Source organism: Pseudomonas sp. GW823-FHT02F05 (assembly GCF_058797315.1).
Map to the genome: position 1 here is coordinate 97318 of NZ_JBXAJM010000012.1, position 56020 is coordinate 153337.

General features: G+C 61.5%; 55 protein-coding genes. 27 read left to right on the forward strand and 28 right to left on the reverse strand.

The window, feature by feature from the left end:
* A partial coding sequence (locus AC1RAC_RS15815; RefSeq protein WP_492616764.1) for a hypothetical protein occupies nt 1-132 on the forward strand: 132 nt, incomplete at its 5' end.
* A gap of 239 nt (nt 133-371) precedes the next feature.
* Here AC1RAC_RS15815 and AC1RAC_RS15820 read toward each other — a convergent pair.
* On the reverse strand, nt 372-1118 hold the full coding sequence (locus tag AC1RAC_RS15820; protein ID WP_440842148.1) for an NRDE family protein: 747 nt from the start codon (nt 1116-1118) through the stop codon (nt 372-374).
* Nucleotides 1119-1334: 216 nt separating this feature from the next.
* Here AC1RAC_RS15820 and lgt point away from each other — a divergent pair, with 216 nt between their 5' ends.
* Nucleotides 1335-2147 (forward strand): prolipoprotein diacylglyceryl transferase, encoded by an 813-nt coding sequence (gene lgt / locus AC1RAC_RS15825; RefSeq protein WP_003195189.1) that lies wholly within the window; start codon nt 1335-1337, stop codon nt 2145-2147.
* A 51-nt stretch (nt 2148-2198) separates the two neighbouring features.
* A complete protein-coding gene (locus AC1RAC_RS15830; RefSeq protein WP_014720362.1) occupies nt 2199-3032 on the forward strand; it encodes a thymidylate synthase in 834 nt (277 codons plus the stop codon).
* Nucleotides 3033-3162: 130 nt separating this feature from the next.
* Here AC1RAC_RS15830 and cadR read toward each other — a convergent pair whose 3' ends face one another.
* Nucleotides 3163-3603, reverse strand: a complete 441-nt coding sequence (gene cadR, locus AC1RAC_RS15835; protein ID WP_003195185.1) for a Cd(II)/Pb(II)-responsive transcriptional regulator — start codon at nt 3601-3603, stop codon at nt 3163-3165.
* 49 nt (nt 3604-3652) lie between these two features.
* Nucleotides 3653-3856, reverse strand: coding sequence for a hypothetical protein (locus AC1RAC_RS15840; RefSeq protein ID WP_463388630.1), 204 nt, complete (start codon nt 3854-3856; stop codon nt 3653-3655).
* Between AC1RAC_RS15840 and AC1RAC_RS15845 the strand changes: the two genes are divergently transcribed.
* From AC1RAC_RS15845 to AC1RAC_RS15870, 6 genes are all read left to right on the forward strand, one after another.
* Complete coding sequence (locus AC1RAC_RS15845) at nt 3839-6019, forward strand: heavy metal translocating P-type ATPase (protein ID WP_492616755.1); 2181 nt, start codon at nt 3839-3841, stop codon at nt 6017-6019. The genes AC1RAC_RS15840 and AC1RAC_RS15845 overlap by 18 nt on opposite strands.
* 16 nt (nt 6020-6035) lie before the next feature.
* A complete protein-coding gene (locus AC1RAC_RS15850; RefSeq protein WP_057976439.1) occupies nt 6036-6899 on the forward strand; it encodes a LysR family transcriptional regulator in 864 nt (287 codons plus the stop codon).
* Nucleotides 6900-7111: 212 nt separating this feature from the next.
* On the forward strand, nt 7112-8176 hold the full coding sequence (locus tag AC1RAC_RS15855; RefSeq protein WP_054898684.1) for a putative 2-aminoethylphosphonate ABC transporter ATP-binding protein: 1065 nt from the start codon (nt 7112-7114) through the stop codon (nt 8174-8176).
* A 1-nt stretch (nt 8177) separates the two neighbouring features.
* Nucleotides 8178-9890, forward strand: a complete 1713-nt coding sequence (locus AC1RAC_RS15860) for a putative 2-aminoethylphosphonate ABC transporter permease subunit (protein WP_492616756.1) — start codon at nt 8178-8180, stop codon at nt 9888-9890.
* 23 nt (nt 9891-9913) lie between these two features.
* Nucleotides 9914-10927, forward strand: a complete 1014-nt coding sequence (locus tag AC1RAC_RS15865; RefSeq protein WP_014720358.1) for a putative 2-aminoethylphosphonate ABC transporter substrate-binding protein — start codon at nt 9914-9916, stop codon at nt 10925-10927.
* Between the two features lie 123 nt (nt 10928-11050).
* Nucleotides 11051-12178 carry a TIGR03364 family FAD-dependent oxidoreductase gene (locus tag AC1RAC_RS15870; RefSeq protein WP_060763939.1) on the forward strand — a complete coding sequence of 376 codons (1128 nt, stop codon included), beginning with the start codon at nt 11051-11053 and terminating at the stop codon, nt 12176-12178.
* A gap of 29 nt (nt 12179-12207) precedes the next feature.
* Here the strand turns inward: AC1RAC_RS15870 and AC1RAC_RS15875 are convergent, their stop codons facing one another.
* Both AC1RAC_RS15875 and AC1RAC_RS15880 read right to left on the reverse strand, forming a co-directional pair.
* Nucleotides 12208-13575: a DUF3482 domain-containing protein gene (locus AC1RAC_RS15875; RefSeq protein WP_054898687.1), complete on the reverse strand. Its 1368-nt coding sequence runs from the start codon at nt 13573-13575 to the stop codon at nt 12208-12210.
* Nucleotides 13568-14947 carry a DUF2868 domain-containing protein gene (locus AC1RAC_RS15880; RefSeq protein WP_200649212.1) on the reverse strand — a complete coding sequence of 460 codons (1380 nt, stop codon included), beginning with the start codon at nt 14945-14947 and terminating at the stop codon, nt 13568-13570. Before AC1RAC_RS15880 ends, AC1RAC_RS15875 begins: the two co-directional genes overlap by 8 nt.
* Nucleotides 14948-15016: 69 nt before the next feature.
* On the opposite strand from AC1RAC_RS15880, the gene AC1RAC_RS15885 reads away from it, so the two are divergent.
* Nucleotides 15017-15529, forward strand: a complete 513-nt coding sequence (locus AC1RAC_RS15885) for a dihydrofolate reductase (RefSeq protein WP_054898689.1) — start codon at nt 15017-15019, stop codon at nt 15527-15529.
* A gap of 112 nt (nt 15530-15641) precedes the next feature.
* On the opposite strand, the gene AC1RAC_RS15890 is transcribed toward AC1RAC_RS15885, so the two are convergent.
* The gene (locus AC1RAC_RS15890; protein ID WP_054917031.1) at nt 15642-17033 is read right to left on the reverse strand and encodes an L-cystine transporter; all 1392 of its coding nucleotides are present in this window, start codon (nt 17031-17033) and stop codon (nt 15642-15644) included.
* 242 nt (nt 17034-17275) lie between these two features.
* On the opposite strand from AC1RAC_RS15890, the gene AC1RAC_RS15895 reads away from it, so the two are divergent.
* The 4 genes from AC1RAC_RS15895 to AC1RAC_RS15910 all read left to right on the forward strand — a co-directional run bounded on the left by AC1RAC_RS15895 (nt 17276) and on the right by AC1RAC_RS15910 (nt 22581).
* Nucleotides 17276-18337, forward strand: coding sequence for an HAD family hydrolase (locus AC1RAC_RS15895; RefSeq protein WP_089041486.1), 1062 nt, complete (start codon nt 17276-17278; stop codon nt 18335-18337).
* 195 nt (nt 18338-18532) lie between these two features.
* Entirely contained in the window at nt 18533-19066 is a 534-nt protein-coding gene (locus tag AC1RAC_RS15900; RefSeq protein ID WP_034128963.1) for an RNA polymerase sigma factor, read from the forward strand.
* A complete protein-coding gene (locus tag AC1RAC_RS15905; protein ID WP_089041485.1) occupies nt 19063-20010 on the forward strand; it encodes a FecR family protein in 948 nt (315 codons plus the stop codon). The genes AC1RAC_RS15900 and AC1RAC_RS15905 overlap by 4 nt, the downstream gene beginning before the upstream one ends.
* A 129-nt stretch (nt 20011-20139) precedes the next feature.
* Nucleotides 20140-22581: a TonB-dependent siderophore receptor gene (locus AC1RAC_RS15910; protein WP_200583591.1), complete on the forward strand. Its 2442-nt coding sequence runs from the start codon at nt 20140-20142 to the stop codon at nt 22579-22581.
* Between the two features lie 186 nt (nt 22582-22767).
* Here AC1RAC_RS15910 and ilvD read toward each other — a convergent pair whose 3' ends face one another.
* The 3 genes from ilvD to AC1RAC_RS15925 form a co-directional block, all read right to left on the reverse strand.
* The gene (gene ilvD, locus AC1RAC_RS15915; protein WP_492616757.1) at nt 22768-24609 is read right to left on the reverse strand and encodes a dihydroxy-acid dehydratase; all 1842 of its coding nucleotides are present in this window, start codon (nt 24607-24609) and stop codon (nt 22768-22770) included.
* 229 nt (nt 24610-24838) lie between these two features.
* On the reverse strand, nt 24839-26029 hold the full coding sequence (locus AC1RAC_RS15920; RefSeq protein WP_054917024.1) for an MFS transporter: 1191 nt from the start codon (nt 26027-26029) through the stop codon (nt 24839-24841).
* A 125-nt stretch (nt 26030-26154) separates the two neighbouring features.
* Entirely contained in the window at nt 26155-27351 is a 1197-nt protein-coding gene (locus AC1RAC_RS15925) for a class I SAM-dependent rRNA methyltransferase (protein ID WP_005792302.1), read from the reverse strand.
* A 277-nt stretch (nt 27352-27628) separates the two neighbouring features.
* Here AC1RAC_RS15925 and AC1RAC_RS15930 point away from each other — a divergent pair, with 277 nt between their 5' ends.
* Nucleotides 27629-28441 (forward strand): HDOD domain-containing protein, encoded by an 813-nt coding sequence (locus AC1RAC_RS15930; RefSeq protein ID WP_197900348.1) that lies wholly within the window; start codon nt 27629-27631, stop codon nt 28439-28441.
* Nucleotides 28442-28462: 21 nt separating this feature from the next.
* Nucleotides 28463-29275 carry a bifunctional DNA-formamidopyrimidine glycosylase/DNA-(apurinic or apyrimidinic site) lyase gene (gene mutM, locus AC1RAC_RS15935; RefSeq protein WP_003195148.1) on the forward strand — a complete coding sequence of 271 codons (813 nt, stop codon included), beginning with the start codon at nt 28463-28465 and terminating at the stop codon, nt 29273-29275.
* Between the two features lie 123 nt (nt 29276-29398).
* On the opposite strand, the gene AC1RAC_RS15940 is transcribed toward mutM, so the two are convergent.
* The 5 genes from AC1RAC_RS15940 to AC1RAC_RS15960 all read right to left on the reverse strand — a co-directional run bounded on the left by AC1RAC_RS15940 (nt 29399) and on the right by AC1RAC_RS15960 (nt 34047).
* Nucleotides 29399-29650 (reverse strand): YfhL family 4Fe-4S dicluster ferredoxin, encoded by a 252-nt coding sequence (locus AC1RAC_RS15940; RefSeq protein WP_003195146.1) that lies wholly within the window; start codon nt 29648-29650, stop codon nt 29399-29401.
* Between the two features lie 162 nt (nt 29651-29812).
* Complete coding sequence (coaD, locus tag AC1RAC_RS15945; RefSeq protein ID WP_003195136.1) at nt 29813-30292, reverse strand: pantetheine-phosphate adenylyltransferase; 480 nt, start codon at nt 30290-30292, stop codon at nt 29813-29815.
* A gap of 103 nt (nt 30293-30395) precedes the next feature.
* Nucleotides 30396-31991: a GMC family oxidoreductase gene (locus tag AC1RAC_RS15950; RefSeq protein ID WP_492616758.1), complete on the reverse strand. Its 1596-nt coding sequence runs from the start codon at nt 31989-31991 to the stop codon at nt 30396-30398.
* A 53-nt stretch (nt 31992-32044) separates the two neighbouring features.
* Nucleotides 32045-32590, reverse strand: coding sequence for a hypothetical protein (locus AC1RAC_RS15955; protein ID WP_020301931.1), 546 nt, complete (start codon nt 32588-32590; stop codon nt 32045-32047).
* A gap of 29 nt (nt 32591-32619) precedes the next feature.
* Entirely contained in the window at nt 32620-34047 is a 1428-nt protein-coding gene (locus AC1RAC_RS15960; RefSeq protein ID WP_057976456.1) for a coniferyl aldehyde dehydrogenase, read from the reverse strand.
* A gap of 145 nt (nt 34048-34192) precedes the next feature.
* Here AC1RAC_RS15960 and AC1RAC_RS15965 point away from each other — a divergent pair, with 145 nt between their 5' ends.
* Nucleotides 34193-34864 carry a TetR/AcrR family transcriptional regulator gene (locus AC1RAC_RS15965; RefSeq protein WP_005792294.1) on the forward strand — a complete coding sequence of 224 codons (672 nt, stop codon included), beginning with the start codon at nt 34193-34195 and terminating at the stop codon, nt 34862-34864.
* 33 nt (nt 34865-34897) lie between these two features.
* Nucleotides 34898-35752: a sulfurtransferase gene (locus tag AC1RAC_RS15970; RefSeq protein WP_492616759.1), complete on the forward strand. Its 855-nt coding sequence runs from the start codon at nt 34898-34900 to the stop codon at nt 35750-35752.
* Nucleotides 35753-35868: 116 nt separating this feature from the next.
* Here the strand turns inward: AC1RAC_RS15970 and AC1RAC_RS15975 are convergent, their stop codons facing one another.
* From AC1RAC_RS15975 to AC1RAC_RS15990, 4 genes are all read right to left on the reverse strand, one after another.
* Complete coding sequence (locus tag AC1RAC_RS15975) at nt 35869-36867, reverse strand: hydrolase (RefSeq protein WP_259038944.1); 999 nt, start codon at nt 36865-36867, stop codon at nt 35869-35871.
* Between the two features lie 160 nt (nt 36868-37027).
* Entirely contained in the window at nt 37028-37645 is a 618-nt protein-coding gene (rsmD, locus tag AC1RAC_RS15980) for a 16S rRNA (guanine(966)-N(2))-methyltransferase RsmD (protein WP_034128953.1), read from the reverse strand.
* Complete coding sequence (locus AC1RAC_RS15985; RefSeq protein WP_034128952.1) at nt 37645-39135, reverse strand: M16 family metallopeptidase; 1491 nt, start codon at nt 39133-39135, stop codon at nt 37645-37647. Before AC1RAC_RS15985 ends, rsmD begins: the two co-directional genes overlap by 1 nt.
* Nucleotides 39128-40483, reverse strand: a complete 1356-nt coding sequence (locus tag AC1RAC_RS15990; protein ID WP_003195117.1) for a M16 family metallopeptidase — start codon at nt 40481-40483, stop codon at nt 39128-39130. The genes AC1RAC_RS15985 and AC1RAC_RS15990 overlap by 8 nt, the downstream gene beginning before the upstream one ends.
* A gap of 232 nt (nt 40484-40715) precedes the next feature.
* On the opposite strand from AC1RAC_RS15990, the gene ftsY reads away from it, so the two are divergent.
* From ftsY to rpoH, 4 genes are all read left to right on the forward strand, one after another.
* Nucleotides 40716-42116 (forward strand): signal recognition particle-docking protein FtsY, encoded by a 1401-nt coding sequence (ftsY, locus tag AC1RAC_RS15995; RefSeq protein ID WP_054897585.1) that lies wholly within the window; start codon nt 40716-40718, stop codon nt 42114-42116.
* Nucleotides 42113-42784 (forward strand): cell division ATP-binding protein FtsE, encoded by a 672-nt coding sequence (gene ftsE, locus AC1RAC_RS16000; RefSeq protein WP_003195112.1) that lies wholly within the window; start codon nt 42113-42115, stop codon nt 42782-42784. Before ftsY ends, ftsE begins: the two co-directional genes overlap by 4 nt.
* Nucleotides 42781-43803, forward strand: coding sequence for a permease-like cell division protein FtsX (ftsX, locus tag AC1RAC_RS16005; RefSeq protein WP_054897584.1), 1023 nt, complete (start codon nt 42781-42783; stop codon nt 43801-43803). Before ftsE ends, ftsX begins: the two co-directional genes overlap by 4 nt.
* Nucleotides 43804-43933: 130 nt before the next feature.
* Nucleotides 43934-44788, forward strand: a complete 855-nt coding sequence (rpoH, locus tag AC1RAC_RS16010; RefSeq protein ID WP_003176698.1) for an RNA polymerase sigma factor RpoH — start codon at nt 43934-43936, stop codon at nt 44786-44788.
* A gap of 188 nt (nt 44789-44976) precedes the next feature.
* Here the strand turns inward: rpoH and mtgA are convergent, their stop codons facing one another.
* Entirely contained in the window at nt 44977-45699 is a 723-nt protein-coding gene (gene mtgA / locus AC1RAC_RS16015) for a monofunctional biosynthetic peptidoglycan transglycosylase (RefSeq protein ID WP_089041477.1), read from the reverse strand.
* A gap of 74 nt (nt 45700-45773) precedes the next feature.
* Between mtgA and AC1RAC_RS16020 the strand changes: the two genes are divergently transcribed.
* The 4 genes from AC1RAC_RS16020 to trmB all read left to right on the forward strand — a co-directional run bounded on the left by AC1RAC_RS16020 (nt 45774) and on the right by trmB (nt 48012).
* Nucleotides 45774-46148, forward strand: a complete 375-nt coding sequence (locus tag AC1RAC_RS16020) for a DUF423 domain-containing protein (RefSeq protein ID WP_014720336.1) — start codon at nt 45774-45776, stop codon at nt 46146-46148.
* Nucleotides 46149-46227: 79 nt separating this feature from the next.
* A complete protein-coding gene (gene thiS, locus AC1RAC_RS16025) occupies nt 46228-46428 on the forward strand; it encodes a sulfur carrier protein ThiS (RefSeq protein ID WP_020301926.1) in 201 nt (66 codons plus the stop codon).
* Between the two features lie 54 nt (nt 46429-46482).
* Nucleotides 46483-47277: a thiazole synthase gene (locus AC1RAC_RS16030; protein WP_054897581.1), complete on the forward strand. Its 795-nt coding sequence runs from the start codon at nt 46483-46485 to the stop codon at nt 47275-47277.
* A 9-nt stretch (nt 47278-47286) separates the two neighbouring features.
* Entirely contained in the window at nt 47287-48012 is a 726-nt protein-coding gene (trmB, locus tag AC1RAC_RS16035) for a tRNA (guanosine(46)-N7)-methyltransferase TrmB (protein ID WP_003195101.1), read from the forward strand.
* 138 nt (nt 48013-48150) lie between these two features.
* On the opposite strand, the gene AC1RAC_RS16040 is transcribed toward trmB, so the two are convergent.
* The 9 genes from AC1RAC_RS16040 to AC1RAC_RS16080 form a co-directional block, all read right to left on the reverse strand.
* Nucleotides 48151-48474: a DUF3392 domain-containing protein gene (locus AC1RAC_RS16040; RefSeq protein WP_003195099.1), complete on the reverse strand. Its 324-nt coding sequence runs from the start codon at nt 48472-48474 to the stop codon at nt 48151-48153.
* Between the two features lie 19 nt (nt 48475-48493).
* Entirely contained in the window at nt 48494-49696 is a 1203-nt protein-coding gene (gene hemW / locus AC1RAC_RS16045; protein ID WP_089041476.1) for a radical SAM family heme chaperone HemW, read from the reverse strand.
* A complete protein-coding gene (gene rdgB, locus AC1RAC_RS16050; RefSeq protein WP_057976466.1) occupies nt 49693-50289 on the reverse strand; it encodes an RdgB/HAM1 family non-canonical purine NTP pyrophosphatase in 597 nt (198 codons plus the stop codon). Before rdgB ends, hemW begins: the two co-directional genes overlap by 4 nt.
* Nucleotides 50286-50720, reverse strand: coding sequence for a DUF4426 domain-containing protein (locus AC1RAC_RS16055; RefSeq protein WP_054916920.1), 435 nt, complete (start codon nt 50718-50720; stop codon nt 50286-50288). The genes rdgB and AC1RAC_RS16055 overlap by 4 nt, the downstream gene beginning before the upstream one ends.
* A 21-nt stretch (nt 50721-50741) precedes the next feature.
* Entirely contained in the window at nt 50742-51362 is a 621-nt protein-coding gene (metW, locus tag AC1RAC_RS16060; protein WP_003195091.1) for a methionine biosynthesis protein MetW, read from the reverse strand.
* The gene (metX, locus tag AC1RAC_RS16065) at nt 51359-52510 is read right to left on the reverse strand and encodes a homoserine O-succinyltransferase MetX (protein ID WP_089041475.1); all 1152 of its coding nucleotides are present in this window, start codon (nt 52508-52510) and stop codon (nt 51359-51361) included. Before metX ends, metW begins: the two co-directional genes overlap by 4 nt.
* A 216-nt stretch (nt 52511-52726) precedes the next feature.
* Nucleotides 52727-53314: a YggT family protein gene (locus AC1RAC_RS16070; protein ID WP_003195087.1), complete on the reverse strand. Its 588-nt coding sequence runs from the start codon at nt 53312-53314 to the stop codon at nt 52727-52729.
* A gap of 25 nt (nt 53315-53339) precedes the next feature.
* Nucleotides 53340-54158 (reverse strand): pyrroline-5-carboxylate reductase, encoded by an 819-nt coding sequence (gene proC / locus AC1RAC_RS16075; protein WP_054916918.1) that lies wholly within the window; start codon nt 54156-54158, stop codon nt 53340-53342.
* Nucleotides 54159-54192: 34 nt separating this feature from the next.
* A complete protein-coding gene (locus AC1RAC_RS16080; RefSeq protein WP_054897577.1) occupies nt 54193-54879 on the reverse strand; it encodes a YggS family pyridoxal phosphate-dependent enzyme in 687 nt (228 codons plus the stop codon).
* A 57-nt stretch (nt 54880-54936) separates the two neighbouring features.
* Between AC1RAC_RS16080 and AC1RAC_RS16085 the strand changes: the two genes are divergently transcribed.
* Nucleotides 54937-55971, forward strand: coding sequence for a type IV pilus twitching motility protein PilT (locus AC1RAC_RS16085; protein ID WP_054897576.1), 1035 nt, complete (start codon nt 54937-54939; stop codon nt 55969-55971).
* Nucleotides 55972-56020 lie beyond the last annotated feature (49 nt).

The following is a 56020-nucleotide window of genomic DNA, read 5'->3' on the forward strand; positions in this document are numbered from 1 at the left end:
AGGGCCAAGGATTTGCTCGCCGAGTTGATGACCATCGACAACCCGCAAGTTATCCACAGCTCGCTGCAATTGGCGCTGAAAAACCTGGGGTTGACCCGGATGATCAACCCGGCCTCGGCCAAAACCCTGTAGGAGCGAGCTTCTAGCAGATCGTTCCCGCGCTCTGCGTGGGAATGCAGCCCTGGACGCTCCGCGTCGGCTTTTAGAGCGTGACGCAGAGCGTCACAAGAGGCGTTCCCACGCAGAGCGTGGGAACGATCAAAGTGAAGTGGATGCTGCGTCAGGTGGAATTGAGCAGGGCCAAGGATTTGCTCGCCGAGTTGATGACCATCGACAACCCGCAAGTTATCCACAGCTCGCTGCAATTGGCGCTAAAACATCAGGTCCACCTCACCCAGCCGCCCCCCGTGCGGGCCAAAGCTGCGCTCCAGCATCCGCCGCGTCCCATTGGCATTCACGATCAGCGCCGTGCTCGCCCGTGTCCCATAACTGGGGCTGGCGATAAACACGCTCGACAGCAGGCTTTCGGTCGCCAGGCCTACGCCGGTGTCCGGCAACTCAGCAAACGGGGCAGTCTGCGGGTCGCTGAGAATTCCCAGCAGTGCCTCAGGCTCGGGGTTTTCCAGCACGGCGCTGAACGCTGCTTTGGCCTTCACCAGCTTCGGCCATGGCGTATCCAGCCCGGCATTGGATAACCCGTACACCCCAGCCTTCAACCGCGTAGCCTCGGTGTCATTGGCGTTGTAGTGCCACAGCTCATCCCGCGTGCCCACCAGCAGGTTGAACCCGGCATATTCAATCGAGCGGCCATTTACATCGGCCAAATAATCGTCGATCGGCAGCGAACCGCTGAGAAACCGCGCAACCAGTTCGCCGCGAGACTTGCGTGCCGGTGGCTGGTGCGGGTCGCGGATGTTGGTCAAGGCGGCAAAGCGCCCATCCGCGTTCATCCCCAGCCAGGTGCCCCCGGCCTCCTGATCGCGACCGGCATAGACCTGGGGCGCATCCGCCCACTGGGCCAGCGGCAGGCTGGGGCGGGCGTAGAACTCATCGCGGTTGGCCGCAACGATCAGCGGTTGGGCATGGCCCGGTCGCCAGGCGAAAACAATCAGGCACATCGGGTGACCCCTTTTGTGTTTTTGCCACTCTACCCACAGACGCGCCGGTGTTCCATCGTCTCGAAGTTGGGCCGCGCACCTCTGATCCGTTAACATGCCGGGCTGTTTGGTGTGTATGTGAACTTCTTAATTTGATCTCGCAGCTGTAACGCAGGCTTAATCGCACATCGGCATGGTCCGGTGCGTCATGACTAAATGTTTTAACGAGGAGTCGCAATGCTGCCTTACCCGCAGATCGACCCGGTGGCCCTGGCCATCGGTCCGCTGAAAATCCATTGGTACGGGTTGATGTACCTGATCGGCATCGGCGGTGCCTGGCTGCTGGCTTCCCGGCGCCTGAACCGTTTCGACCCGACCTGGACCAAGGAGAAGCTCTCCGACATGGTGTTCTGGATGTCGATGGGCGTGATCGTCGGCGGGCGCCTGGGGTATGTGCTGTTCTACGACCTGTCTGCGTATCTCGCCAACCCGACCCTGATCTTCGAAGTGTGGAAGGGCGGCATGGCGTTCCACGGCGGGTTTATCGGCGTGATGATCGCCGCCTGGTGGTTTGGTCGGCGCAATGGCAAGTCGTTCTTCCAACTGATGGACTTCGTCGCACCCTTCGTGCCGATCGGCCTGGGCGCCGGGCGCATTGGTAACTTTATCAACGCCGAGTTGTGGGGCAAGCCGACCGACGTACCGTGGGCGATGGTGTTCCCGCCGTTCAGCGACCCGGCGCAATTGCCGCGCCACCCGTCGCAGCTTTACCAGTTCGCGTTGGAAGGTGTGGCGCTGTTCCTTATTCTCTATATCTTCTCGCGCAAGCCACGCCCAACCATGGCCGTGTCGGGCATGTTCGCGCTGTTCTACGGGATTTTCCGCTTTATCGTCGAATTCGTACGGGTACCGGATGCGCAGTTGGGCTACCTGGCATGGGGCTGGCTGACCATGGGTCAGGTGCTTAGCCTGCCGATGATCCTGGCGGGCCTGGGCATGCTGTGGTGGGCGTACAATCGCCCGCAGCCGCTGAAGAACGCCGCGCTTTAAATTCGAATGCCAAGACCAGGAGGTCTTGGCTTCAACGATACGGGTAAAAACATGAAGCAATATCTCGAACTGCTGCAGGACGTCGTGACCAATGGCCTGACCAAGGGCGACCGCACGGGCACCGGCACCAAGGCTGTGTTTGCGCGTCAGTATCGGCATAACCTGGCCGACGGCTTCCCGCTGCTGACCACCAAGAAGCTGCACTTCAAAAGCATCGCCAACGAACTGATCTGGATGTTGAGCGGCAACACCAACATCAAGTGGCTCAACGAAAATGGCGTGAAGATTTGGGATGAGTGGGCCACCGAAGACGGCGACCTGGGCCCGGTCTACGGCGAGCAGTGGACTGCCTGGCCGACCAAGGACGGCGGCACGATCAACCAGATCGACTACATGGTGCACACGCTCAAGACCAACCCCAACAGCCGTCGCATCCTGTTCCACGGCTGGAACGTTGAATACCTGCCGGACGAAACCCAGAGCCCGCAGGAAAACGCGCGTAATGGCAAGCAAGCCTTGCCGCCGTGCCATTTGCTTTACCAGGCGTTCGTGCATGACGGCCATCTGTCGATGCAGCTGTATATCCGCAGCTCCGACGTGTTCCTGGGCCTGCCGTACAACACTGCCGCGCTGGCGTTGCTGACCCACATGCTGGCCCAGCAGTGCGACCTGATCCCCCACGAGATCATCGTCACCACGGGCGACACCCACGCCTACAGCAACCACATGGAGCAGATCCAGACCCAGTTGGCGCGTACGCCGAAAAAACTGCCGGAACTGGTGATCAAGCGTAAGCCTGCGTCGATCTACGACTATAAGTTCGAAGACTTCGAAATCGTGGGCTACGACGCCGACCCAAGCATCAAGGCCGACGTGGCGATCTAAAGCCCTATTCGGTGAAAAACTGTGGGAGCTGGCTTGCCTGCGATAGCGCAGTGTCAGGCGACATTAATGTCGCTGGTCCACCGCCATCGCAGGCAAGCCAGCTCCCACATGGGTTTGGTGTTCACCTGAGTTAATGGCCGTGGCTTCTGCCCACATGCGAAGGCTCGGCCTCGCTGGCCGCAATCCCTCCGCTGACTTCCAACTGCTGCAAGATCCCGCACTGGTTGCCACCGCCGCAACGTTGGCGCAGGTCCAGCAGTTGTTCCTGCAAGGCCAACAATCCGTCGATCCGCGCTTTCACATGATGGATATGCTCGTCGATCAACGCATTCACGCTTTCGCACTGGTCCTGAGGGCTGTCGCGTAGCCCCAACAGGCTGCGGATTTCTTCGAGGGTCATGTCCAGGCTGCGGCAGTTGCGGATAAAGGTCAGTCGCTCGGTATGCGCCTGGGTGTATACGCGGTAGTTGCCGTCGGTGCGTGCCGGGGGCGGCAGCAGGTTTTCCTTCTCGTAATAACGGATGGTTTCCACCGGGCAATCGGTGAGTTTGGCCAGTTCGCCGATCTTCATCGCAGCAATCTCCAAATGGGTGCTTGACCCTATAGTGGCTACAGGGTCTTTACTTGGCAACAGGCACCTTTACGGACGCGACCTGATGAGCCACTCCATTCATACCCCGCACAAGCACGATCACAAGCATGATCACGATCACGATCACGATCACGATCACGATCACGATCACGATCACGCTCATGACCACGGCCATGATCACAAACATGACCATGGGCCCGCCAAACTCACGCCTGTGGATAACCACGGCCATTCCGGCTCCTGCTGCTCCGGCGCTGCCGGGCCTGCCATCGTGACCCTGAGTGAGGCGCCCACCGCCGGCTCGCGCCTGAGCACCTTCCGCATCGAAGCCATGGACTGCCCTACCGAGCAGACTCTGATCCAGAACAAGCTGGGCAAGCTCGCTGGCGTGCAGCAACTGGAATTCAACCTGATCAACCGCATCCTCGGCGTCACCCATGACCTGCCGAACACCGCGCCGATCATTGAGGCAATCAAGTCCATCGGCATGCAGGCCGACCCTATCGAAGAAGGCAGCCCCGCTGCCGCGCCGCCCGCCAAGAAACATTGGTGGCCGCTGGCGGTGTCGGGCGTGGGTGCCCTGGGGGCCGAGGTGTTGCACTTCACTGGTGTGGCGCCCACCTGGGTAATCGCGCTGGTGGCGTTGGTGTCGATTCTCAGCGGTGGCCTTACCACCTACAAGAAGGGCTGGATTGCCCTGAAGAACTTCAACCTCAATATCAATGCCTTGATGAGCATCGCGGTGACGGGCGCGATCCTGATTGGCCAGTGGCCCGAAGCGGCGATGGTGATGTTCCTGTTCACCGTGGCCGAGTTGATTGAGGCCAAGTCCCTGGACCGTGCGCGCAACGCCATCAGCGGCCTGATGCAGATGACTCCGGAACAGGCCACGGTGCGCCAGGCCGATGGTTCCTGGCTGGAACAAGAGGTCAAGAGCATTGATCTTGGCGCGATTGTCCGAGTAAAACCCGGCGAGCGCATCGGGCTCGACGGGGAAGTCACGGCCGGCCAGTCCACCATCGACCAGGCACCGATCACCGGGGAAAGCCTGCCGATAGAAAAAACCGTGGGCGATAAAGTGTTTGCCGGCACCATCAACCAGGCCGGCGCCCTGGAGTACAAGGTCACCGCCGCGGCCAACAACTCCACGCTGGCGCGGATCATTCACGCCGTGGAGCAGGCTCAAGGGGCACGGGCGCCAACCCAGCGCTTTGTTGACAGTTTCTCCAAGGTCTACACCCCGGCTGTCTTCCTGTTTGCCCTCGGTGTGGCGGTGATTCCGCCGCTGTTCATGGCGGGCGTGTGGTTTGACTGGATCTACCGCGCCCTCGTGCTGCTGGTGGTGGCCTGCCCTTGTGCCTTGGTGATCTCCACCCCGGTGACCATTGTCAGCGGCCTGGCGGCAGCGGCGCGCAAAGGCATCCTGATCAAGGGCGGCGTGTACCTGGAGGGCGGCTACAAGCTCGACTACCTGGCCCTCGACAAGACCGGCACCATCACCCACGGCAAACCGGTGCAAACCGACTACCTGCCGCTGTTCCCGAACATCGAAGACAGCGCGCCGGCCCTGGCGGCCAGCTTGGCATCGCGCTCCGATCACCCGGTGTCCCTGGCGATTGCCAACGCAGCTGTGGATAAAAACCTGTCGACTCACGCTGTGGATAACTTCGAAGCCCTGGCCGGGCGCGGTGTGCGGGGTGATATCAACGGCCAGACCTATCACCTGGGTAACCACCGCCTGGTGGAAGACCTCGGTCTGTGTTCCGAGGCCTTGGAAGAGAAACTCTTTGCTTTGGAAAAACAAGGCAAGTCCGTGGTGTTGCTGTTGGACAAGTCTGGCCCGCTGGCGCTGTTTGCCGTGGCCGACACGGTCAAGGAGAGCAGCCGCGAAGCCATTCAGCAGTTGCACGACCTGGGCATCAAGACTCTGATGCTCACTGGCGACAACACCCACACTGCCAAGGCCATTGCGGCCCAGGTGGGTATCGACCAGGCCCAGGGCGACCTGTTGCCCACCGACAAGCTGCAAGCCATCGAAACCCTCTACGGCCAGGGCCATCGGGTGGGCATGGTCGGTGACGGTATCAACGACGCCCCGGCCCTGGCTCGTGCCGAGATCGGCTTTGCCATGGCCGCAGCGGGCACCGATACCGCTATCGAGACCGCCGACGTGGCGCTGATGGACGATGATTTGCGCAAGATTCCGGCTTTCATTCGGTTGTCGCGGCAAACGTCGAGTATCCTCAAGCAGAACATCGCCCTGGCGCTGGTGATCAAGGCGATCTTCCTGGCCGTCACGTTCATGGGCATGGCGACCATGTGGATGGCGGTCTTCGCCGACATGGGCGTGAGCCTGCTGGTGGTGTTCAATGGCCTGCGCCTGGTGCGCAAATAGCGGATGAGAGGGTGGTGTGCTGAGTGCTGAGTTAAAGGCGTTTTTCATGGTCGCCCGTCTGGGCAGCATTACCCAGGCGGCGAAGAAACTCGGCTTGAGCCAGCCCACGGTGACCACCCAGATTCGCAACCTGGAAAGCCACTACGGCGTCGAGTTGTTCTACCGTGGCGGCCGCCGCCTCACCGTCAGCGACGAAGGCGCGCGGCTATTGCCGATGGTCAAGGCGCTGTTGCAGCAGGAAGCGGATATCGAGTTTTTCCTGCGCAACAACGGCCAGGTCCAGGGTGCGCTGAGAATTGCCGCAACGGCGCCGTATTACATCCTCGATCTGGTCAAAGCCTTTCGCGAGCGCCTGCCCCAGGTGGACGTGTCGGTGGAAATCGGCAACTCCCAGCAGGTGCTTGAGGCGCTGGACGATTACCGCGTCGATGTCGCGGCCTCATCGCAATTGCTGGAAGACGCCCGGCTGATCCGCCGCGTGCTGGGCACGGACCCGCTAGTGCTGGCGGTGCACCGCAATCACCCGTTGGCCAAGCTCGATCACGTACCGTTGAGCGCGCTTATCGGGCACACCTTGCTGATGCGTGAAGCGGGCTCCACCACCCGCAGGCTGACGGAAGAGATGTTGAAGAGCGCGGGCGTGGGATATGGGCCGTTGTTGGAGATTGGCAGCCGTGAGTCGATTCGCGAAGCGGTGCTGCGCAATATCGGCATCAGCATCATCGCCCGCCAGGAAGTGCCCCATGACCCGCAGTTGCGCGTGCTGACCATCGAGAATGCGCCGCAGATTCCGGAGTATCTGTATTGCCTCAAGGAGCGCAAAGGTGCGCGCCTGCCGGCGGCGTTCCTTGGCCTGGCCCAGGAAATGTCACCCCTCTGATCGTTCCCACGCTCCGCGTGGGAACGCCGCCCAGGACGCTCCGCGTCCGTGACGCGGAGCGTCACTAGAGACATTCCCACGCATAGCGTGGGAACGATCATGAGTCCTACACAAATCCACCAATACCACTATCACCTCTTTTTGCCTTTCTGCCACACCCGCTACGCATTGCCCTCCTAGCATGGCCTTCATCCGTTCGATGAGGTGCCACCATGCACACAGCCCTGACCCAACCCGGCGCACCGATGAAAGTGCGCGCAATCCAGAAACGCTTTGGCGCCTTCACCGCGCTGGACAACGTCTCCCTGGACGTCGCCGCCGGCGAGCTGGTGTGCCTGCTGGGCCCTTCCGGCTGCGGCAAGACCACACTGCTGCGCTGCATTGCCGGCCTGGAGCGCCAGGACAGCGGTGAGCTTTACCTGGGCGAGCGGGACGTGTCCCTGCTGCCACCCCAGGCGCGGGACTACGGCATCCTGTTCCAGTCCTATGCGTTGTTTCCCAACCTCAGCGTTGAAGCGAACATCGGCTACGGCCTCACCGGCAGCGGCCGCGATGAAGTGCGCAAGCGGGTCGCGCAGATGCTTGAGCTGGTGGGCCTGGTGGGCAGCGAAAAGAAGTACCCCGGCCAACTCTCCGGCGGCCAGCAACAGCGCGTCGCCCTGGCCCGCGCACTGGCGCCGGCGCCGTCGTTATTGCTGTTGGATGAGCCGATGTCGGCCCTCGATGCCCGGGTGCGCGAGCACCTGTGCACCGAGCTGCGTCAACTGCAGCGGCGCTTGGGTATCACCACCTTGATGGTGACCCACAACCAGGACGAAGCCATGTTGATGGCCGACCGTATCGCCGTGATGAACAACGGCAAGGTCGAGCAGTACGCCACGCCCCAGGAAATCTACGACCGCCCGGCCACGCCGTTCGTGGCGGAGTTTGTCGGCCAGGGCAACTGGTTGCCGTTCAGCCGTAACAGCGCCAGCCATGCCCAGGTGGGTGGGTTGAACATGCGCCTGGCTGAGGACGCGGGTGTCGCCCAGTCCGGCCGCTTGTTCTGCCGCCCGGAAGCCATTTGCGTCAACCCGCTGGTGCATGAAGAAAACCTTTTCCCGGCCAAGGTTCGCGAGATCACCTTTCTCGGTAACCGCTGCCGCATGAGCTTTGAGCTGGAACAATTGCCGGGCCATGCGTTGCTGGCTGAACTGGCGCCGGAAGCGATGCCGCGCCTGGGCGCCCAGGACATCTGGGTGGCGTTGCCGCCGCGCAGCCTGCAGGTGTTTGCCTGAGATGGGGGCTGTGATGACATTGCCGGTCCTGCGTCAGGTATCACGCGCCGAGTGGGGCGACCGCCTCTTCGTGGTCGGCGGCAAGTGGCTCTGGCTGGGCCTGTTAGTGGTGGCGGTGCTGTTGCCGCTGTTGGCGATCTTCTGGCGCGGCTTCAGCAGCGAAGCCGGGCAGGGCGGTGGCTTGGTAGCCGCTCGCGAACTGCTGGGCAGCGCCAACTTCCACTGGTTGCTGGGCAATAGCCTGAAAGTTTCCCTCAGCGTCGCGGCCATCGTCGTACCGCTGGCCTACTTGTTTGCCTATGCCCTGCAACGCACGCTGATCCCCGGCAAGTCCATCTGGCGTGGCCTGTCATTGCTGCCATTGATGGCGCCGTCGATGCTGCCGGGCATTGCCCTGGTTTATCTGTTCGGCAACCAGGGCCTGCTGCGCGGTTTGTTCTCGGAGAATATCTACGGTTTCTGGGGCATTGTGCTCGGTGAGGTGATTTACACCTTTCCCCATGCCTTGATGATCTTGCTCTCGGCGTTGTCCCTGGCGGATGCGCGTTTGTTCGACGCCGCTTCGAGCATGGGCGCCAGCCCGGCACGGGCGTTTCGCAGCATTACCTGGCCGGCCACGCGCCAAGCGGTGTTCGCCGCTTTCTGCCTGGTGTTCACCCTGACCATCACCGACTTCGGAGTACCGGTGGTGGTGGGCGGCGATTATCAGGTGCTGGCGCTGGAAGCCTACAAGGCGGTGGTGGGCCAGCAACAGTTCGGTCGCGGCGCGTTGATCGGCATGGTGTTGCTGCTGCCGGCGCTGTTCAGCTTTGGCGTGGATGCGTGGTTGCGCCGTCGGCATGGCGACGCGATGAGCGGCCGCGCCCAGGTGTTCCAGCCAGCGCCATCGCGGCTGCGCGACGGGTGCTACCTGGCCGTCGTGCTGCTGATTTGCGCGGCGTTGCTGCTGGTGTTCGGCATGGCGGTGTACTCCTCGCTGGTGAAATTCTGGCCGTACAACCTGTCGCTGTCGCTCAACCACTACCAATTCGAAGACACCGCCGGCGGCGGCTGGCTGGCCTATCGCAACAGCCTGACCATGGCGCTGTGCACGGCGTTGATCGGCAGCGTGCTGATTTTCACCGGCGCCTATCTGATGGAAAAAACCAAGGGCCAGAAAAACCTCAACCTGGCGCTGCGCATGCTCAGCTTCGTGCCGATGGCCGTGCCGGGCCTGGTCCTGGGGTTGGGCTACGTGTTTTTCTTCAACCTCAACGGCAACCCGCTGCATGTGTTGTACGGCAGCATGGCGTTGCTGGTGGTGTGCACCATTGCGCACTACCTGACCACCGCGCAGATGACTGCGACCACCGCCTTGCGCCAGTTGGACGCCGAGTTCGAAGCTGCCGCGTTGTCCCTCAAGGCACCGTTGTACCGCCATTATCTGCGCGTCACGGTGCCGATCTGTCTGCCGGCGCTGCTGGACATTCTGCGCTACCTGTTTGTCTCGGCGATGACCACCGTCTCCGCCGCGATCTTCCTCTACAGCCCCGACACCATCCTCGCCGCGGTCGCGGTGCTGAACATGGACGACGCCGGCAATGTGGGCGGCGCGGCGGCCATGTCGACCCTGATCCTGTTCACCTCGGCCAGCGTCTCGCTGCTGCTGGCGTGGGCTTCACGTGGCGCGCTGCGCCGCTCCCAAGCCTGGCGCCTGCGCGCACCTGGCCGATAAAACATCCCTGAAGGAGGTGCTCCATGTTCAAGCCCCTGGCGCTGGTCGCTGCAGTCCTCACGGCATTCAGCCTGAATGCTTTGGCCAAGACCGAATTGACGGTGTACACGGCCCTTGAAGCCGAACAATTGAAGACCTACAAAAAAGCCTTCGAACAGGCCAACCCCGACGTCGAGATCAAGTGGGTGCGCGACTCCACCGGCATCATCACCGCCAAACTGCTGGCCGAGAAAGACCGCCCCCAGGCTGACGTGGTGTGGGGCCTGGCCGCCTCCAGCCTGGCGATCCTCGATCAGCAAGGCATGCTCGACAACTACGCGCCCAAGGACTTGGACAAGATCGGTAAAAACTACCGCGACGCCGCCAACCCTCCGGCCTGGGTGGGCATGGACGTGTGGGCCGCCACCCTCTGCTTCAACACCGTCGAAGCCGAGAAGCAGGGCCTCACCAAACCGGTGAGCTGGCAGGACCTGACCAAGCCCGAATACAAGGGCAAGATCGTGATGCCTAACCCGGCGTCTTCAGGCACCGGCTTCCTGGATGTCAGCGCCTGGCTCCAGACCTTCGGCGAGAAGCAAGGCTGGCTGTACATGGACGACCTGCACCGGAACATCGGCCAGTACGTTCACTCCGGCTCCAAGCCGTGCAAGCTGGCGGCGTCCGGTGAGTTCCCGATAGGCATTTCCTTCGAATACCCGGCGGTTCAGCTCAAACGCCAGGGCGCGCCGCTGGAGATCATCCTGCCCAAAGAGGGCCTGGGCTGGGAGATCGAAGCCACCGCTGTGATCAAGGGCACTGCCCATGCCGACGCGGCGAAAAAACTCGCCGACTTCTCTGCCAGCACCGCGGCGATGGACCTGTACAAGGAAAATTTCGCCGTGCTCGCGCAACCGGGTATCGCCAAGCCGCAGACCGAATTGCCGGCGGACTATGAGCAACGGTTGATCAAGAACGACTTTATCTGGGCTTCCAAGAACCGTGACAGCATCTTGGCCGAATGGCGTAAGCGTTATGACGGCAAGTCGGAAAAACAGTAACCGATCGTTCCCACGCTCCGCGTGGTAACGCCGCTCTGGACGCTCCGCGTCCGCTTTTAAAGGTCGTGACGCGGAGCGTCACCGGATGAATTCCCACGCGGAGCGCGGGAACCAGAGGACAGTATGAGTAGTGATCTGTTAGTCGTCGGCGCCGGCATCCTCGGTCTCTCCCACGCCTATGCCGCCGCCAGGCGCGGCCTCAAGGTCAAGGTGTTCGAGCGCAGCGCCATGCCATTGGGCGCCTCAGTGCGCAACTTCGGCCAGGCACTGGTCACCGGTCAACCACCAGGGCCAATGCTCGACCTGGCGCGGGAAAGCCGCGAAATCTGGGGCCAGTGGGCGCAAGCGGCGGGCCTGGCGCTCAAGCGCAATGGCTCCTACCTGTTCGCCCGCACCGAAGCCGAAGAGCATCTGCTCGAAGCCTTCTGCGCCGGGCGCGCGCGGGAGCACGGCTACAACGTCCAGCTGCTGCAAGGCGCTGCAATGAACGACCTGTACGCCGGCCAGTTCCGCCATCACCGCGCCGCCCTGCATGGCAAGGATGACCAGCAGTTGTACTCCCGCGAGGCGATCCCGGCGCTGATCCATTACCTGAGCCAGCACTTGAACGTGGAGTTTCACTTCTCCACGCTGGTACGTGACGTAGAGCCGGGCCAGCTGCACAGCACGGCCGGCAGCTTTCGCGGTGAGCAGATCGTTGTCTGTTCAGGCCACGACTATCAGACCCTGCTGGCCGAATCCATCGCCCCGCTCAACCCGCACACCTGCCGCCTGCAAATGCTGCGTGCGCGGCCGGTGCTTAATCTGAACCTGCAACACGCCCTGCTCACCGGCTTGAGTTGCGTGCATTACGGCGCTTTCGCCGACCTGCCGGAAGCCGCTGTGGTCCAGGCGCAGATCCTGCGCGAAACGCCGCATCTGCAGGAGCACGGCATTCACCTGCTGATCAGCCCCACGCCCCATGGCGAACTGATCATCGGCGACTCCCACCATTACGACAGCGACCCGTCGCCCTTCAATGCCGAGCAGATCGATGACTGGATGATCGAGCTGGCGCAGCAGACCCTGGGGTGCAACATCCAGGTGGTCGAGCGCTGGCAAGGCGTCTACGGCGCTCGCGGCCCCGGGCCGTTTTCGTTTGTGCAGGCGGCACCTGGCGTCAGCGCTGCCTTGATGCACACCGGCGTAGGGATGAGCGTGGGGCCGGCCATGGCCGAGCGCAATATCCGCAGGTTATGGGGAGAAGCGTGATGAACCCGGAACAGGCAGGCATTGGCGGTTCAGGTCTGGTCCAGGCGTTGGGCCAGGGCTTCAACCTGCTCCTGGCGCTCGGCCTGGCTTAGTTTCGCGTGAGGGTTGAGGGATGACCATTGCGGATAGGCGCGGGCTTTGTTCAAGGCGTCGGGCAGTTTGCCCTCGCGCCAGGTTTTGTCCTGGGGCGTATCGACCTTGATGCTGTGCATTGCCGCATGGCCGCGCAGGTTCAGGGCCTTGAGCAACTGGCGCTGGCGCAGGGCTAGCAGGCGCAGCACGCTGTCGTCGACGGTCAGCTCGCGCTGGCCCTTGATCTTGCCGAGCAGGCGACTGCCGTAGCTGCGTGCGGTTTGCAGGGCGCCACCGGCGATAGCGCCTGCCAGGGCCGCGGCGCCAAGGGTCAGGCCGCCGACCAGTAGATCCACGCCAGCACCGGCAGCGGCTCCGGCAGCTATCCCGCCGCCGACCCGCACGCCAAGTTGCTTGAGGGTTTCGGGGTTGAACAAGTCATCGCCCCAGCGACCGTCGAGCAGCGGCAGGTCGCTGGCCGCCGCGTCCTGTGGGCGAAAGCCGAACAGTTTGAGCAGGGCTTCAACGCACTTTTGTTCGCGTTGGCGCACGGCCTTGCGTAAGTCGCTGACGGCTTGGGGCTCATTCTCGGTTGTCACACTGCGACGGCAGGCCGCGCAGTCGATCAACAGTTCGGCGATCAAGCGGGCGGCGCTTTGCTGGCGAGCCTGGCGCTGGGCTTCTTGATCGAGGATCAGGCGTTCCAACTGCGGCCGTGAGTTTTCCAGCAGCAGGGCCAGGCTTTCATACAGCCGGCGTTCGCCGTCTTCGGGCGGTGCCACGCTGTCGAAACGCACCAGCGCATGCAGGCCGAGGCGGGCCAGGGCTTCGCGCCAGTCCGGTTCGCGGTGGTCGCTGCTGCTGACAAAGTTGAGCACCGGCAACAACGGCTTGCCGCAACTGGCCAGCACTTGCAGTTCGTCGCGGTACTTGGCCAGCACCGGCTCGCGAGCGTCGATCACGTACAGGCCGGCATCGGAGGCCAGCAACTGGCGCAGCACCTTGGCTTCCTGTTCGAAACGCTGGCGCGCCTCGCTGCCTTCCAGGAAACGCGTCAGCCGCGCAGGGCCATCCAGGCGTTCGCCGGGGCGGTCGAGGCGTTCCAGGTAATCGAGCAGGGCGATGGCGTCTTCCAGGCCGGGAGTGTCGTACAGCTCCAGCAAAGCTTCGCCATCTACCGATAGGCGTGCACCTTCCACGTGCCGCGTGGTGCTGGGGCGATGGGACACTTCGCCAAAGCCGACATCGCGGGTGAGGGTGCGCAACAATGAGGTTTTGCCCACGTTGGTATGGCCGACCACGGCGAGTTTCAGCGGTTTAGTCATGACCTGTCTCCAGCCAAGTGAGCGGCGCGCAATCGGCAAACGACACTTCAAGCTGTTGCAACGCGGCATGCCAGTCGCCCAGGCGCTCGGCGTCCAGCGCCTGGCCCGGTGGTGCCTGCAGCAGCCATACGCGAGTGTCGGTGGCGCTGCGTGCCAGCTCGGCGATCAGTGCCAGGCTGCCACGGTCGGGCGAGCGGCGCGGGTCACAGGCGATGGCCAGGCGCGCGGGTGGGAAACGGCTGAGTTGCTCCAGCAGTTTGTTGCGTGATTCGCGGCTGTCGAGGATGCCGGCGTTCTTGACGTTGGCAGGCAGTTTGGGGGGCCAAGGGTGTTGGTCGTCGAGTTCGATGGCGACCAGCAAGGCGCCATCACTCTCCAGCTCACTTGCGCCGCCGCTGATCGAGTGCAGGTGATCGGGCGCCACATCGTTGACCCCCAGGCGCTCGCTGCTGGGCATCAGGCGTTCGCGCAGTTGGGCGTAGCCGGGCAGGTTGAGGTCCAGGTGCAACGCTGCGCGCCCGCGTTTCCATCGCCACAGGCACAGCAAGGCAAGGATCAACCGCGGCAGCAGACCGTAGACCAGCAACACGCCCACCAGCCAGGCCGCCCAGGCCTGGCGGGCGCTTTCGATATTCAGCGCGGAGTCGCCGCTGGCGCGGATCATCTCCACGGTGGGCACATTGAAACCGAGCAGAGCCGGGAGTGTGCCGAGGGCCTGGGTCACGGCGACAAAGGTATCGGCGCCGAGAATGGTGGTTTCCCACACAAACCCATAGCGGCGGGTGGCGAGCAGAGTCAGTAGGATCACCAGGGCGCTGAGCAAGGCCAGCAACCACAAGCTGTTGACCAGCACACCCACCGCCCAGCGATTGAGTTTTTGCCGTTGCAGCAACAGCAACAACGCCGGGGCCAGTTGCGCGGCCTTGGCGTCACGGGCCAGTTTCTCGCTGAGCCACAACCACAGCCGGCCAAGGCTGGCGCTGTGTTCGCCGGCAAACAACAGGCCCAGGGCCCAACTGATCAGCAAGATCAGGTTCAGGCCGAGCAGGCTGCCCAAGGCCCAGAACACATTCACCGGGGCCAGGCCATTACCCAGCGCGGCGAACGCCAAACCGGCGCCGCTGATGACGGCGACCGCCGCCAGTAACAACAGCGCCAGGCGTGCGCCTTGCAGCCAGCGGCTGAGCGCGGCGGCCAAACCATCGCGCTCGGCCAGGTGCAGCGCACGCTGCTGGATGCGCGTGGCCAGGTCGCCCCCGGCGGTGCGGGCCAAGCGGTTGGCTTCCAGGTCTTCCAGGGGGCCGGCGTGTTCTTCGCGCAGGCGCACGGTTTCTGTCAGCCAAAGTCTGTGCAGCGGGTTCAGTGCAGTCACGCGCCGTCCTGTCGTGTTGATGAGGTTGGAGCATAACCGCTGGCTCGCCGCTCTGGTATTCTCGTCGCCATGAAAAAAACTCTCCCTTTAAGCCTGATCGCAGCCCTCGGTGAAAACCGTGTGATCGGCGTCGACAACAGCATGCCCTGGCATTTGCCGGGGGATTTCAAATATTTCAAAGCCACCACCCTTGGCAAGCCGATCATCATGGGGCGCAAGACCTGGGACTCCCTGGGCCGACCGCTGCCGGGGCGCTTGAACCTGGTGGTCAGCCGTCAGACCGATCTTGTGCTGGAAGGTGCGGAAGTTTTTCCTTCACTGGGTGCAGCGGTCGAGCGCGCTGAGGAATGGGCCAAGGCGCAAGGCGTGGACGAGCTGATGCTGATTGGCGGCGCGCAGTTGTATGCGCAGGGGCTGGAACAGGCCGATCGCTTGTACCTGACCCGCGTGGCGCTGAGCCCGGGAGGGGATGCGTGGTTTCCGCAGTTTGATGGGAACCAGTGGAAGCTGGTGTCGAATGTCGAAAATCCGGCTGAAGGTGATAAGCCGGCCTACAACTTCGAGGTGTGGGAGCGCAACTAGTGTAGGAGCGAGCTTGCTCGCGAAGATCGTCAACGATGACGCGTGCATTCTGAATGAACGCGGCGCCCTCAGGTTCTTCGCGAGCAAGCTCGCTCCTACAGGTTATAAGCCTTTATGCCTGCGCCAGTTCGGCATGCTCATCGGCATCCAGCAACGCTTTATCCGTCTGCCCCATGATCTGGCTGGTAATCGCCCCCGCCGTCATCGAACCATTGACGTTCAACGCCGTACGGCCCATGTCGATCAGCGGCTCCACGGAAATCAACAGCGCCACCAGTGACACCGGCAAGCCCATGGCCGGCAGCACGATCAGCGCGGCAAAGGTCGCACCGCCGCCCACGCCGGCAACGCCCGCCGAACTCAAGGTCACTATCGCCACCAGGGTCGCGATCCACAGCGGGTCCAACGGGTTGATGCCCACAGTCGGCGCGACCATCACCGCCAACATCGCAGGGTAAAGACCGGCACAACCGTTCTGGCCGATGGTCGCGCCAAACGAGGCGGCGAAGCCGGCGATGGATTGCGGGATGCCCAGGCGACGGGTCTGCGCTTCAATGCTCAGCGGGATGCTTGCAGCGCTGGAGCGGCTGGTGAAGGCGAAAGTCAGCACCGGCCACACCTTGCGGAAGAAGCGCAGCGGGTTGATCCCGGCCAAGGACAGCAGCAGGCCGTGCACCACGAACATCAGGCCCAGGGCCAGGTACGACACCACCACGAAACTGCCCAGCTTGATGATGTCTTGCAGGTTGGAACCGGCGACCACTTTGGTCATCAGCGCCAGCACACCGTAGGGGGTCAGCTTCATCACCAGGCGCACCAGGCGCATCACCCAGGCTTGCAGGGTGTCGATGGCGTTAAGGACTTTCTGGCCTTTTTCCACGTCGTCCTTGAGCAGTTGCAGCGCGGCAACCCCAAGGAACGCGGCGAAAATCACCACGCTGATGATCGACGTCGGCTTGGCCCGGGCCAGGTCGGCGAACGGGTTGGCCGGTACGAACGACAGCAGCAACTGCGGGATATTCAGGTCGGCAACCTTGCCCGCGTAATCACTCTGGATCACTTGCAGGCGCGCCATTTCCTGGGTGCCGGCCACCAGGCCTTCGGCAGTGAGGCCGAACAGGTTGGTCAGGCCGATGCCGATCAGGGCCGCGATGGCCGTGGTGAACAGCAGCGTGCCGATGGTCAGGAAGCTGATCTTGCCCAGGGACGAGGCGTTGTGCAGGCGTGCCACGGCACTGAGGATCGAGGCGAATACCAGCGGGATCACGATCATTTGCAGCAGCTGCACATAGCCGTTGCCGACCAGGTCAAACCAGCCGATCGAAGCTTTGAGCACCGGGTTGCCGTCGCCGTAGATCGTATGCAACGCCGCACCGAACAGCACGCCAAGCACCAGGGCGAACAGCACCTTCTTGGCGAGGCTCCAGTTTGTACGGCGGGTTTGTGCCAGGCCCAGCAACAGGGCCACGAACACCAATAAATTGAGAATCAGGGGCAGATTCATTGAAGCTCCGTTGAGAAGGCAGCCAATCGCGTGAGCCTGCGATTGCGAACCGGGAAGCCTAACAGCTTGAAATATATTGATTTAATACCAATATGGAATGGCGACTGTCGTTTTTGGAATAAGCGTTTGACGCTCAGGCGTATGGCCTTGGCGCAATCGCGACGTCAGCGGTCGCGCTCGGGCGATAACTGTCATACGGATTTGTTAGCGTCGATGTCTTTCACTTGAGGGAGACAACGCCTATGAAGCTCGCGCCGAAACTACTGTTATCCGCCGCCTTTTGCCTCGGGCTCGCCAGCCAGGCGTTTGCCTCCACCGAGTTGAAGCACTGGCCGGCACCTGCCGCCAAACAACTCAACGAAATGATCGCCGCCAACGCCAACAAGGGTAACTACGCGGTGTTCGATATGGACAACACCAGTTACCGCTACGACCTTGAAGAGTCCTTGCTGCCGTTCATGGAAAACAAGGGCCTGATCACCCGCGAAACCATGGACCCTTCGCTCAAGCTTATCCCCTTCAAAGACACCGCCGACCATAAGGAAAGTCTGTTCAGCTACTACTATCGCCTGTGCGAAGTCGACGACATGGTCTGCTACCCCTGGGTTGCGCAGATTTTTTCCGGCTTCACCCTCAAGGAACTCAAAGTGCAGGTCGACGAGCTTATGGCCTCCGGCAAGCCCGTGCCGGTCAGCTATTTCGAAGGCGACGTGGTGAAAAAATCCGAGGTACAGCCGCCAAAAGTCTTCACCGGCCAGGCCGAGCTGTACAACAAACTGATGGAAAACGGCATCGAGGTCTATGTGATGACCGCCGCGTCCGAGGAGCTGGTGCGCATGGTCGCGGCTGATCCGAAGTACGGCTACAACGTCAAACCCGAGAACGTTATCGGCGTGACCACGATGCTTAAGGACCGCAAGACCGGCGAGCTGACCACCGCACGCAAACAGATCACTGCCGGCAAGTATGACGAGAATAGCAACCTCGGCCTGGAACTGACCCCCTACCTGTGGACCCCGGCGACCTGGATGGCCGGCAAGCACGCGGCGATCCTCACCTACATCGACGAATGGAAAAAACCAGTGATTGTCGGCGGTGACACACCGACCAGCGACGGCTACATGCTGTTCCACGATGTGGACGTGGCCAAGGGCGGCGTCCACCTGTGGATCAACCGCAAAGACAAGTACATGACCCAGCTCAACGGCATGATCGCCAAGCACGCGGCGGCGCAAGCCAAGGAAGGGCTGCCGGTGACGGCGGACAAGAACTGGGTGATCGTCAAGCCGGAAGAGATCCAGTAAGACCGAGTCACCTGCATCGCAGACAAGCCAGCTTCCACCGTCGACCGCATTCTCATGTTGGGGCGCGGTCAACTGTGGGAGCGGGCTTAAGAACACCGCAGACTCAAAGGCAAAATAGATATCAATTGCGAACTAATCTCATTCTTTGCTAGCGTGCGCACTCCCTGAACCGTCCGTTCTTCTCAAGGTAGTGCTGTGTCCTCCTGGAATACGCAGATCGCGCGCCTGTTCGCGGAGCAGAAGAAAGCCCTCGAAGCCTTCGTCACGCGCCGCACCGGCAGCGCCCAGGTGGCTGCCGACCTGACCCAGGAATCCTTCCTGCGCCTGGCGCGCCTGGAGTCCGGCGAGAAGATCGATAACCTACCCGCGTTCCTCTTCACCATTGCCAGCAACCTGGTGCGCGACCACCAGCGCCAGGCTATCCGCCGCGAGCGTCTGGATGCCGGCGCACCGAGCGAAGAACTGCCCTGCAGCAACCCCGGTGCCGACGAACAGCTAGCCGCCTATCAGCAGGAGCAACTGATGCAGGATGCGATCCTGGGCCTGCCCGAGGCGACTCGGCAGATCTTCCTGCTCTATCATGTCGACGAGCTTTCCTACCGCGAGATTGGCGAACGCCTGTCGATCAGCCCGCGCAGTGTGGAATACCAATTGCGTCGCGCCTTGATTGAATGCCGTGGGTACATCAAGACGCGCCTAGCCTGCGATGCACAAGGACGTCGGTCATGACTGCCCTGCCTACTGCTGATGTGTTGTTCGAAGAGGCGTCCGGCTGGTATTTCCGCCTGCACGCCGAGGACTTGACCCCGGCTGAAATGGACGCCTTTGCTGCGTGGCTCGGTCAGGGCCAGGCGCAGGATGATGCCTGGCAGGAAGTGCAGGCGATGCTCGGTGGCCTGCGTGAGCCGGCGCGCGTCATTCGCCGTGCCGAGCAGGCCACCTGGCGTACACCGCTGCGGCGCTGGGCGTATGCGGCTGCCGTGTTGCTGGCCGTGGGCCTGACCGTGCAGAACACTCCCTGGCTTGACCGCTTGCGCGCCGACTACGCCACCGGCACTGGCGAGTCGCGCACCATCGAACTGGCCGATGGTTCCCACCTTCAACTCAACACCGACAGTGCGGTGCAAATCCGCATGAGTGCGGGTGAGCGGCAGATTCGTTTGCTGCGTGGCGAAGGTTTCTTCGATGTGACCAAGGACCCCGCACGGCCCTTCGTGGTGCAGTCGGGCGACGGCTGGGTGCGAGTGGTCGGCACCCAGTTCAGTGTGGCGCGGCGTGATGACCAGACGCGTGTGCAGGTGGCGCAGGGCAAGGTTGAAGTCAGTGCAGGGAGCGGCACGCCGGTCTATCTGGAACCGGGGCGGGCCGTGGAGTATCAGAGCCGGCACCTTGCACACGTCCACGGTTTCGACCCGGCCAGCGGCTTTGCCTGGCGTCAGCGGCAACTGGTGTTCCGTCAGCAACCTTTGTCGGTGGTGGTCTCTGAACTGAATCGTTACTGGCCCGGCAAGACGCTGGTGCTCGGTGATGCGTTGCGCAGTCGGGTAGTGTCCGGCGTGTTCGAAATCGACAAACCCGATGCCGTGCTCAAGGCGTTGGAATACACCCTCAACCTGCGTGCCGAGCACTACACCCCGTATTTGCTGGTGTTGCGTGAAGGCAATGCGTCCTGACGGCAATTTCTCAAAATATTTTCAGGGTTTCCCCGCAAGCCATCGTCCTTGATCACTGAGGCGTAAATAGTAAGCACTCTCAAGTAGTGCGGCGCCGATCACAGACTTTTGTACCGGGGAGCACCATTCATGGCACACCGATTCGCCACACGGCCCTTGCTGGCCTTGGCCATTTCCTTGGCCAGCTGTATCGCGCCGTCGTACCTGCAGGCCGCTGAGGCCAACCAGGCCCAGACCTACCGCTTCGATATTCCCGGGCAGGGCCTGGACGCTGCGCTGGCGGCGTTCTCGGCGGTGACGCGGGTTCAGGTGCTAGTGAATGGGGAGTTGACCCAGGGGGTGATATCGCCGGGTGTGAAGGGCAACCTGGGGCAGCGTGAAGCCTTGGGGCAGTTGCTCGGCGGCACGGGACTGAGCGCGGCGTTTATCAATGCCGATACCGTCACCCTGGAAAAACGTGTGGTGCCAGGTTCTGCCCTGGAAGTGGGCGCCACCACCATCACGGCCGAACGCCTGGGCATCACCACCGAAGGCACGGGCTCGTACACCACGGGGGCTGTGACCCTGGGCAAGGGCGAGCAAAAACTCAAGGACATCCCGCAGTCGGTCAGCGTCATGACCCGCAAGCAGATGGATGATCAGAACACCACCAAGCTCTCTGAAGTGGTCAAGCGCACGCCCGGCCTGACAGCGACCAAGTCTCCCGGCTCCGGTATGTTCATCTTCTCCCGTGGCTTCGAGGTTGGCACCCTGCAATACGACGGTGTGGGGATTCCACGTAACACTTACACCTTGGGCAGCTATCTCACCGAAAACATGGCCATTTACGACCGCGTCGAGACGCTGCGCGGCCCGGCCGCCTTGCTGCAAGGTGCCAACAGCCCCGGCGGCACCATGAACCTGGTGCGCAAGCGCGGGCAGCAAGCGCCGACGGCGACCATTACCGCCAAGGCTGGCTCATGGGACCACTACGGCACTCAGGTCGATGTCGGTGGCCCGCTGAACGCCGAAGGCACCTTGCGCGGACGCTTCGTGGCGGATTACGACACCACCGACTCCTTCGTCGACTATGCGGGCGGCTGGAACCAGACGGTTTATGGCGCCGTCGACTACGATTTCACTCCCGACACCACCGTCGGCCTGGGCATCAGTAACCAGAAGGGCCATTCGCGCCCCAACTTCATGTCGTTGCCCCGTTATGCCGACGGCAGTGATATCGGTCTGCCGCGTTCGACATTTGTCGGCGCCAGTTGGAACCGCAGCGTCAACAATCAGACTCAGGTGTTTGCCGACATCGAGCACCGCTTCAACGATAACTGGAAAGTGAAAGCCGCACTGGTAGCCATGGATGAGCACAACGACGCAACCTACCAGGCGACGTGGGACACGGTACCCGTCGGCGGTGGCGCTGTGCCCTATGTAGATTGGATCACCGACTTCAATACCAAGAGCCGCGGCGCGGATGTGTATGTAAACGGCAAGTTTGAGGGGCTGGGCTTCCAGCAGGAAGTGGTGCTGGGCGCCAACTATTCCAAGCTCACCACCGACGACCAGTGGGCACGGGCTTCAAACCCCGGCGCGGATATCTTCAACATCGACCACAACCGCCCACAGCGCGACAAATACCAATTGTTCCAGGAGGGTGCCGCCTCGAAGAGCTGGTATGACATTCGCCAGAAAGGCATCTATGGCACCTGGCGTGTGAAAGTCCTGGACCCGCTGACGTTGATCGTCGGTGCGCGTACCAGTTGGTATGACTATTCCTACATTGGCCAGAGTGGTTTCAAAGGCACATATGGTGCCCCGCAAGACAATACCACCCAGTCCAATGGCAAGGTTACGCCCTACGCCGGCCTGGTCTATGCGCTCAACGAGCAGTGGTCGGCCTACGCCAGCTATGCCGATGCCTTTGAGCCGCAAACCAACCTGACCACCTCCGGCTCCCTGCTCAAGCCTATCGAGGGCAAAAACTACGAGTTGGGCATCAAGGGAGAGCTGGCTGACGGGCGCCTCAATACCTCGTTTGCGATCTTCCGTTACGATCAGGAAAACCGTAGCGTGCAGGACCTGCAAGGGCCAATGAACTGCAATGGTTGGTACTGCTCGGTCGCCTCTGGCAAGGTCCGCAGCCAAGGCTTTGAAGCCACACTCAGTGGTGAGGTGCTGCCAGGCCTGCAGCTCGCCTCCAGCTACACCTACAACACCACTGAATTCCTCAAGGACGACACCTACGAAGGCAAGATTTTCAGCACTTGGACCCCCAAGCACTTGCTCAAGGTCTGGGGTGATTACCAGTTGCCGGGCGATTGGCAACATTGGAGCGTGGGTGCCGGTGTGACCGCGCAAAGCAGCACCGAAGCCTATGACCGTACGTTCAGCGTGCCGGGCAATGCATTGTGGGATTCGCGGGTGGCCTACAAGATCAACCAGGAATTCACCGTGGCGGCAAACCTGAACAACATGTTCGACAAGAAGTATTACATCCCGGCCTACAACGCGAACTGGGGCAGCAACTACTACGGGGACCCACGCAATGTGATGTTCACCATGACCTATACCCCACAGTTCTAAGAGATTACCTATATCCAATGCGGGGGCTGGCTCGCCCGCAATGGCGGTGTGCCAAACAAGAACTCACCGGCAGGCCTATAGCTATCGCAGGCAAGCCAGCTCCCACAGTTGATCCTCGGTGTTGTGGAGGTTTTGGCCAGGCATAAAAATGCCCCGCACCTGGCGGGGCTTTTTTATGCGCGGGGCTTACAGGCCGTCGAGCATGGCTTTGTTGCGTACGGCACCCTTGTCGGCACTGGTGGCCAACAACGCGTAGGCCTTCAATGCGGTGGTGACTTTACGCGGGCGCTTCTCCACTGGCTTCCAGCCTTTCTTGTCCTGCTCAACGCGGCGTGCTGCCAGTTCTTCATCGCTGATCAACAGGTTGATCGAGCGGTTCGGGATGTCGATCAGCACCTTGTCGCCATCCTGCACCAGGCCAATCGCGCCACCGGCAGCGGCTTCCGGCGAAGCGTGGCCGATGGACAGGCCCGACGTGCCGCCGGAGAAACGGCCGTCGGTCAGCAGGGCGCAGGCTTTGCCCAGGCCTTTGGATTTCAGGTAGGACGTGGGGTAAAGCATCTCCTGCATACCCGGGCCGCCTTTAGGACCTTCGTAGCGGATGATCACGATATCGCCTTCCTTGACTTCGTCCGCAAGGATGCCGCGTACCGAGCTGTCCTGGCTTTCGTAGATCTTGGCGCGGCCTTCGAAGACGTGGATGGACTCATCCACGCCTGCCGTTTTGACCACACAGCCGTCGAGGGCGATGTTGCCGTACAGCACGGCCAGGCCGCCTTCTTGCGAGTAGGCGTGCTCGACACTGCGGATGCAGCCGTTTTCACGGTCGTCGTCCAGGGTGTCCCAGCGGGTCGACTGGCTGAACGCGGTCTGGGTGGGGATACCGGCAGGGCCGGCCTTGAAGAAGGTGTGCACGGCTTCGTCGTCGGTCTGGGTGATGTCCCACTTGGCGATGCCTTCGGCGATGGACTTGCTGTGCACGGTTGGCAGGTCGGTGTGCAGCAGGCCGCCACGGGCCAGGGAGCCGAGGATCGAGAAGATCCCGCCGGCGCGGTGCACGTCTTCCATGTGGTACTTCTGGATGTTCGGCGCGACTTTGCACAGTTGCGGCACGTGACGGGACAGGCGGTCGATGTCGCGCAGGTCGAAGTCGATCTCGGCTTCCTGGGCCGCGGCCAGCAGGTGCAGGATGGTGTTGGTGGAACCGCCCATGGCGATGTCCAGGGTCATGGAGTTTTCGAACGCCTTGAAGTTGGCGATATTGCGCGGCAACACCGACTCATCGTTCTCGCCGTAGTAACGCTTGCACAGCTCGACGATGGTGCGGCCGGCCTGCAGGAACAACTGCTCGCGGTCGCTGTGAGTGGCCAGTGTGGAACCGTTGCCCGGCAAGGCGAGACCCAGGGCTTCCACCAGGCAGTTCATCGAGTTGGCGGTGAACATGCCGGAGCACGAACCGCAGGTCGGGCAGGCGCTGCGCTCGTATTCCGCGACCTTCTCGTCAGAAGCGCTGGAATCGGCGGCGATCACCATGGCGTCGACGAGGTCGAGGCCGTGGGAGGCGAGCTTGGTCTTGCCGGCTTCCATCGGGCCGCCGGAGACGAAGATCACCGGGATGTTCAGGCGCAATGCAGCCATCAACATGCCGGGGGTGATCTTGTCGCAGTTGGAAATGCACACGATGGCGTCGGCGCAGTGGGCGTTGACCATGTACTCCACGGAGTCGGCGATGATCTCGCGGCTCGGCAGGGAATACAGCATGCCGTCATGACCCATGGCGATGCCGTCATCCACGGCAATGGTGTTGAATTCTTTTGCCACGCCACCGGCGCGTTCGATCTCGCGGGCGACCAGTTGGCCCAGGTCCTTGAGGTGGACATGGCCAGGCACGAACTGGGTGAACGAGTTGGCAATCGCGATGATCGGCTTTTTGAAGTCGTCATCTTTCATCCCCGTGGCACGCCACAGCGCGCGCGCACCGGCCATGTTGCGGCCGTGGGTGGATGTTTTCGAGCGGTAATCAGGCATTGGAGCACTCCGGGCGGCTAATCAAGTACTAAAGGGGAGTGAGCTTCTAATTGACGACTGGAACACTCAGAAAATGGCCGTGTGTCCGGAAGTTGCCACTCGCGTCGCGGGATCGCCGCGTGCTTGGGCCTCGAGCTCATAAACCCGCCGGGGGATGACTGGCGATGAATAGGGCCGATTCTACACCGCTGGCGGCTGGAGGGAATGGGCGCAACCTTGAAGTTAGCCGCTACAGGACGTGCGGGTGGCGCCTTGCCCATGAGTTCAACGCAAGGGCGGCGAGGCTCAGGATCAGAAAACACAAGCCAAGCGCAGTACTCAACTGGTGGGTAAAGGTGCTGATAAACGCACTGATACAGCCGCCAGCAATGAACAGCACTGCCGCAACGGCGGAAGCCGCGGCTCCCGCATTGTCTGGAAACAGGCTCATGGCCTTGGAGTTGGAAATGGGCCGGGTGATGGTGGTGCCCGCCGTGCAGAGCAGCATGGGCACCAACACTGTCGGGGTTGATAAGCCGAACAGGTAGGCCAACAGCAGCATGACCACGCCAGAGATAGCGATCAGAACCAGCCCGACTGCCATCTGGGTAGCCGCCGCCAGCCGTTTGTGCAGGACGCCTGCACAGAGGCCACCCACTACGTAGGCGGCGCCGTAGAGAAGCAAGGTCAATGAGTACTCATGGGGTGACAGCTTTAACTGGTCCATGAAAATGAGCGGTGACACAACGATGAATGAGAAATGACAGGCGAAGGTGATCGCGGAGATCGTGGCGTAGCTGGCGAAATGTCTGTTGGCGAAAACCTTGGCGTAGGCCCTGAAAATACCCCGCTCGCCTGGCGCGGTTGGAGGGAAGCCGCCATGCAGTAATCGGTGAGCCATAATCCACGTTGCGGCACAGAGGGCGATAAACGCGTAGAAGCTGGCTTTCCATCCCCAGTGCAATTGCAGCCATGCGCCCAGCACTGGGGAAATCGACATGAAAATGCCTCCGGCCGTGGCCATTGCTATGCGCAACCGCTCCTGTTCCCTGCCGAAAAAAAGGTCCTGCACCAGCGCTTGGGACAGTATGAAACCACCGCAGCCTATGGCCTGAATGACTCGGAAGAACAGGAATTGGGGCGTGTTTCTGGCGGCCAGACACCCGACTGCACCCAGGATGGCTACTACCATACTGGCCAGGAGTAGCTTCTTGCGACCGATTCTGTCGGACAGCGGGCCGATCAGCAGCATTGAGCAGGAAAATCCAATGGCGAACAGGCTGACGGATCGAGCGATATGGGTGGTCGAGGTATGGAAGTGTTCAGCCAGGGCGGGAAAGGAGGGCAGTACGACGTCAAGGGGGAAGACGCCCAGCAAAGTCATGGTCATCAGCCAGAAAACCAAGAGCGGTTTTTCAGCCTGTGTAATTGCCTTCGACATGCGCGAGCCTCGGTTCCATGAGAGGGGCGAGGATCGAGTCTGCGCTACGGAAAGTCAAAGCCTGGGGCAGTACGACATTTCCTGAAAACCTGTAGGAACCCGCAAGTCCCTACAGGGGAACAGCATCAGCTATTGGGTAGCAACCGGCAGGTAATGCTCTTGATGTAGCGCGTCTCGACAATCGCCGGGTGCACCGGGTGGTCCGGGCCTTGGCCGCCACGTTCGAGCATCTGGATGTTGCGGTCCAGATGGCGGGCGCTGGTGAGCAGGATGTTTTGCAGGTCGTCTTCCGGCAGGTGCATGGAGCACGAGGCGCTGACGAGGATGCCGTCTTTGCTGAGCAGGCGCATGGCTTGCTCGTTGAGGCGGCGGTAGGCGCCTTCGCCGTTTTTCATGTCTTTTTTGCGTTTGATGAAGGCCGGTGGGTCGGCGACGATCACGTCGAAGCGTTCTTCGCTGGCTTTCAGTTCTTTAAGCGCTTCAAAGACGTCGCCTTCGATGCAGGTCATCTTCTCGGCAAAGCCGTTCAGCGCGGCGTTGCGCTCAACGCCGTCGAGGGCGAAGGCCGAAGCGTCGACGCAGAACACTTCACTGGCGCCGAAGGCTGCAGCTTGCACGCCCCAGCCGCCGATGTAGCTGTACAGGTCCAGTACACGCTTGCCCTTGGCATACGGGGCCAGGCGGGCGCGGTTCATGCGGTGGTCGTAGAACCAGCCGGTCTTTTGGCCCTGAATCACCGGGGCTTCGAACTTGACGCCGTTTTCTTCCAGCGCCACCCACTCCGGCACCAGGCCGAACACGGTTTCGACGTAGCGGTTGAGGCCTTCGGCGTCGCGTGCGGCGGAGTCGTTCTTGAACAGGATGCCGCTGGGCTTGAGCACTTGGGTCAGCGCGGCGATCACGTCTTCTTTATGCGCTTCCATGGTCGCCGAGGCGATCTGCACTACCAGGATGTCGCCGAAACGGTCGACCACCAGGCCCGGCAGCAGGTCGGAATCACCGTAGACCAGGCGGTAGAACGGCTTGTCGAACAGGCGGTCACGCAGGGACAGCGCGACGTTGAGGCGGTGTACCAGCAGCGACTTGTCCAGCGGCAACTTGATGTCGCGCGACAGCAGGCGGGCACAGATCAGGTTGTTCGGGCTCATGGCCACGATGCCCAGGGTCTTGCCGCCGGCCGCTTCCAGGATAGCCTGGTCGCCTGCCTGGAAGCCGTGGAGTGGGGTGGCGGCCACGTCGATTTCGTTGCTGTAGACCCACAGGTGGCCGTTGCGCAAACGACGATCGGCGTTGGCTTTGAGACGCAGGCTTGGCAGGGACATGACGTCGCTCCGGAAAAAAGAGCGGGAGTATACCCTTTGCGCACTCTTTCATGTGGGAGCTGGCTTGCCTGCGATATGGGCGGCGCGGTGTATCAGACGTACGGTGGTGAGGCTATCGCAGGCAAGCCAGCTCCCACATTCGATCGGGTTTCAGTTGGGTTTTTGGGTGTCGGCCACGTCTGCATAAGGGGTAGAATTCGCGCCTAGCCCAGAGTGTGTACTTATGTCCCAAGAGCTTTCCCCCGAGCAGATCCAACAGGCCCTGCAAGGCATCAGCGTGCCGCCCCAACCGCAAATCATGGTGGATTTGCAGATGGAGCAGTACATGCCCGACCCGGACCTGGAAGTGATTGCAAGGTTGATCTCCCAAGACCCGGGCTTGTCCGGTGCACTGCTGAAGATCGTCAATTCGCCGTATTACGGCCTGAGCAATAAGATCGCTTCGATCCAGCGTGCGGTGAACCTGCTGGGCAGCCGTTCGATCATCAATTTGATCAACGCGCAGTCAATCAAGGGCGAGATGTGCGACGACACCATCGTCACCCTCAACCGCTTCTGGGACACTGCCCAGGATGTGGCCATGACCTGCCTCACACTGGCCAAGCGCACCGGCTCGCAAACCGTCGACGAAGCCTATGCCCTGGGCCTGTTCCACGATTGCGGCGTGCCGTTGATGCTCAAGCGCTTCCCCAACTACATGTCCGTGCTGGAACAGGCTTACGCCCACGCCGGCCCGGATTGCCGCGTGGTCGATACCGAGAACAATGCGTTCCACACCAACCATGCGGTAGTCGGCTACTACACCGCCAAGTCCTGGCGCCTGCCGGAGCATGTCACCGACGCCATCGCCAATCACCATAACGCCCTGGTGATTTTCAGCGATGAGACGACGCGCAACCCGCAGCTCAAGAACCTGCTGGCCATTTTGAAGATGGCCGAGCATATCTGTTCGTCTTACCGCGTACTGGGTAACCAGGCGGTGGACCATGAGTGGAATGCCATCGGCCACCTGGTGCTGGATTACGTGGGCCTGTCGGACTACGACTTCGAGAGCCTGAAGTTGTCGATCCGCGAACTGGGCGCGCACTGACCCGTCATTCAAGAGGTACACATGCCCGAGTTACCAGAAGTCGAAACCACCCGACGCGGCATTGCCCCGCACCTGGAAGGCCAGCGCGTCAGCCGCGTGGTAGTGCGTGAGCGGCGCCTGCGCTGGCCAATTCCGGAAGACCTGGATGTGCGCCTGTCAGGGCAGCGCATCGTGCTGGTGGAGCGCCGGGCCAAATACCTGTTGATCAATGCCGAAGTGGGCACCTTGATCAGCCACTTGGGCATGTCGGGCAACTTGCGCCTGGTTGAGGTAGGTATGCCGGCGGCCAAGCATGAACATGTGGATATCGAGCTGGAATCGGGTATGGCCCTGCGCTACACCGACCCGCGGCGCTTCGGTGCGATGCTCTGGAGCCTCGACCCGCACAACCATGAGTTGCTGATGCGGCTGGGGCCGGAGCCGTTGACCGACCTGTTTGATGGCGAGCGTTTGTTCCAGCTGTCTCGCGGCAAGTCGATGGCGGTGAAGCCGTTCATCATGGACAACGCGGTGGTGGTAGGCGTGGGCAATATCTATGCGACAGAAGCGCTGTTTGCAGCTGGGATTGACCCGCGCCGCGCCGCCGGGGGAATTTCACGCGGGCGTTATTTGAAGCTGGCGATTGAGATCAAGCGGGTGCTGGCCGCTGCCATCGAGCGGGGCGGTACCACGTTGCGGGACTTTATCGGCGGCGATGGGCAGCCGGGGTATTTCCAGCAGGAACTGTTCGTGTATGGCCGGGGCGGCGAGGCGTGCAAGGTCTGCGGCACTGAGCTGCGCAATGTGGTGCTGGGGCAGCGGGCGAGTGTGTTTTGCCCTAGGTGTCAGAGCTGATGGTTGGGTGAGGGCTGAGATTGCTATCGCAGGCAAGCCAGCTCCCACATTTGAATGTATTCACATATCCAAGTGTGGGAGCTGACTTGCCTGCGATGAGGCCTTTACGGGCAACGAAGAGGCTTAGGCCTTACCGGTAATCTTGCGGTACTTCTCCATCAACTGCTCTTCAGTCTCAGGGTGTGCCTCGTCCAGAGGAATGCAATCGACCGGGCATACCTGCTGGCACTGCGGTTCGTCGTAGTGGCCGACGCACTGGGTGCACAGGTTGGGGTCGATCACGTAGATCTCTTCGCCTTGGGAAATGGCGGCGTTCGGGCACTCGGGTTCGCAGACGTCGCAATTGATGCAATCGTCGGTGATGATCAGGGACATGGAAACTCCTGCCAGGGCACTCTGCCAAGGCATCTGAAAACTAATGCGCGCAATTGTGCCGCATTGACGCCCGCAGTGCGAGCCTGTCTCTGTGGTGAGGGATGAAAGGATTGGGACTGCTGCGCAGTCCAGCGGGAGCAAGCTCCCTCGCCACAATGAGCCTTACTTCTTGAAGCGCAATGTCAGTGCGTCTGCTACAGCTGGATGCACGAACTTGGTGATATCTCCGCCCAAAGCAGCGATTTCACGAACCAACGTCGAGGAAATGAACGAATAACGCTCCGACGGCGTGAGGAACAGGCTTTCCACGTCCGGCGCCAATTGGCGGTTCATGTTGGCCAGCTGGAATTCGTATTCGAAGTCCGACACCGCACGCAGGCCACGCAGGAACACATTGGCGTTCTGCTCCTTGGCGAAATGCGCCAGCAGTGTCGAAAAGCCCACTACTTCCACATTCGGCAGGTGCTTGGTGACCTCTTGCGCCAACTCCACACGTTGTTCCAGGGGAAACAGCGGGTTTTTCTTGGGGCTGGCCGCGACCGCGATGATCACATGGTCGAACAGGCGAGAGGCGCGTTCGACCAGATCGCCATGGCCTTTGGTAATCGGGTCGAAGGTACCTGGGTACAACACTCGGTTCATCGCGTCGTCCTGGCGGAGTCCGTTGGGGAACCGGATGGTATCGCAGCATTACCGGTGGGCCAAGTCGACTTATGTAGATAGATACCGTGAATACCCTGTCTTTTCATGCCGTTTTCAGACGTTCGGCCAATGCGCTCGCCAGTTGCGCGGTCAATCCGTACACCGACAATTGCGGGTTGGCGCCAATGCTGGTGGGGAACAGCGAGCCATCGTGGATCGACAGGTTACGCAACTGATGATGGCGACCCAGGCTGTCGGCGACGGCATCTTTCGGATCTTCACCCATGGCACAACCACCCATCACGTGGGCGCTGCCCAGGGTGGTGCGATGCAGTTCCAGGCCCAGACCGTCGATTACGCTGCGCGCTTCGGCCAAGTTTTTCACAAAGCGCGCGTCGTGATGCAGGGGCTTGACCGATTTGGCCCCCGCCGCGAACTGAATCTCGGCCATGCTGTGGAAGGCCCGGCGCAGGCCGTCCCAGGCGTAGGGCGAGACCTGATAGTCGAGCACTGGGGTGCCGTCACCGCGTAACTCCACCGTACCGCCCGGGCTGTCGGGGTGAAAGCCGTCGCGCAGCAGGGCGAGCATGGCGTGGGTGTGGGGTAATTGGTTCATGTCCAGGGCGTTCTGGTTGCCGTAGCCACCAAACAGGGTGCTCGCCAGGCCTGGATGCAGGGGCGGTGCTTCCAGTTTGTAGGACATTTTGCCGGTAGTGCCGTCCTGCCATTGGAAATGGTCGGAGTAGATGGATTGCGGCGCACCGTAGAAGGGGTTGATCACCTCGTCGAACAGCCCAGCGGAGAAATTGACCAGGTGCAGGAAGGTGCGCTTGCCCAGCCGCGAGTGTGGGTCGGGCGCGTCGGAGCGCATCAGCAAAGCAGGGCTGTTGATGCCGCCGCCCGCCAGCACATAGTGCTTGGCTTTCACCCTGATCTTGCGCCCTGTGGGCGCTACGCAGCGTTCGTCCATGGCCACGCATTCGAGGCTGCTGATGGTGTCGCCGCTGTATGTGAGCCGTTCGGCGCGGGCCAGGTAAAGCAGTTCGCCGCCCTTTTCCAGGGTGGACGGGATGGTCGTCACCAGCATTGACTGCTTGGCGTTGACCGGGCAGCCCATGCCGCAATACCCCAGGTTGAAGCAGCCGCGCACATTGCGCGGGATCACATGCCAGCTGTAGCCGAGCTTTTCACAGCCTTTGCGGATCACATCGTTGTTGGCATTCGGCGGCAGCGCCCAGGGCGCGATGCCCAGGCGCTGTTCCATTTTTTCGAACCAGGGCGCCATTTCGGCGCTGCTGTGGCCTTTGACCGCATATTCGCTGGCCCAATGCGCGAGGGTAGCGTCAGGGGTGCGAAAGCTGGAGGTCCAGTTGATCAAGGTGGTACCGCCCACCGCCCGGCCCTGCAGGATGGTGATAGCGCCGTCCTTGCTCATGCGGCCGATGCCTTCCTGGTAAAGGCTGGCGTAGGCTTCGTCTTCCAGCAGCTTGAAATCACTACTGGTCTTGAGCGGGCCTTCTTCGATCAGCAACACTTTGTAGCCGGCGGCGCTGAGGATTTCGGCGGTGGTACCGCCCCCGGCGCCGCTGCCGATGATGGCGACATCCGCTTCCAGGGTCAGGTCGTGATCCAGGGCGGCGCCATTGTGGGTTTTCCAGCCACGGGCCAGGCCGTCGCGGAACAGATCGGGTACGGGCATAGGTGTGCTCTCTTATTCTTGTCGGAAGATGCAATCTTGGGGGATTGCCCAGGCTAGATCTTGGGCGGGCCGGGGTAGCCGCAATGGGCCCAGGACTCGGGCCGGAAGTACCAGGCCATGATCACCAGTTTGAGCAGCGAGCCCTGGCCCATGCGCAAAAGGTTCAGGTAACTGTTTTCCCAGCGGTGCAGGAAATTGCGGATCTGTTCGCTGCTGGCGTTTTCCCAACTGCCCCAGATACCGGTCAGCGGGCCGCGGGTAATGCCCATGCCCAGTACGTCGAATAATTGCTGGGTGAGCTTGAACATCTCGGGCGACAAGTGCTGCAGGCTGTAATCGAGCTTTTTCAGGGTGCCCTCAATACCTGCAAGCACTTGTTCGGCACTGGCCGCGCCTTCTAGCAGCACCGGGATTACCGCCCGCAAGAACGGCAAGTCGCTGGTGCGCAACATCGCAAAGCCGCTGGCCGGCGTACTGCTGGAGCAACCACTGAGGCTGGCGCCCAACCCGGCGGTGGCGAGGAAGGCGCTGGCACACAGGCCGATTTTCAAGACGCCGCGCCGTGACAGCGCGGGTGAATCAGTCAGGCTGGGGTTCATTGTTTTTATAGTCCCGAAGGTGGCGGTTATCAGCGTATAAACAGCTTCTGGATCAGCTTCTGGATCGACTTGCCATAGGGCGGGTAGATCAACTTCGCCGCGTTCAGGCGCTGTTTGACCAGCACACCCTTGGCCTTGCTGAACGTCAGGAAACCTTCGTGACCGTGGTAATGGCCCATGCCTGACGGGCCGATGCCACCGAACGGCATATCGTCCTGGGCGACGTGCAGCAAGGTGTCGTTCAGGCACACACCGCCGGAATGGGTTTCGTGGAGCACCCGCGCTTGTTCGCCTTTGTTGTAGCCGAAGTAATACAAGGCCAGTGGGCGAGGGCGCTGGTTGATGTAGGCAAAGGCTTGGTCAAGGCCGCGATACGGCACGATGGGCAGGAGCGGGCCGAAGATTTCGTCCTGCATCACGGTCATGTCGTCGCTGACATTCAACAGCAGGCTGTGGGCCATTCGCCGCGCCTGGCCTTGCTCGTACAGCGGGATCAAGGTGGCGCCTTTGTCGGTGGCGTCCTTGGCGTAGGCATTGAGCCGGGCCAGTTGGCGCTCGTTGATGATGGCGGTGTAGTCCGGGTTGTCGGCCAGCGTCGGATAAAACCCGCGCACCGCTTTGGAATACGCCTCGACAAAGCCCTCCACGCGATCTTCCGGTACCAGCACATAATCCGGCGCCACGCAGGTTTGTCCGGCGTTCAAGGCTTTGCCGAAAGCGATGCGTTCGGCAGCATCCTTGAGCGGCACGTCGGCCGAGACAATGGCTGGCGATTTGCCGCCCAGCTCCAGGGTCACCGGCGTGAGGTTTTCGGCCGCCGCACGCATCACGTGCTTACCTATGCTGGTAGCGCCGGTGAACAGCAGGTGATCGAAGCGCAACTTGGAAAACGCCATGCCCACGTCAGCCTCGCCCAGCACGACGCACACCAAGTCCTCGGGGAAGATCCTGGCCAGCAACGCCTTGAGCAGCTCGCCGGTGGCCGGCGTGGACTCGCTGAGCTTGAGCATCACCCGGTTACCGGCAGCCAATGCCCCAACCAGCGGGCCGATGGCCAGGTACAGCGGGTAGTTCCACGGCACGATGACGCCGACGACGCCCAGTGGCTGGTAAATGACTTTGGCTGAGGCGGGCTGGAAGGCAATGCCTACAGCGCGGCGGGAAGGTTTCATCCAGCCCTTGAGGTGTTTGCTCGCGTAGTGAATGCCATGCAGGCTAGGCATCAATTCGGCAAACAGGGTTTCGTCGGCGCTGCGATGGCTGAAATCCTGGCTGATCGCATTGATCAGCGCCTGGCGTTCGTCGCTCAGCAGATCCCGCAGAGCCTTGAGCCATTGCTGGCGCTGCCCGGCCGGCGGCATCGGGTTGGCGGCATAGGCGCGGCGTTGGGCGTCGAACAGGTCCTGGAGTTGATCCAGCGCCTGGGAATCTTGCAGGTAGGCAACGTTGGCAGACATGGCGCGGCACCGATTGTTATTGGTCTGCCCGGATTTTTAGAGTCATTGCTCTAAATTGTCAAATAACATTGCAGTAACATCCAGATTTATCCTGGCCGGGTTAGGCCGTAAGATGCCCCATCCCGTGTATAGAAGCTGATCCCCTATGGCACCACGAGTAAAGACCAGCGAGCGCATTGTGCAAACCAGCCTGGAGCTTTTTAACCAGCAGGGCGAGCGCAGTGTCAGTACCAACCACATTGCCGCCCACATGGAAATTTCCCCGGGCAACCTGTACTACCACTTCCCTAACAAGCAGGCGATCATCGCCGTGCTGTTCCGCGAATATGAAGCGTTGGTAGACAGTTTCCTGCGCCCGCCCCAGGGACGCACGATGGTGGTGGAGGATAAACGCTTTTACCTGCAAGCCGTATTGGCCGGCATGTGGCGTTATCGCTTCCTGCATCGCGACCTCGAACACCTGCTGGAGAGCGACCCGGAACTGGCGACCGGCTACCGGCGTTTTTCCCAGCGTTGCCTGATCCAGGGCGGCGCGATCTACCAGGGCTTTGTCGATGCCGGCATTCTCAATATGGACCCGGTGCAAACAGAAGCCCTGACCCTGAATGCGTGGATCATCCTCACCTCGTGGGTGCGCTTTTTGTGTACCACCAATGAAAAATCCACCCACCTGAGCGCCGAGGCGATCAAGCGTGGGGTTTATCAGGTGCTGGTGCTGGAGGCGGGGTTTGTCACGCCACAGGCCAAAGAGGCGGTGGACGCCTTGTTCAAAGAGTTTTACGTGCCGTTGAATCAGGCACTGGAAGAAGTGAAGTAAGACCTTTCCCCTTTGTATTCACAGGAGTCAGTCATGCCGCTTGCCCAACTGATCAGCCCCCAGCAATTGGCCGAGCGCCAACAGTCGAGCGGGTGGGTGATCCTGGATTGCCGCTTTGCCCTGGAAGACCCGGACTACGGCTTGTGCAGTTACGCCGAAGGGCATATCGAGGGCGCGCAATACGCCGACCTGGAGCGCCACCTGAGCGGCCCGGTGACCAAGGGCGTGACCGGTCGTCATCCTTTGCCGGCGGCGGACACGTTCGCCAGGCAACTGCGGGCCTGGGGTATCAGTGCCGACACCGCTGTGGTGCTGTATGACGACGGCCCCGGAGCCTACGCCGCCCGTGCCTGGTGGCTGCTGGCCTGGCTGGGCAAGCGTGATGGCGTGTTTATTCTCGATGGTGGCCTCAAGGCCTGGCATGCCGCCGGTTTCCCCCTGAGCCTGGACGCGCCCGTGGTTGAGCCAGGTACCTTCGCCGGTACGCCGGATCATCGTCTGTTGCTGGATGCCGAACACCTGCAAAAACGCCTGGGCCAACCCGGCCTGACCTTGATCGACGCCCGCGCCCAGCCGCGCTTTCGTGGCGAAGTAGAACCCATCGACCCGATTGCCGGGCATATCCCTGGCGCGCAATGCGCGGCGTTCAGTGAAAACCTGGGCAGTGATGGTCGTTTCTTACCGGCTGATCAGCTCAAGCAACGCTTTGCCGCGCAGCTGCAAGGGCGCCCGCCGCAGGAGTTGGTGGCGTATTGCGGGTCTGGGGTGACGGCGTGCCATAACCTGTTTGCGTTGAGCCTGGCGGGGTACCCGTTGGGTAAGTTGTATGCGGGGTCGTGGAGTGAGTGGATTACCAATCCGGCGCGGGAAATTGCGAAGGGCGACTAAACGATCGGTGTGAACACTTGCTTAAAATGTGGGAGCTGGCTTGCCTGCGATAGCAGAGTGTCAGCCACCTCAACGTTGGCTGGCCCACCGCTATCGCAGGCAAGCCAGCTCCCACACTATTGACCGTATTGGGTCTGGAGCCATTGTGGGATCCGGCGCTCCAGATAGTAACCAGGACGCTTCAGCGAACCCTCCACAAACCCCACATGCCCGCCCTTGGCCAGCAACTCGAACTCGGTGCAGGCCGACAGCTCACTGGCGTCAGGCAAGCTGTGCGCAAACACAAACGGATCATCAGCCGCCTGGATAATCAGCGTCGGCGTGCGGATACCGCCCAGGTAATAGCGACTGGAGGCGCGGCGATAGTAATCCTCGGCACCCAAGAAACCGTGCAGCGGCGCGGTTACCCGCCCGTCGAAGTCCCAGAACGTGCGCATCTTTTCCAGAGAGCCAAGGGCCTCCAGGGTTTTGAGCCCATCCTCACGACCGTCCTGCAGGAATTGGCGTTGCTTGACGCGGATATACGCCAGCATCTCGCGCATGAAGTGCTTCTGATACACCCGCGAGAACCCCAGCCCAATGCGATCCGCGCATTGATCCAGGCGAAACGGCACCGACACCGCCGCCGCGCCCTGCAGCCCTGAAGCCTCGCCGGTTTCCCCCAAATGCTTGAGCAACACGTTGCCGCCCAGGGAGTAACCCACCGCGTACAAGGGCGCCAAAGGCCGCTTGGCGCGCAGATGAGCAATCGCGGCTGCCAAGTCTTCGCTGGCGCCGGAGTGATAGCTGCGAGCCAGCAGGTTGGGCTCGCCCGAGCAGCCGCGCCAGTTCAACGCAGCACTGGCCCAGCCTTGGGTGGCGAGGACTTTTTGCAGGCCGGCCACATAGGGCGAATTGGACGAACCGGTCAGCCCATGCAACACCAGCACCAAAGGCGCTTGCACGTCATGAGGCCCGTGCCAGTCGAGATCGAGGAAGTCGCCATCCTCCAGCCACAGGCGCTCACGCTGACGCTCGAGGTGGGTGGTCGGCCGCCACAGCGGTCCCCACAGTGTCTGCAAGTGAGGGTTGCCGAGGCCGAAGGCGGGTTTGAACAGGTCGCAAGAAGGGGTCATGACGCTCTCGGTGGCAAGTGAACTCACTGTGGCGAGCGAGCTTGCTCGCGCTGGGCCGCGTAGCGGCCCCATCAAGAACACTGCGTTTATTCAGTCGGAACACCTTGGCAGGTTTCAGGGCCGCTTCGCAGCCCAGCGGGAGCAATCTCTAGCCACACGATCAGGCGGCGTTTTCGACCAAACGATGCCACAACGCGTAATACACCCGCCCGGACTTCTGCTCCCGGTGCAGGCGCCAGCCACTTGGCAGGCCGAGCGTGGACGGCGCGGTCTCGCTCTCAGTGTAGATCCAGGCATCCGGTGCCAGCCACTGGCGTTCTTCCAGCAGTGTGCAGACGGTCGGCAGCAGGTTCTGGTTGAACGGTGGGTCGAGGAACACTACGTCGTATTCAGTCGCTGCCTGGGTTTCCAGGTAGCGCAGCGCGTCGGCCGTCTGCACCTGGCCGGTGGTGCAACGCAGCGTGCCCAGGTGCTCCTTGAGGCTGGACACCGCCACATTGCTGGCGTCCAGCGCCTGGCCCTGCGCCGCGCCACGGGACAGCGCCTCCAGGAACAGCGCGCCGCTGCCGGCGAACGGGTCCAGCACTTTGGCCCCGCCTATGTACGGCGCGAGCCAGTTGAACAGGGTTTCACGCACGCGATCGGGCGTCGGGCGCAGGCCCACGACGTCGGGGAAGCTCAGCTTGCGGCTGCCCCATTCACCGCCAATGATGCGCAGTTGGCCCACACCGTTATGCACGTTGTGGACAGGTTTTTTCGGGCGAGATGAACTGGCCATTAATGCTCCGGAACCCCGAGCGGCTGCTCGGCAGGTTTATCAGTGGGGGGCGGTAGTGGCTTTTGCGCAATCGTCGGGCCGGCGGTCACGATGACCATCTTGTCGGCGCTCAAGTGTTTGTTCATTGCAGCCTTGACCTGATCGACGGTCAGGGCCTGGGATTGTTTCATGAAATCTTCCAGATAGCTCAGCGGCAGGTTGTAGAAACCCATGGCGCCCAACTGCCCGACGATATCGGCGTTGCTGGCGGTGGACAGCGGGAAGCTGCCGGCCAGTTCGCGCTTGGCGTCGTCCAGTTCTTTTTGTGTTGGGCCGTTCTTGAGGTAATCAGCCAGTACATCCTCAACCAGGCGCAGGGTGCCGCCGCTCATTTCGGCGCGGGTCTGCAGGTTGATCATGAACGGGCCGCGCACCTGCATCGGTGAGAAACCGGAGTACACGCCGTAGGTCAGGCCGCGTTTTTCACGCACCTCGCTCATCAAACGGGTACCGAAGCCGCCGCCGCCAAGGATCTGGTTGCCCAGGGACAAGGCTGCGTAGTCCGGGTCGGCGCGGTCGATGCCCAATTGCGCAAACAGCAGGTGGGTTTGCTTGGACGGAAACTCGATACGGCTCAGGCCGGCTTTTGGCTCGGTCGGCTGGGCGATCTTGGCCATGGCCGGGCCTTTGGGCAGCGAGGCTGACACTTTGGCCGTCATGGCCTCGGCTTCTGCACGGGTCAGGTCGCCGACGACCGCAATCACGGCATTGCCCGCCGCATAGGCTTTGGCATGGAACGCCTGCAACTGTGCCAGGGTAATTTTCGGCACGCTTTCTGGGGTGCCTTCGCTCGGATGCGCGTAAGGATGGTCGCCGTACAGACGCTTGAACAGCTCGATGCTCGCCAGTTTGCCGGGGTTCTGTTTCTGGTACTCGAAACCGGCCAGGATCTGGTTCTTGATCCGCGCCAGGGAATCCGCCGGGAACGTCGGCTGGCCAATCACCTGGTCGAACAGGGCCAGGGCGGCGGTGCGCTTATCGTTGTCGCTCAGGCTGCGCAGGGTCACCAGCGCCATGTCGCGATAGGCGCCGTTGCCGAAATCGGCCCCCAGGCCTTCGAACCCACTGGCGATCTGGCTGACATCCTTGCCCGGCACACCTTCGTTAAGCATGGCGTTGGTCATCAGCGCCAGGCCTGGCACGTCGCCATCCTGGCTGCTGCCGGCGGCAAACAGCAGGCGCATGTCGAACATCGGCAATTCGTGGGCTTCGACGAACAGCACCTTGGCGCCTTCGGCGGTGGTCCAGGTTTGTACGTCGAGCTTGCGGTTGGTCGGTGCCTTGCCATCCAGTTCCGCCAGGGACTGCAGGGTGCTGGCCGTTTGAGCCTTGTCCAGGGCCTGACTGGCGACCGACTCGCTCGGGCGCAAAAAGTAAACGGCGCTGGCCGCCATCAGGGTGACGGCGATCAGGCCGGGCAGGATCAGGCGGCTGTTTTTGCGATCACTCATGAGCGGTCTCCTCAGGCAAAACATGGGCGACGCTCAGACGTTCGCGGGTGAAATAAGTGCGTGCGGCCTTCTGGATGTCTTCCGGGGTCACGCTTTGCAGGTCGGCAAGCTCCGTGTCCATGAGCTTCCAGGACAGGCCGACCGTTTCCAGGGAGCCGATGGCCGTGGCCTGGCTGGTGATGGAATCACGCTGGTACACCAGGCCGGCAATGACCTGGGCACGGATGCGCTCCAGTTCTTCGGCAGTCGGCGGCTTGGCCTTCAACTCATCGAGCAGGCGCCACAGGCCGGCTTCGGCTTGGGCGACGGTTTTCTTCTTCTGCTGGTTCGGCGTGGCCGAGAGGGTAAACAGGCTGTCGCCACGGGTGTAGGCGTCGTAGTTGGTGGAAGCCGCGGACACAAGTTCCTCACCGCGCTCCAGTTGCTCGGAGATCCGTGCACTGTAGCCGCCGTCCAGCAGCGCCGAGATCAGGCGCAGGGCCTGCACCGAGCGTTTGTCTTCGGCGGTGGCCAGGCCAGGCACGTTGAAGCCCAGGAACACGCTTGGCAATTGGGTCTGCACGTGCAGGGTCAGCAGGCGCTCGCCGGGCTCGGCCAGTTCCATCGGGATTTTTGCCGGCGGCACGTCACGCTTGGGGATCGGGCCGAAGTAACGTTGGGCGAGGTTTTTCACCTCGTCCGGGGTCACGTCGCCGACCACCACCAGGGTGGCGTTGTTCGGCACGTACCAGGATTGGTACCAGTGGCGCAGTTCCTCGACCTTCATGCGGTCCAGGTCGGCCATCCAACCGATGGTCGGCGTGTGGTAGCCGCTGGCGGGGAAGGCCATGGCCTTGAAGCGCTCGAACGCTTTGGACATGGGGTTATCGTCGGTGCGCAGGCGGCGTTCTTCCTTGATTACTTCGATTTCACGGCTGAATTCGTCGGCCGGCAGGCGCAGGCTGGCCATGCGGTCGGCTTCCAGCTCAAAGGCCACACCCAGGCGATCACGGGCCAATACCTGGTAATACGCGGTGTAGTCGTCGCTGGTGAAGGCGTTTTCTTCGGCGCCCAGGTCGCGCAGGATCAGCGAGGCTTCGCCGGGGCCAACCTTGGCGCTGCCCTTGAACATCATGTGTTCCAGGGCGTGGGACAAACCGGTCTGGCCCGGGGTTTCGTAGCTTGAGCCAACCTTGTACCAGACCTGGGAAACCACCACCGGCGCGCGATGATCTTCGCGCACGACCACCTTGAGGCCGTTATCGAGGGTGAATTCATGGGTGGGTTGTGGATCGGCAGCCAAAGCTGAGAGAGGCAGACAAACTGTGCTGAACAGCAGGCCTGCGGCGCGGCGGGCTAGAGCATTCATTCGTTTTTAAACCTGTTGGGCTGCCCGCTTGGTCTTAGCGTCGGCGGGCGAGGAGGTGCTAGGATACTGATCCGACCTAGGGACGGCCACTGTGGCTGTCTTGTTGAGGCCCTATTTAGGCCTTACAAAATGTTGCGCATGAACGAGCTGGCTAAAAAACAGTCTGTTACGCATCGAATTTTATTTACCGAAGCGCCCCTTGGCGCGTCGCTACCTTGAGATAGCCGTCTCCATGTTTGGTTCCAACGACGACAAGAAGACCCCAGCTGCGGCTGGCGAGAAGAAAGGCCTGTTCGGATGGCTGCGCAAAAAGCCGCAGGAAACCGTCGTCGAACAGCCACAGGTTCACGCTGAACCCACCCCTGAACCCGTAATAGAAGCCGAACCGGTTGCCGAGACGCCAGTTCCGGTGGTGTTGCCGATGGCTGAGCCGGTGTTGCAGCCGGTCGTCGAGGCCGAGCCGGAACTTGAGCCTGCGCCTGAGCACAAGCCTTGGTTGGAACTGCCGGTGGCCGAAGAGCCTGTGGCGTTGGTGGAGGATGTTCAGGCCGAGCACGTCGTGCCGCCGATTCCTGCAGTGGTTGAGCCGGCGCCGGTAGAGGTTGTGGCTGAAGTTCCGCCCGTCGTTGAAGTGCCGGCACCGGTTGTTGCCGCACCTGCCGTCGTCGAGCCAGAGCCTGTCGTCGCCACCACCGAAACCAGCAAAACCGGGTTTTTTGCCCGTCTCAAGCAGGGCCTGAGCAAGACCAGCGCCAGTATTGGCGAAGGCATGGCCAGCCTGTTCCTGGGCAAGAAAGTCATTGATGACGAGCTGCTGGAAGACATCGAGACCCGCCTGCTCACCGCCGACGTGGGCGTCGAAGCCACCGCCGTGATCATCCAGAGCCTGACGCAGAAGGTCGCGCGCAAGCAGTTGACCGACGCCGACGCCCTGTACAAATCCCTGCAGGCTGAGCTGGCCGCCATGCTCAAGCCGGTTGAAGCGCCGCTGGTGATCACGCCGAAAAAGCCGTTCGTCATCCTCGTTGTAGGTGTAAACGGCGCTGGCAAGACCACCACCATCGGCAAACTGGCCAAGAAGCTGCAGGGGGAGGGCAAGAAAGTCATGCTCGCCGCCGGTGACACCTTCCGTGCCGCCGCCGTCGAGCAGTTGCAGGTGTGGGGCGAGCGCAACAAGATCCCGGTGATTGCCCAGCACACCGGTGCCGACTCTGCGTCGGTGATTTTCGATGCTGTGCAAGCCGCCAAGGCGCGCAACATCGATGTGCTGATCGCCGATACAGCCGGCCGCCTGCACACCAAAGACAATTTGATGGAAGAACTGAAGAAAGTGCGCCGCGTGATCGGCAAGCTTGACGCCGATGCACCCCACGAAGTCTTGCTGGTGCTCGACGCTGGTACCGGCCAGAACGCCATCAGCCAGGCCAAGCAATTCAACCAGACGGTGCAACTGACCGGCCTGGCATTGACTAAGCTCGACGGCACGGCCAAGGGCGGTGTGATTTTCGCCCTGGCCAAACAGTTCGGGTTACCGATTCGCTATATCGGCGTCGGTGAAGGCATCGACGACCTGCGCACCTTTGAAGCCGAACCCTTTGTACAGGCACTGTTTGCCGAGCGGGAGCGTTCATGATTCGATTCGAACAGGTCGGTAAACGCTATGCCAACGGGCATGTGGGCTTGCATGAGCTGAGCTTTCGAGTGCGTCGCGGCGAATTCTTGTTTGTCACCGGCCATTCGGGCGCGGGCAAAAGTACGCTGTTGCGCCTGTTGCTGGCCATGGAACGCCCGACCACCGGCAAGTTGCTGCTGGCGGGCCAGGACCTGGCTACCATCAGCAATGCGCAAATTCCATTCTTGCGCCGCCAGATCGGCGTAGTGTTCCAGAACCATCAGTTGCTGTTCGACCGTACGGTGTTCAACAACGTGGCCCTGCCGTTGCAGATACTGGGGCTGTCCAAGGCCGAGATCGTCAAGCGCGTGGACTCGGCCCTGGAGCGTGTAGCCTTGTCGGACAAGACCGACCTCTTCCCCGGCGACCTGTCCACCGGCCAGCAACAGCGTGTCGGTATCGCCCGCGCCATCGTCCATCGCCCGGCTTTGCTGCTGGCGGACGAACCCACCGGTAACCTCGACCCGCGCCTGGCGGCCGAGATCATGGGGGTGTTCGAAGATATCAACCGCCTGGGCACCAGCGTATTGATTGCCAGCCACGACCTGGCCCTGATTGCCCGTATGCGTCATCGCATGCTGACCCTGCAGCGCGGCCGCCTGATCGGCGATGGGGAGGCGGGCGTATGAGTGCTACACGCAGCCCTAAAGTATCCGAACGCGTGGCGCCGAAACCGGCCGACCCGCAACCGAAAAAGAAAAAACACGACGACGACGACGGCCCGGACTTCGGTACCCTGGTGCACGCCTGGATTGAAAGCCATCGCGCTAGCCTGCTGGACAGCCTGCGGCGCCTGGGCAAACAGCCGATCGGTAGTTTTTTCACTTGCCTGGTGATGGCGGTGGCCTTGAGCCTGCCGATGGGCTTGTCGCTGTTGCTTAATAATGTGGAGCGCCTGGGCGGTTCCTGGCAGCGGGCGGCGCAGATTTCGCTGTACCTGAACCTGGACACCAGCAGCAAGGAAGGCGAAGCGCTGCGTGACGACATCAAGAACATCCCGGGGGTAGCCGAGGCCGAGTACATCAGCCGCGACCAAGCCCTCGAAGAGTTCCAGCAGCAATCGGGCCTGGGCGAGGCGCTCAAGGAGCTGCCGCAGAACCCGCTGCCGGGCGTGGTGCTGGTGACGCCGAACGAAGTCGACAAGCCGGCGCTGGAAGCCCTGCGACAAAAACTCGCAGAGATGCCGAAGGTGCAACAGGCGCAACTTGATCTAGTCTGGGTAGAGCGCCTGGCCGCAATCCTCAAGCTGGGTGACCGCTTTGTGTTCGGCCTGACGGTGTTATTAGTGTCTGCATTACTTTTGGTGATAGGTAATACCATTCGTCTTCATATTGAAAACCGTCGCACCGAGATAGAAGTGATTAAACTGGTGGGCGGCACAGACAGCTATGTGCGTCGGCCTTTCCTGTACATGGGCGCGCTGTATGGCCTGGGTGCGGGGATCTTGTCTTGGGGGGTACTGGCGTTTGGCCTGGATTGGTTGAACGACGCGGTTGTTGGCCTGGCCGGGCTCTACGGCAGTGATTTCGCGCTGGCCGGTGTGCCGGTAGCCGATGGTCTGAGTCTCTTGCTTGGCGCGGTGTTGTTGGGGTATATCGGTGCGTGGATTGCGGTGGCACGGCATTTACGCGAGCTGGCGCCGAAGTAGTTAATGCCAGATTAATGTGGTTTCGTTTGTATTGACCGTATCAGCGGTTTAGGGAACTTGTCCTACGGTTCCCAGGTCAATTTTCGCAGTGCTGAACTGCACGAGTTATGTGAGTCGGAGGTTTTTTCGTATGACCACTTCTTTGCAACCTGCTTATGCCTTGGTCCCGGGTGCGAACCTGGAGGCTTATGTGCACACGGTCAACAGCATTCCATTGCTGACGCCCGAGCAGGAGCGTGAACTGGCCGAGAGTCTCTACTATGAGCAGGATTTGGGGGCGGCTCGGCAGATGGTGCTCGCCCACCTGCGTTTTGTCGTACATATCGCCCGTAGCTATAGCGGCTACGGTCTGGCCCAGGCCGACCTGATTCAGGAAGGCAACGTAGGCCTGATGAAGGCTGTAAAGCGCTTCAACCCTGAAATGGGCGTGCGCCTGGTGTCGTTTGCCGTGCACTGGATCAAGGCGGAAATCCACGAGTTCATCCTGCGCAACTGGCGCATCGTGAAAGTGGCCACCACCAAGGCCCAGCGCAAGCTGTTCTTCAACCTGCGCAGCCAGAAAAAACGCCTGGCGTGGCTGAACAACGAAGAAGTCCACCGCGTGGCCGAAAGCCTCGGTGTGGAGCCGCGTGAAGTGCGCGAGATGGAAAGCCGCCTGACCGGCCATGACATGGCCTTCGACCCAGCCGCCGAAGCGGATGACGACAGCGCCTTCCAATCGCCGGCCAACTATCTGGAAGACCACCGGTACGATCCGGCGCGTCAACTGGAAGACGCCGACTGGAGCGACAACTCCAACCACAACCTGCACGAAGCGCTGGAAGTGCTGGACGACCGCAGCCGTGACATCCTCTACCAGCGTTGGCTGGCAGAAGAAAAAGCCACGCTGCACGACCTGGCGCAGAAGTACAACGTGTCGGCAGAGCGGATTCGTCAGCTTGAGAAAAGCGCGATGAACAAGCTGAAGTTGTCGATCGCCGCTTAAAATGCAGCGAACAAAAAATGCCCCGGTCGAAAGACCGGGGCATTTTTGTTTGTGTTCGAAAAGTCTCAAGCCCAACTCGGTTTAATGTGGGAGCTGGCTTGCCTGCGATGAGGCCGTGTCAGCTGAAGCATGGGTTACTGACCCACCGCTATCGCAGGCAAGCCAGCTCCCACAGGTCCCATATTGTGTCAGTCGGACCACGGTGCCTTTCGAGAGTTGTTCAGCTCTACCAGGTAACCATCCCCGCCCAATTGGCTCATCTGCTGGCGAATCCACGCCGCCCGCCGTGCCACATAGGCCGTCGGATGGCTGGCACTCCACACCCGTGGATTGGGCAATACCGCCGCCAGGTAACTGGCCTGGTGCCGCGAAAGGCCCTTGGCGCTCACGCCAAAATGGTGCCGCGCCGCTGCCTCTGCGCCAAACACACCTTCATCCCATTCCACGCTGTTGAGGTACACCTCAAGAATCCGCTGCTTGGGCCATAACACTTCGATCAAACCGGTAAACCACGCCTCCAGGCCTTTGCGCAAATAGCTGCGGCCGGCCCACAGGAACAGGTTTTTCGACACCTGCTGGCTCAGGGTGCTGGCGCCGCGAATCGAGCCGCCACGCTCGTTGTGCAGGATCGCCGCCTGGATCGCGCCGAAATCAAAACCCCAATGTTGCGGGAAACGCTGGTCTTCACCGGCCATCACCGCCACTTTGAGGTCGTCGGAGATTTCATCCCACGGCACCCAGCTGCGTTGCAGGTCGATAGGCTCACCGTCGACCCAGGACTCGACCTTGCGCTCCACCATCAGCGCAGTGAACGGTGGCGGTACCACACGAAACAGCAGCACCAGCAACACACTGCCGATGGCAAACCATTTCACGACGTTGACAAAGCGTTTGAAGAGGACACGCAGCATAGAGATGGCTTGGCCGAACCCGTTGAGCGGGCCATTATACAGACCCTGCCCGATGAGTCTGACTGGAGTTCCCCATGCTGCGTAGCTTTCTGATGCTGGCTGCCTTTTTCGGCTTTACCGGCGTTGCGCTGGGCGCTTTCGCCGCCCACGGCCTGAAAAACCGCCTGAGCGCCGACTACCTGGCGATCTTCCATACCGGCGTGACCTACCAGTTGGTGCATGCCCTGGCACTGTTCGGCGTGGCCTTGCTGGCGGCGCATATTCCGGGCCGGTTGGTCACCTGGGCGGGTATTTCGTTTACCGTCGGTATCCTGCTGTTCTCGGGCAGCCTGTATGTGCTGACGATGACCGGCATCAGTAAACTGGGGATCATCACGCCGTTTGGCGGGCTGGCGTTCCTGCTCGGCTGGTTCTTCCTGGGCCTGGCGGCGTGGCGTTTGCAGCTTTGACCGCTTGACGCTTGGAGCTGACCTTCAGGTTCCAATCGCGCTAGAATGCGGGCCCCTAAAAACGATGGCGGCCCGTGGCATGCGCATTCAGTTGAACGGCGAACCCTTTGAACTGCCCGACGGCGAAACCGTTGCGGCCCTGCTGACCCGTCTGGACCTGACCGGGCGTCGCGTCGCAGTGGAGCTCAACCTGGATATCGTCCCGCGTAGCCAGCACGCCGAGACTGCGCTCACCGAAGGTGACCAGATCGAAGTGGTCCACGCCATCGGCGGCGGCTAGCCCGCCACGGCCGCAACGCATTCTGCAGAACCTCATCCAACCAGAGGATTTCCCATGAGCATCGTTCGTAGCGACAAGCCTTTCGTCCTGGCCGGTCGTACCTACCAGTCCCGTCTGCTGGTCGGCACCGGCAAGTACCGCGACATGGAAGAGACCCGCCTGGCCATCGAAGCCTCGGGTGCCGAGATCGTCACCTTCGCCGTACGCCGCACCAACCTCGGCCAGATCGAGGGCGAGCCGAACCTGCTCGAAGTGCTGTCGCCGGAGCGCTACACCTTTCTGCCGAACACCGCCGGTTGCTACGACGCCATCGAAGCCGTGCGCACCTGCCGCCTGGCCCGTGAGCTGCTCGACGGCCACAACCTGGTGAAGCTGGAAGTGCTGGCCGACCAGAAAACCCTGTTCCCCAATGTGATCGAAACCCTCAAGGCCGCCGAAACCCTGGTCAAGGAAGGTTTCGACGTTATGGTCTACACCAGCGATGACCCGATCATCGCGCGCCAACTGGCAGAAATCGGCTGCATCGCGGTGATGCCGCTGGCCGGTCTGATCGGTTCCGGCCTGGGGATCTGCAATCCGTATAACCTGCAGATCATCCTCGAAGAAGCCAGGATTCCAGTACTGGTGGATGCGGGCGTGGGCACAGCCTCCGACGCGACCATCGCCATGGAGCTGGGCTGCGACGCCGTACTGATGAACTCGGCCATTGCCCATGCCCAGCAACCAATCATGATGGCCCAAGCCATGAACCACGCCATCGTCGCGGGCCGCCTGGCCTACCTCGCCGGGCGCATGCCGAAAAAACTCTATGCCAGCGCCTCTTCGCCGCTGGATGGTCTGATCAAGTAAGAGCTATTGATGACTGAATCAAACGAAACGCCGAACACCGTGGAAGAGGGCGACGAGTCCAAGCACCGCCGCATCAAGAGTTTTGTGATGCGCGCTGGCCGCATGACCGAAGGCCAACAAAAGGGCCTGGAACAGGGCACGCCGCTGTTCGTGTTGCCCCTGGCCGACGCGCCGGTGGACTATGACCAAGTGTTCGGCCGTTCGGCCCCGCGCTCCCTGGAAATCGGTTTCGGTATGGGCCATTCCCTGCTGGAAATGGCCGCAGCCGCGCCGGAGCAGGATTTCATCGGTGTGGAAGTGCACCGCCCAGGCGTCGGCGCATTGCTCAACGGTGTGTTGACCCAAGGCCTGAAAAACCTGCGGGTCTACGACTGCGATGCGATTGAAGTGCTCAACCGCTGCATCGCCGACAACAGCCTCGACCGCCTGATGCTGTTCTTCCCCGACCCATGGCACAAGGCCCGTCACCACAAGCGCCGCATCGTCCAGGCGTCCTTCGCGGAACTGGTGCGCAGCAAGCTGAAAGTGGGCGGCATCCTGCACATGGCCACCGACTGGGAACCGTACGCGGAATACATGCTGGAAGTGATGAACGTCGCCCCCGGCTACCGCAACCTGGCCGAAGACGGCAAATGTGTGCCACGCCCGGCCGAGCGGCCGATCACCAAGTTCGAACGCCGTGGCGAGCGATTGGGGCATGGGGTGTGGGATTTGAAATTCGAGAAGCTGGCTTAAACAGTCATCAGCTTGAAACGCAATCAAATGTGGGAACTGGCTTGCCTGCGATAGCATCACCTCGGTATCACTGATACACCGAGGTGTCTGTATCGCAGGCAAGCCAGCTCCCACATTTGTTTTGTAGTGCCTGCTGAGTCAGCGGCGGTCTGCTACCACGCCAATCAACACCAGCACCACGATCAACACCGGCGCCAGGCTGTAGTTATTGAACTGGCTCAACCCTCGCACAATCCACGGCGTGGCGTAGATCAACGCCGCACCGCTGCCGATCAGGCACAGCAGGGCCATCAAGGGTACGCGCAAGGCGCCGGCGATGCTGCCCAGGCGCGCTTCGACCCAGCCCTTGATGTCGGCGCCGAACAGCACCAGCAAACAGCCCACAAGGGCCAACGAGATTTCCGACAGGTTGCTACGGCTCCAGCGGGATACGGTGGCGAGCAGGTCGAGTACCAGATCCATTCGATTTCCTTAAGAGCTATCAGCTCAAAAACTTCTGCAACAGGTCATTGAGAAAGAGTTGCCCGCGGTCGGTGGCCGCCAGGCGTGACGGTTCGACCTGCATTAATCCACTTTGTTCTGCGTCGCGGCGGCCTTCATCGAGGCTCGCCAGATCGAGGCCGGTGCGCTCGGCGTAGAGCTTGGCATCAACCCCTTCGGTGAGGCGCAGCGCGTTCATCAGAAACTCGAACGGCAGTTCATCGTTGGTCAGTTCTTTCGCGCCGGCCTGGAAGCTTTTGGCCGGGTTGAGGTAGTCCTTTGGTGCACGGGTTTTCCAGGTGCGGATAATGCGCCCGTCCGGGTGGCTGAGCTTGCCGTGGGCCCCGGCGCCGATGCCGATAAAGTCGCCAAAGCTCCAGTAATTGAGGTTATGCCGCGCCGGCCGTCCCGGTTGGGCGTAGGCCGAGACTTCATATTGTGCGTAACCGTGTTCGGCGAGCAGTGCCTGGCCGGCTTCCTGGATATCCCACAGCGTGTCGTCTTCCGGCAGCGCGGGCGGCTGGTTCCAGAACACGGTGTTGGGTTCCAGGGTCAGTTGGTACCAGGACAGGTGCGTCGGCTTGAGTGCAATGGCCTGGCGCAGGTCGCCCAAGGCGTCCTCCAGGGACTGGTTGGGCAGGCCGTGCATCAAGTCCAGGTTGAAGTTGTCGAACCCGGCCTGGCGCGCCATGCCGGCTGCGCGCACGGCTTCATCGCCATTGTGGATGCGGCCCAGGGCTTCAAGCTTCTCTTGCTGGAAGCTCTGGATGCCGATGGACAGGCGATTGATCCCCAGTTTGCGGTACGCCACGAACTTCTCTTGTTCGAACGTCCCGGGGTTGGCTTCCAGGGTGATCTCGATATCGTCAGCAAACGGGATACGCGCTTGAACGCCCTTGAGCAGGCGGCCCAGTGCAGCCGCGCTGAACAGGCTGGGCGTGCCGCCGCCAAAGAAGATCGAACTCAGCTTACGGCCATATACGGCGTGCAGGTCTTGGTCCAGGTCGGCCAGCAGGGCATCCACATACTCTTCTTCCGGCAGCACTTTGCTCGCGGTGTGGGAGTTGAAGTCGCAATACGGGCATTTACGCACGCACCACGGGATGTGGATGTACAGCGCCAGAGGCGGCAGCACAGGCAAGGCCGCCCGTGGTGTTTGCGCGCCACCGTGGATCAGCGGCTGCGCAGAGGTGTTCTGGGTCATTTCAAACCCAGGCGCTGGCGCAGCAACGCCATGGCGCGGGCGCGGTGGCTGATCTGATTTTTGTCGGCCGGGCTCAGTTCGGCGCTGGAGACATTGCGCTCCGGCACCCAGAACAGCGGGTCATAGCCAAATCCATGCTCACCGCTGGCGGCTTGCAGGATGCGCCCGTGCCACAGGCCTTCGCACAGAATCGGCAACGGGTCATCGGCATGCCGCACCAGGGCCAGCACGCAGACGAACTGCGCACCACGCTCGGCCTCCGGCACGTCCTTGAGGGCGTCGAGCAGCTTGGCGTTGTTGGCGGCATCGCCCCGGCCTTCGGCGTAACGTGCCGAGTAGATTCCAGGGGCGCCGCCGAGGAAATCCACAGCCAGGCCCGAATCATCCGCCAGGGCCGGCAGGCCAGAGATACGCGCAGCATTGCGGGCCTTGAGGATGGCATTCTCGACGAACGACAGGCCGGTCTCTTCCGGTTCGACCTGGCTGAACTCGCCAATCGAACGCAGGTGCACAGACTCACCGAGCATGGCTTGCAGTTCTTTGAGTTTGCCGGCGTTGTGGCTGGCGAGTACGAGTTGGGTAAGGTTCATCATTCGGCCGGGAACAGTTCTTGGTTGAATTGGAAGCCGTGGGCCTTGCCGCCGGTTTCAACGTTGATGGTAAACGTCTTGTATTCCCGTTGGGTCACCGAGTAGGGCGCGAGGTAGCTGATGCCGCCTTTCTCTTCGATCTGCTTGAACGTCAGGATCTCGCTTTTGCCGCCCAGGTCCTTGATAGTGCCGGTGACTTGCGCGGCCACTGGGCTTACGCCCTTGATCACGGTCACGTTGATCAATCCCTTCTCCTTGCTGCGCACCACGCCGACTTTCTGGGCGGTCTCGGGTGGCAGGAAGCTTGAAGTGAAGGTGTTGTAATGAACGGTGATATCGCCGAAGTCTTTTTTGCGATTAGCGTCGATAGCGTCGGCGGCCATGGCGCTGGCGCCCAGGCATGCGGTCAATAGAAAAATAGCCAAACGACTCATGAACGTCCCTCTTGAAGATGATTAGACGGCAACTTTGTGGTCGGTCAGGCCAGGACTGCTGACCCGGTAGATACCAATTTCGCCCAACAGGTTGGGCCATAGCTTACTCGCCCAGCCGTGGCGGTGCTGTTGATCGACGGCAAGGCGGTTGATCACCTTGGCTTCACGCTCGCCACACAGGGCTTCGAAGTCTTCGAAGGTGCAAAAGTGGATGTTCGGCGTGTTGTACCAGGTGTACGGCAGGAAGTCGGAGACCGGCATGCGCCCCTTGGTGGCCAGGTACCAGCGGCAGCGCCAGTGGCCAAAGTTGGGGAAGGTGATGATGCATTGGCGGCCCACGCGCAGCATTTCGTCGAGGATGCGGTCCGGGTAGTGCACCGCTTGGAGGGCTTGGGTCATCACCACGATATCGAAGCTGTTGCTGGCAAAGTTGCCCAGGCCCTTGTCCAGGTCCTGCTCGATCACGTTGATGCCCTTGGCCACGCACTGGGCGATGTTGTCCGGGTCGTTTTCCAGGCCGTAGCCGGTGACTTGCTTGTGGTCGCGCAGCCAGCTCAGCAGTTCGCCGTCGCCGCAGCCCAGGTCGAGCACGCGGCTGCCGGCGGGGATCCAGTCTTGGATGATTTCCAGGTCGGCTCTCATGGCGTTCTCACAAGCGAAATACGGTTCATGTAGTTACTGAACGCCTGCAGGTAGCGTGGGATCGGAATCAGGAAGGCGTCGTGGCCTTGCGGTGCATCGATCTCCAGGTAGCAGACGTCTTTCTTGGCGGCCATCAGGGCATCCACCAGCTCACGGGAGCGCGCTGGCGAAAAGCGCCAGTCGGTGGTGAACGACATTACGCAGAACTTGGCCGTGGCGTGCTCGAAGGTTTTCGCCAGGTCGTCATCGTGATTGGCGGCCGGGTCGAAGTAGTCCAGGGCCTTGGTCATCAGCAGGTAGGTATTGGCGTCGAAACGCCCCGAGAACTCCTCGCCCTGGTAACGCAGGTAGCTTTCCACCTGGAATTCGACGCTGTGGAAGTCGTAGTTGAGCTTCTCGCTCTTGAGGCCACGGCCGAATTTCTCGCCCATGGAGTCGTCGGACAGGTAGGTAATGTGGCCGACCATCCGCGCCAGCATCAAGCCGCGCTTGGGGATCACGCCTGCTTCCTGGAACGAACCGCCGTGGAACTCGGGATCGGTGAGGATGGCCTGGCGCGCCACTTCGTTGAAGGCGATGTTCTGCGCTGACAACTTGGGCGCCGAGGCGATAGCCAGGCAATGGCGCACACGGTCCGGGTAAGTGATGGTCCATTGCAGCGCCTGCATACCGCCCAGGCTGCCGCCAATCACGGCGGCCCACTGGCTGATGCCCAACAGGTCGGCGAGGCGTGCCTGGCTGTGCACCCAGTCCTCTACCGTCAGCACCGGGAAGTCGGCGCCGAACGGCTTGCCGGTTTCCGGGTTGAGGCTGCTGGGGCCGGTGGAGCCGTTGCAGCCGCCGAGGTTGTTCAGGCTGACCACAAAGAACTTGTTGGTGTCGATGGGCTTGCCGGGGCCGATGCAACTGTCCCACCAGCCGGGCTTGCGGTCGTCAACGCTATGGAAGCCGGCGGCGTGATGATGGCCGGATAAGGCATGGCAGATCAGCACGGCGTTGCTCGCCGTGGCGTTCAGTTGGCCATAGGTTTCGTAGATCAGGTCGTAGGCCGGCAACGAACGGCCGCAGGCCAGGGCCAGCGGTTCGCTGAAGTGCGCCACTTGTGGCACGACCAGTCCAACAGAATCGGGGGGGAAGGCAACTGGCATCGACCCTGCTCTCGTTTAAATGAGGCGTAAGTCTAAAGAGCGGGGACCCTAGCGGCAAGCAATGGTCGGGGGTTAGCGTGATCGTTCCCACGCTCCGCGTTTGATCGTTCCCATGCTCCGCGTGGGAATGCCTCTTGGGACGCTCTGCGTCCCGTCCTTGTGACGCGGAGCATCACGGGCTGCATTCCCACGCAGAGTGTGGGAACGATCTATTGGTCAGATCAGGCCAAACAACTCTTTTGGCATGTAGGCAAAGTACGCCAGGCGTGGAATCACCCAGCTCTGCAGCAGTTGAATCACGATAAACGCAAAGATCGGCGAGATATCCAGGCCACCCAGGTTCGGGATCAGGCGACGGAAGGGTGCCAGCACCGGTTCGGTGATCTGAGCCACCAATTCGGCGCCCGGGCTACGGCTGCCTGGCGCGACCCACGAAAGAATCACGCTGATGATCATCGACCAGAAAATGATCTTCAGGAACAGCGAGAAAATACCGATCAGGCCCCATGGCAACAGCAGCACGGTGAAGGCCTGGTAGCCATTGAGCATCAGGATCACCACGAACAGCAAAATCTGCAGCAACAGCGCCAGCACCAGCGACGACATGTCCAGGCCGAACAGGCTCGGGATCACCCGGCGCAGCGGCTTGAGCAGCGGTTGGGTGGCCTTGACCACGAACTGGCACAGCGGGTTGTAGAAGTTAGCGCGCACCAGTTGCAGGATAAAGCGCATCAGCACGATCAGCAGGTACAGGCTGCCCAAGGTCTGGATGATGAAAATGGCAGCGTCATTGATTCCGAGCATGTTTGATTACCTTGGTAAGGGACGACTATTTGCCCAGTTGCTCAGCCATCTCGGCCGAACGATGTGCGGCGGCACCCAGTGCTGTTTCCACCAGGGCTTCAAAGCCCCCGGCCTGGAACGATTCGATGGCGGCTTGCGTGGTGCCTCCCGGCGAGGTTACCCGACGGCGCAGTTCGGCGGCATCGACATCGCTGCCCACAGCCATTTTCGCGGCGCCCAGGGCCGTTTGTTCAGCCAGTTGTTCGGCAACGTCGTGGGGCAGGCCCAGCTTGACGCCGGCGGCGGTCATGGCCTCGATCAACAGGAAGAAGTAGGCCGGGCCGCTGCCGGAAACGGCGGTGACCGCATCCAGTTGCTGTTCCTGCTCCAGCCATACGGCGAGGCCCACCGCAGACAGCAGCTCCTGAGCCTGGTCACGCTGTTGCGCGCTGACTTCGGCGGTGGCGTACAAACCGCTGACGCCCTGGCGCAGCAACGCTGGGGTATTGGGCATGCAACGTACGATCGGCTGGTCGCCGAGCCAGGTTTTCATGCTGGCACAGGTGATGCCAGCGGCAATCGACACCACCAGTTGGTGAGGTTGCAGGCTCGGGCGCAGGCTCTCGCACACGGCCTTCATGGCCTGGGGCTTGACCGCCAGCACGATCACATCGACGCCGTGGATGGCCTCGGCGTTATCGGCGAAGGTCTGGATACCGTGTTCGGCGCTGACGCGCTCGCGGGTCTCGGCGCCCGGGTCGCTGGCGCGGATCTGCTCGGCGTCCAGGCCCTTGGCCCGCAGGCCACCGATCAGGCTGGCCGCCATGTTACCGGCGCCGATAAAGGCAATACGCGTGTTGCTCATGACAGGTCCTTATTTTCGAGGGATGTCAGCCATTTCACGGCTGGCCGTAGTCGCGGGCGCCAAACAGGGCGGTACCGATCCGCACCCAGGTGGCGCCTTGGGCAATGGCCGACTCAAGGTCATGGCTCATGCCCATGGAAAGTGTGTCCAGCGGCAGGTTCAGGCTGGCTTGCAGGTCGCGCACCGTGGCAAACGCCGCATCCTGCTCCGCCCGGTCTTCAGTCGGCTCGGGAATTGCCATCAAACCCCGCAGCTTCAAGCGCGGCAGGGCGCTGATCGCCGTGGCCAGGGCCGGCAGGTCGGCGGGTGTGCAGCCGGACTTGCTGGCTTCGCCACTGACATTGACCTGAATGCAGATATTGAGCGGCGGCAGGTCGGCCGGGCGTTGCTCGGACAGGCGTTGCGCGATTTTCAGGCGGTCCACGGAATGCACCCAAGCGAAGTTCTCGGCGATGGCGCGAGTCTTGTTCGATTGAATGGGGCCGATGAAGTGCCAACTCAAGGGCAGGTCGGTCAAATCCGCCTGTTTGCCCAAGGCTTCCTGCAGGTAGTTTTCCCCAAAGTCGTGCAGCCCGGCGGCATAGGCGTCGCGTACCGCCTGCGCGGGTTTGGTCTTGCTCACGGCCAGCAGGTGGATGCTGCTTGCGTCACGTTGCACGGCGTCGGCTGCGGCGCGGATGCGCTGGCTAACCAGGCCGATGTTGTCTGCTATCGTCGACATTCAAGATGCGCCCGTGGATATGGAGTCCGCGGCATTCTACTGGAAATGGAAAGCCCTATGGATATCACGCAATTGCTGACGGCCAGCGTAAGCCGAGGCGCCTCAGACCTGCATCTGTCAGCCGGCCTGGCACCGATGCTGCGCATTGATGGCGAGGTTTGGCCGCTGGATGGGCCAGCGCTGAACGCTACCCAAGTGGTCGACTTATTGAGCCCTTTGCTGAATAAACATCAACAAAAGGATTTCGAAACATCTCTTGAAACGGATTTTGCCTTCGAATTGCCAGGCGTCGCCCGGTTCCGGGCGAACGTGTTCCGCCAGGATCGCGGCGTGGGTGCGGTGTTCCGGGCTATTGCGACTGAGGTCCAAAGCCTGGAGGACCTGGGACTGGGCGAGGTGTTCCAGCGTATCGCCCGCCTTCCTCGCGGCCTGGTGCTGGTGACCGGGCCCACCGGGTCGGGCAAGTCCACGACCCTGGCGGCGATGATCGACGACCTCAACCGGCATCGACGCCAGCATATCCTCACGCTGGAAGACCCCATCGAGTTTATCCACAGGCCGAAACTGGCGCTGGTCAACCAGCGCCAGGTGCATCGAGACACCCACAGTTTCTCGGTGGCCCTGCGTTCAGCCCTGCGGGAAGACCCGGATGTGATCCTGGTGGGTGAATTGCGCGATCTGGAAACCATCCGCCTTGCGCTGACGGCGGCAGAGACCGGGCACCTGGTGTTCGGCACACTGCACACCTCGTCGGCGGCAAAGACAGTGGACCGGCTGGTAGACGTCTTCCCGGCCGGGGAGAAGGCCATGGTCCGCTCGATGCTGTCGGAGTCGTTGCAGGCGGTGGTGTCTCAGGTGCTGGTGAAGAAGGTGGGCGGTGGGCGCGTGGCCGCTCATGAAATCATGCTGGGCACCCCGGCAATTCGTAACTTGATTCGCGAAGACAAGGTGGCGCAGATGGTTTCGGCTATCCAGACGGGAGGGGCGTTGGGGATGAAGACCCTGGATATGAGTTTGAAGGCGTTGGTCGGCGCGGGGCTGGTCAGTCGGGAAGAGGCCCGGGAGAAGGCGAGGGTACCGGCAGATATCTAGAACACACAGATGCACAATGTGGGAGCTGGCTTGCCTGCGATAGCGGACT

Coding starts and splice junctions, on each gene's coding strand:
- AC1RAC_RS15820 (WP_440842148.1), bottom strand. CDS start 1,118: ATGTGCCTGATTGTTTTCGCCTGGCGACCGGGCCATGCCCAACCGCTG.
- lgt (WP_003195189.1), top strand. CDS start 1,335: ATGCTGCCTTACCCGCAGATCGACCCGGTGGCCCTGGCCATCGGTCCG.
- AC1RAC_RS15830 (WP_014720362.1), top strand. CDS start 2,199: ATGAAGCAATATCTCGAACTGCTGCAGGACGTCGTGACCAATGGCCTG.
- cadR (WP_003195185.1), bottom strand. CDS start 3,603: ATGAAGATCGGCGAACTGGCCAAACTCACCGATTGCCCGGTGGAAACC.
- AC1RAC_RS15840 (WP_463388630.1), bottom strand. CDS start 3,856: ATGGCCGTGGTTATCCACAGGCGTGAGTTTGGCGGGCCCATGGTCATG.
- AC1RAC_RS15855 (WP_054898684.1), top strand. CDS start 7,112: ATGCACACAGCCCTGACCCAACCCGGCGCACCGATGAAAGTGCGCGCA.
- AC1RAC_RS15860 (WP_492616756.1), top strand. CDS start 8,178: ATGGGGGCTGTGATGACATTGCCGGTCCTGCGTCAGGTATCACGCGCC.
- AC1RAC_RS15865 (WP_014720358.1), top strand. CDS start 9,914: ATGTTCAAGCCCCTGGCGCTGGTCGCTGCAGTCCTCACGGCATTCAGC.
- AC1RAC_RS15870 (WP_060763939.1), top strand. CDS start 11,051: ATGAGTAGTGATCTGTTAGTCGTCGGCGCCGGCATCCTCGGTCTCTCC.
- AC1RAC_RS15875 (WP_054898687.1), bottom strand. CDS start 13,575: ATGACTAAACCGCTGAAACTCGCCGTGGTCGGCCATACCAACGTGGGC.
- AC1RAC_RS15885 (WP_054898689.1), top strand. CDS start 15,017: ATGAAAAAAACTCTCCCTTTAAGCCTGATCGCAGCCCTCGGTGAAAAC.
- AC1RAC_RS15890 (WP_054917031.1), bottom strand. CDS start 17,033: ATGAATCTGCCCCTGATTCTCAATTTATTGGTGTTCGTGGCCCTGTTG.
- AC1RAC_RS15895 (WP_089041486.1), top strand. CDS start 17,276: ATGAAGCTCGCGCCGAAACTACTGTTATCCGCCGCCTTTTGCCTCGGG.
- AC1RAC_RS15905 (WP_089041485.1), top strand. CDS start 19,063: ATGACTGCCCTGCCTACTGCTGATGTGTTGTTCGAAGAGGCGTCCGGC.
- AC1RAC_RS15910 (WP_200583591.1), top strand. CDS start 20,140: ATGGCACACCGATTCGCCACACGGCCCTTGCTGGCCTTGGCCATTTCC.
- ilvD (WP_492616757.1), bottom strand. CDS start 24,609: ATGCCTGATTACCGCTCGAAAACATCCACCCACGGCCGCAACATGGCC.
- AC1RAC_RS15920 (WP_054917024.1), bottom strand. CDS start 26,029: ATGTCGAAGGCAATTACACAGGCTGAAAAACCGCTCTTGGTTTTCTGG.
- AC1RAC_RS15925 (WP_005792302.1), bottom strand. CDS start 27,351: ATGTCCCTGCCAAGCCTGCGTCTCAAAGCCAACGCCGATCGTCGTTTG.
- mutM (WP_003195148.1), top strand. CDS start 28,463: ATGCCCGAGTTACCAGAAGTCGAAACCACCCGACGCGGCATTGCCCCG.
- AC1RAC_RS15940 (WP_003195146.1), bottom strand. CDS start 29,650: ATGTCCCTGATCATCACCGACGATTGCATCAATTGCGACGTCTGCGAA.
- coaD (WP_003195136.1), bottom strand. CDS start 30,292: ATGAACCGAGTGTTGTACCCAGGTACCTTCGACCCGATTACCAAAGGC.
- AC1RAC_RS15950 (WP_492616758.1), bottom strand. CDS start 31,991: ATGCCCGTACCCGATCTGTTCCGCGACGGCCTGGCCCGTGGCTGGAAA.
- AC1RAC_RS15955 (WP_020301931.1), bottom strand. CDS start 32,590: ATGAACCCCAGCCTGACTGATTCACCCGCGCTGTCACGGCGCGGCGTC.
- AC1RAC_RS15960 (WP_057976456.1), bottom strand. CDS start 34,047: ATGTCTGCCAACGTTGCCTACCTGCAAGATTCCCAGGCGCTGGATCAA.
- AC1RAC_RS15965 (WP_005792294.1), top strand. CDS start 34,193: ATGGCACCACGAGTAAAGACCAGCGAGCGCATTGTGCAAACCAGCCTG.
- AC1RAC_RS15970 (WP_492616759.1), top strand. CDS start 34,898: ATGCCGCTTGCCCAACTGATCAGCCCCCAGCAATTGGCCGAGCGCCAA.
- AC1RAC_RS15975 (WP_259038944.1), bottom strand. CDS start 36,867: ATGACCCCTTCTTGCGACCTGTTCAAACCCGCCTTCGGCCTCGGCAAC.
- rsmD (WP_034128953.1), bottom strand. CDS start 37,645: ATGGCCAGTTCATCTCGCCCGAAAAAACCTGTCCACAACGTGCATAAC.
- AC1RAC_RS15985 (WP_034128952.1), bottom strand. CDS start 39,135: ATGAGTGATCGCAAAAACAGCCGCCTGATCCTGCCCGGCCTGATCGCC.
- AC1RAC_RS15990 (WP_003195117.1), bottom strand. CDS start 40,483: ATGAATGCTCTAGCCCGCCGCGCCGCAGGCCTGCTGTTCAGCACAGTT.
- ftsY (WP_054897585.1), top strand. CDS start 40,716: ATGTTTGGTTCCAACGACGACAAGAAGACCCCAGCTGCGGCTGGCGAG.
- ftsE (WP_003195112.1), top strand. CDS start 42,113: ATGATTCGATTCGAACAGGTCGGTAAACGCTATGCCAACGGGCATGTG.
- ftsX (WP_054897584.1), top strand. CDS start 42,781: ATGAGTGCTACACGCAGCCCTAAAGTATCCGAACGCGTGGCGCCGAAA.
- rpoH (WP_003176698.1), top strand. CDS start 43,934: ATGACCACTTCTTTGCAACCTGCTTATGCCTTGGTCCCGGGTGCGAAC.
- mtgA (WP_089041477.1), bottom strand. CDS start 45,699: ATGCTGCGTGTCCTCTTCAAACGCTTTGTCAACGTCGTGAAATGGTTT.
- AC1RAC_RS16020 (WP_014720336.1), top strand. CDS start 45,774: ATGCTGCGTAGCTTTCTGATGCTGGCTGCCTTTTTCGGCTTTACCGGC.
- thiS (WP_020301926.1), top strand. CDS start 46,228: ATGCGCATTCAGTTGAACGGCGAACCCTTTGAACTGCCCGACGGCGAA.
- AC1RAC_RS16030 (WP_054897581.1), top strand. CDS start 46,483: ATGAGCATCGTTCGTAGCGACAAGCCTTTCGTCCTGGCCGGTCGTACC.
- trmB (WP_003195101.1), top strand. CDS start 47,287: ATGACTGAATCAAACGAAACGCCGAACACCGTGGAAGAGGGCGACGAG.
- AC1RAC_RS16040 (WP_003195099.1), bottom strand. CDS start 48,474: ATGGATCTGGTACTCGACCTGCTCGCCACCGTATCCCGCTGGAGCCGT.
- hemW (WP_089041476.1), bottom strand. CDS start 49,696: ATGACCCAGAACACCTCTGCGCAGCCGCTGATCCACGGTGGCGCGCAA.
- rdgB (WP_057976466.1), bottom strand. CDS start 50,289: ATGATGAACCTTACCCAACTCGTACTCGCCAGCCACAACGCCGGCAAA.
- AC1RAC_RS16055 (WP_054916920.1), bottom strand. CDS start 50,720: ATGAGTCGTTTGGCTATTTTTCTATTGACCGCATGCCTGGGCGCCAGC.
- metW (WP_003195091.1), bottom strand. CDS start 51,362: ATGAGAGCCGACCTGGAAATCATCCAAGACTGGATCCCCGCCGGCAGC.
- metX (WP_089041475.1), bottom strand. CDS start 52,510: ATGCCAGTTGCCTTCCCCCCCGATTCTGTTGGACTGGTCGTGCCACAA.
- AC1RAC_RS16070 (WP_003195087.1), bottom strand. CDS start 53,314: ATGCTCGGAATCAATGACGCTGCCATTTTCATCATCCAGACCTTGGGC.
- proC (WP_054916918.1), bottom strand. CDS start 54,158: ATGAGCAACACGCGTATTGCCTTTATCGGCGCCGGTAACATGGCGGCC.
- AC1RAC_RS16080 (WP_054897577.1), bottom strand. CDS start 54,879: ATGTCGACGATAGCAGACAACATCGGCCTGGTTAGCCAGCGCATCCGC.
- AC1RAC_RS16085 (WP_054897576.1), top strand. CDS start 54,937: ATGGATATCACGCAATTGCTGACGGCCAGCGTAAGCCGAGGCGCCTCA.